55 protein-coding genes and 1 pseudogene (1 of these 56 running past the window's edge) are annotated in these 57371 nt (G+C 68.5%); 46 read left to right on the top strand and 10 right to left on the bottom strand.

Annotation, left to right across the window (positions count from 1 at the left end; genetic code table 11):
- The 20 genes from RIC31_RS02125 to RIC31_RS02030 all read left to right on the top strand — a co-directional run.
- Positions 1-497: the 3' portion of an SDR family NAD(P)-dependent oxidoreductase gene (locus RIC31_RS02125; protein ID WP_350101272.1), read on the top strand. 289 nt of this gene lie to the left of the window's left edge; only the last 497 of its 786 coding nucleotides appear in the window; its start codon lies beyond the left edge, outside the window; the stop codon is at positions 495-497.
- Entirely contained in the window at positions 494-2122 is a 1629-nt protein-coding gene (locus tag RIC31_RS02120; RefSeq protein WP_350101248.1) for an AMP-binding protein, read from the top strand. Before RIC31_RS02125 ends, RIC31_RS02120 begins: the two co-directional genes overlap by 4 nt.
- Positions 2119-2877: an enoyl-CoA hydratase/isomerase family protein gene (locus RIC31_RS02115; RefSeq protein ID WP_350101210.1), complete on the top strand. Its 759-nt coding sequence runs from the start codon at positions 2119-2121 to the stop codon at positions 2875-2877. The genes RIC31_RS02120 and RIC31_RS02115 overlap by 4 nt, the downstream gene beginning before the upstream one ends.
- A gap of 47 nt (positions 2878-2924) precedes the next feature.
- Entirely contained in the window at positions 2925-3671 is a 747-nt protein-coding gene (locus tag RIC31_RS02110; RefSeq protein WP_350101164.1) for an SDR family NAD(P)-dependent oxidoreductase, read from the top strand.
- 19 nt (positions 3672-3690) lie between these two features.
- On the top strand, positions 3691-5364 hold the full coding sequence (locus tag RIC31_RS02105; RefSeq protein ID WP_350101136.1) for a CoA-transferase: 1674 nt from the start codon (positions 3691-3693) through the stop codon (positions 5362-5364).
- 39 nt (positions 5365-5403) lie between these two features.
- Positions 5404-6189 (top strand): enoyl-CoA hydratase-related protein, encoded by a 786-nt coding sequence (locus tag RIC31_RS02100; protein ID WP_350101126.1) that lies wholly within the window; start codon positions 5404-5406, stop codon positions 6187-6189.
- A 171-nt stretch (positions 6190-6360) separates the two neighbouring features.
- Positions 6361-7023 (top strand): TetR/AcrR family transcriptional regulator, encoded by a 663-nt coding sequence (locus tag RIC31_RS02095; protein ID WP_350101106.1) that lies wholly within the window; start codon positions 6361-6363, stop codon positions 7021-7023.
- Positions 7024-7354: 331 nt separating this feature from the next.
- A complete protein-coding gene (locus tag RIC31_RS02090; RefSeq protein WP_350101087.1) occupies positions 7355-8938 on the top strand; it encodes an IS66 family transposase in 1584 nt (527 codons plus the stop codon).
- A 164-nt stretch (positions 8939-9102) separates the two neighbouring features.
- Positions 9103-9816 carry a tyrosine-type recombinase/integrase gene (locus tag RIC31_RS02085; RefSeq protein WP_350101028.1) on the top strand — a complete coding sequence of 238 codons (714 nt, stop codon included), beginning with the start codon at positions 9103-9105 and terminating at the stop codon, positions 9814-9816.
- A 521-nt stretch (positions 9817-10337) separates the two neighbouring features.
- Positions 10338-11162 carry an IclR family transcriptional regulator gene (locus RIC31_RS02080; RefSeq protein WP_350100986.1) on the top strand — a complete coding sequence of 275 codons (825 nt, stop codon included), beginning with the start codon at positions 10338-10340 and terminating at the stop codon, positions 11160-11162.
- Positions 11163-11463: 301 nt separating this feature from the next.
- The gene (locus RIC31_RS02075; RefSeq protein WP_350100947.1) at positions 11464-12633 is read left to right on the top strand and encodes a CaiB/BaiF CoA transferase family protein; all 1170 of its coding nucleotides are present in this window, start codon (positions 11464-11466) and stop codon (positions 12631-12633) included.
- Between the two features lie 4 nt (positions 12634-12637).
- Positions 12638-13870 carry a CoA transferase gene (locus RIC31_RS02070; protein ID WP_350100919.1) on the top strand — a complete coding sequence of 411 codons (1233 nt, stop codon included), beginning with the start codon at positions 12638-12640 and terminating at the stop codon, positions 13868-13870.
- A gap of 45 nt (positions 13871-13915) precedes the next feature.
- A complete protein-coding gene (locus tag RIC31_RS02065) occupies positions 13916-15094 on the top strand; it encodes a thiolase family protein (protein ID WP_350100905.1) in 1179 nt (392 codons plus the stop codon).
- A gap of 5 nt (positions 15095-15099) precedes the next feature.
- Positions 15100-15534: a Zn-ribbon domain-containing OB-fold protein gene (locus RIC31_RS02060; RefSeq protein ID WP_350100889.1), complete on the top strand. Its 435-nt coding sequence runs from the start codon at positions 15100-15102 to the stop codon at positions 15532-15534.
- 43 nt (positions 15535-15577) lie between these two features.
- Positions 15578-16561 (top strand): Ldh family oxidoreductase, encoded by a 984-nt coding sequence (locus RIC31_RS02055; protein ID WP_350100884.1) that lies wholly within the window; start codon positions 15578-15580, stop codon positions 16559-16561.
- A gap of 81 nt (positions 16562-16642) precedes the next feature.
- Positions 16643-17740 carry an ABC transporter substrate-binding protein gene (locus RIC31_RS02050; protein ID WP_350100878.1) on the top strand — a complete coding sequence of 366 codons (1098 nt, stop codon included), beginning with the start codon at positions 16643-16645 and terminating at the stop codon, positions 17738-17740.
- A gap of 10 nt (positions 17741-17750) precedes the next feature.
- Positions 17751-18671 (top strand): ABC transporter permease, encoded by a 921-nt coding sequence (locus RIC31_RS02045; RefSeq protein WP_350100869.1) that lies wholly within the window; start codon positions 17751-17753, stop codon positions 18669-18671.
- The gene (locus tag RIC31_RS02040) at positions 18668-19465 is read left to right on the top strand and encodes an ABC transporter permease (RefSeq protein WP_350100858.1); all 798 of its coding nucleotides are present in this window, start codon (positions 18668-18670) and stop codon (positions 19463-19465) included. Before RIC31_RS02045 ends, RIC31_RS02040 begins: the two co-directional genes overlap by 4 nt.
- 61 nt (positions 19466-19526) lie before the next feature.
- A complete protein-coding gene (locus RIC31_RS02035; protein ID WP_350100848.1) occupies positions 19527-20603 on the top strand; it encodes an ABC transporter ATP-binding protein in 1077 nt (358 codons plus the stop codon).
- Positions 20603-21004: a PaaI family thioesterase gene (locus RIC31_RS02030; RefSeq protein WP_350100839.1), complete on the top strand. Its 402-nt coding sequence runs from the start codon at positions 20603-20605 to the stop codon at positions 21002-21004. The genes RIC31_RS02035 and RIC31_RS02030 overlap by 1 nt, the downstream gene beginning before the upstream one ends.
- Positions 21005-21047: 43 nt before the next feature.
- Here RIC31_RS02030 and RIC31_RS02025 read toward each other — a convergent pair.
- A pseudogene (locus RIC31_RS02025) lies at positions 21048-21314 on the bottom strand (IS1595 family transposase); the annotation flags it as partial.
- 395 nt (positions 21315-21709) lie between these two features.
- Here RIC31_RS02025 and RIC31_RS02020 point away from each other — a divergent pair.
- The 5 genes from RIC31_RS02020 to RIC31_RS02000 all read left to right on the top strand — a co-directional run bounded on the left by RIC31_RS02020 (position 21710) and on the right by RIC31_RS02000 (position 24873).
- The gene (locus RIC31_RS02020; RefSeq protein ID WP_350100830.1) at positions 21710-22216 is read left to right on the top strand and encodes a hypothetical protein; all 507 of its coding nucleotides are present in this window, start codon (positions 21710-21712) and stop codon (positions 22214-22216) included.
- 183 nt (positions 22217-22399) lie between these two features.
- Positions 22400-23122 carry a hypothetical protein gene (locus RIC31_RS02015; RefSeq protein ID WP_350100824.1) on the top strand — a complete coding sequence of 241 codons (723 nt, stop codon included), beginning with the start codon at positions 22400-22402 and terminating at the stop codon, positions 23120-23122.
- Between the two features lie 31 nt (positions 23123-23153).
- Positions 23154-23561: a hypothetical protein gene (locus RIC31_RS02010; RefSeq protein WP_350100819.1), complete on the top strand. Its 408-nt coding sequence runs from the start codon at positions 23154-23156 to the stop codon at positions 23559-23561.
- A gap of 158 nt (positions 23562-23719) precedes the next feature.
- A complete protein-coding gene (locus tag RIC31_RS02005) occupies positions 23720-24157 on the top strand; it encodes an MbcA/ParS/Xre antitoxin family protein (protein WP_350100815.1) in 438 nt (145 codons plus the stop codon).
- The gene (locus RIC31_RS02000) at positions 24154-24873 is read left to right on the top strand and encodes an RES family NAD+ phosphorylase (protein WP_350100811.1); all 720 of its coding nucleotides are present in this window, start codon (positions 24154-24156) and stop codon (positions 24871-24873) included. The genes RIC31_RS02005 and RIC31_RS02000 overlap by 4 nt, the downstream gene beginning before the upstream one ends.
- A 323-nt stretch (positions 24874-25196) precedes the next feature.
- Here RIC31_RS02000 and RIC31_RS01995 read toward each other — a convergent pair whose 3' ends face one another.
- The gene (locus tag RIC31_RS01995; RefSeq protein ID WP_350100806.1) at positions 25197-25319 is read right to left on the bottom strand and encodes a hypothetical protein; all 123 of its coding nucleotides are present in this window, start codon (positions 25317-25319) and stop codon (positions 25197-25199) included.
- A gap of 236 nt (positions 25320-25555) precedes the next feature.
- Between RIC31_RS01995 and otnK the strand changes: the two genes are divergently transcribed.
- From otnK to RIC31_RS01935, 12 genes are all read left to right on the top strand, one after another.
- On the top strand, positions 25556-26860 hold the full coding sequence (gene otnK, locus RIC31_RS01990) for a 3-oxo-tetronate kinase (RefSeq protein WP_350100801.1): 1305 nt from the start codon (positions 25556-25558) through the stop codon (positions 26858-26860).
- Complete coding sequence (locus RIC31_RS01985) at positions 26857-27504, top strand: class II aldolase/adducin family protein (RefSeq protein WP_350100793.1); 648 nt, start codon at positions 26857-26859, stop codon at positions 27502-27504. The genes otnK and RIC31_RS01985 overlap by 4 nt, the downstream gene beginning before the upstream one ends.
- Before the next feature lie 41 nt (positions 27505-27545).
- The gene (locus RIC31_RS01980) at positions 27546-28784 is read left to right on the top strand and encodes an aminotransferase class III-fold pyridoxal phosphate-dependent enzyme (protein ID WP_350100785.1); all 1239 of its coding nucleotides are present in this window, start codon (positions 27546-27548) and stop codon (positions 28782-28784) included.
- Positions 28785-28800: 16 nt separating this feature from the next.
- Positions 28801-29499 carry a GntR family transcriptional regulator gene (locus RIC31_RS01975; protein ID WP_350100779.1) on the top strand — a complete coding sequence of 233 codons (699 nt, stop codon included), beginning with the start codon at positions 28801-28803 and terminating at the stop codon, positions 29497-29499.
- A gap of 135 nt (positions 29500-29634) precedes the next feature.
- Positions 29635-30510: a transketolase gene (locus RIC31_RS01970; RefSeq protein ID WP_350100774.1), complete on the top strand. Its 876-nt coding sequence runs from the start codon at positions 29635-29637 to the stop codon at positions 30508-30510.
- A complete protein-coding gene (locus RIC31_RS01965; protein WP_350100769.1) occupies positions 30507-31553 on the top strand; it encodes a transketolase family protein in 1047 nt (348 codons plus the stop codon). Before RIC31_RS01970 ends, RIC31_RS01965 begins: the two co-directional genes overlap by 4 nt.
- A gap of 68 nt (positions 31554-31621) precedes the next feature.
- The gene (locus RIC31_RS01960) at positions 31622-33223 is read left to right on the top strand and encodes an ABC transporter substrate-binding protein (RefSeq protein ID WP_350100760.1); all 1602 of its coding nucleotides are present in this window, start codon (positions 31622-31624) and stop codon (positions 33221-33223) included.
- Positions 33224-33398: 175 nt separating this feature from the next.
- A complete protein-coding gene (locus RIC31_RS01955; RefSeq protein WP_350100750.1) occupies positions 33399-34412 on the top strand; it encodes an ABC transporter permease in 1014 nt (337 codons plus the stop codon).
- A gap of 1 nt (position 34413) precedes the next feature.
- The gene (locus tag RIC31_RS01950; RefSeq protein ID WP_350100742.1) at positions 34414-35235 is read left to right on the top strand and encodes an ABC transporter permease; all 822 of its coding nucleotides are present in this window, start codon (positions 34414-34416) and stop codon (positions 35233-35235) included.
- Positions 35232-36221: an ABC transporter ATP-binding protein gene (locus RIC31_RS01945; RefSeq protein ID WP_350100733.1), complete on the top strand. Its 990-nt coding sequence runs from the start codon at positions 35232-35234 to the stop codon at positions 36219-36221. Before RIC31_RS01950 ends, RIC31_RS01945 begins: the two co-directional genes overlap by 4 nt.
- Positions 36218-37201 carry an ABC transporter ATP-binding protein gene (locus RIC31_RS01940; protein WP_350100724.1) on the top strand — a complete coding sequence of 328 codons (984 nt, stop codon included), beginning with the start codon at positions 36218-36220 and terminating at the stop codon, positions 37199-37201. The genes RIC31_RS01945 and RIC31_RS01940 overlap by 4 nt, the downstream gene beginning before the upstream one ends.
- A gap of 21 nt (positions 37202-37222) precedes the next feature.
- Positions 37223-38134 (top strand): aminotransferase class IV, encoded by a 912-nt coding sequence (locus RIC31_RS01935; RefSeq protein WP_350100718.1) that lies wholly within the window; start codon positions 37223-37225, stop codon positions 38132-38134.
- Between the two features lie 197 nt (positions 38135-38331).
- On the opposite strand, the gene RIC31_RS01930 is transcribed toward RIC31_RS01935, so the two are convergent.
- Both RIC31_RS01930 and RIC31_RS01925 read right to left on the bottom strand, forming a co-directional pair.
- Complete coding sequence (locus tag RIC31_RS01930; protein WP_350100710.1) at positions 38332-39651, bottom strand: IS1182 family transposase; 1320 nt, start codon at positions 39649-39651, stop codon at positions 38332-38334.
- Positions 39652-39809: 158 nt separating this feature from the next.
- A complete protein-coding gene (locus RIC31_RS01925) occupies positions 39810-40565 on the bottom strand; it encodes a GntR family transcriptional regulator (protein ID WP_350100704.1) in 756 nt (251 codons plus the stop codon).
- A gap of 128 nt (positions 40566-40693) precedes the next feature.
- Here RIC31_RS01925 and RIC31_RS01920 point away from each other — a divergent pair, with 128 nt between their 5' ends.
- From RIC31_RS01920 to RIC31_RS01885, 8 genes are all read left to right on the top strand, one after another.
- Positions 40694-42985: a penicillin acylase family protein gene (locus RIC31_RS01920; RefSeq protein ID WP_350100697.1), complete on the top strand. Its 2292-nt coding sequence runs from the start codon at positions 40694-40696 to the stop codon at positions 42983-42985.
- A 168-nt stretch (positions 42986-43153) separates the two neighbouring features.
- Complete coding sequence (locus RIC31_RS01915) at positions 43154-44725, top strand: ABC transporter substrate-binding protein (protein ID WP_350100692.1); 1572 nt, start codon at positions 43154-43156, stop codon at positions 44723-44725.
- A 107-nt stretch (positions 44726-44832) separates the two neighbouring features.
- Positions 44833-45777: an ABC transporter permease gene (locus RIC31_RS01910; protein WP_350100686.1), complete on the top strand. Its 945-nt coding sequence runs from the start codon at positions 44833-44835 to the stop codon at positions 45775-45777.
- Positions 45770-46657, top strand: coding sequence for an ABC transporter permease (locus tag RIC31_RS01905; protein WP_350100678.1), 888 nt, complete (start codon positions 45770-45772; stop codon positions 46655-46657). The genes RIC31_RS01910 and RIC31_RS01905 overlap by 8 nt, the downstream gene beginning before the upstream one ends.
- 4 nt (positions 46658-46661) lie before the next feature.
- Positions 46662-47654, top strand: a complete 993-nt coding sequence (locus tag RIC31_RS01900) for an ABC transporter ATP-binding protein (RefSeq protein ID WP_350100671.1) — start codon at positions 46662-46664, stop codon at positions 47652-47654.
- The gene (locus RIC31_RS01895; RefSeq protein ID WP_350100661.1) at positions 47651-48649 is read left to right on the top strand and encodes an ABC transporter ATP-binding protein; all 999 of its coding nucleotides are present in this window, start codon (positions 47651-47653) and stop codon (positions 48647-48649) included. Before RIC31_RS01900 ends, RIC31_RS01895 begins: the two co-directional genes overlap by 4 nt.
- 21 nt (positions 48650-48670) lie before the next feature.
- Positions 48671-50107 carry an amidase gene (locus RIC31_RS01890; RefSeq protein WP_350100651.1) on the top strand — a complete coding sequence of 479 codons (1437 nt, stop codon included), beginning with the start codon at positions 48671-48673 and terminating at the stop codon, positions 50105-50107.
- A 16-nt stretch (positions 50108-50123) separates the two neighbouring features.
- Positions 50124-51797: a N,N-dimethylformamidase beta subunit family domain-containing protein gene (locus RIC31_RS01885; protein WP_350100645.1), complete on the top strand. Its 1674-nt coding sequence runs from the start codon at positions 50124-50126 to the stop codon at positions 51795-51797.
- A gap of 24 nt (positions 51798-51821) precedes the next feature.
- Here RIC31_RS01885 and RIC31_RS01880 read toward each other — a convergent pair whose 3' ends face one another.
- The 4 genes from RIC31_RS01880 to RIC31_RS01865 form a co-directional block, all read right to left on the bottom strand.
- On the bottom strand, positions 51822-52019 hold the full coding sequence (locus RIC31_RS01880; protein ID WP_350100636.1) for a hypothetical protein: 198 nt from the start codon (positions 52017-52019) through the stop codon (positions 51822-51824).
- Positions 52020-52230: 211 nt separating this feature from the next.
- Entirely contained in the window at positions 52231-53121 is an 891-nt protein-coding gene (locus RIC31_RS01875) for a 3'-5' exonuclease (RefSeq protein ID WP_350100631.1), read from the bottom strand.
- Positions 53118-53786: an RES family NAD+ phosphorylase gene (locus tag RIC31_RS01870; protein WP_350100625.1), complete on the bottom strand. Its 669-nt coding sequence runs from the start codon at positions 53784-53786 to the stop codon at positions 53118-53120. Before RIC31_RS01870 ends, RIC31_RS01875 begins: the two co-directional genes overlap by 4 nt.
- A 2-nt stretch (positions 53787-53788) precedes the next feature.
- Positions 53789-54316: an MbcA/ParS/Xre antitoxin family protein gene (locus RIC31_RS01865; RefSeq protein ID WP_350100620.1), complete on the bottom strand. Its 528-nt coding sequence runs from the start codon at positions 54314-54316 to the stop codon at positions 53789-53791.
- A gap of 262 nt (positions 54317-54578) precedes the next feature.
- On the opposite strand from RIC31_RS01865, the gene RIC31_RS01860 reads away from it, so the two are divergent.
- Positions 54579-55235, top strand: coding sequence for a PAS domain-containing protein (locus tag RIC31_RS01860; RefSeq protein ID WP_350100606.1), 657 nt, complete (start codon positions 54579-54581; stop codon positions 55233-55235).
- On the opposite strand, the gene RIC31_RS01855 is transcribed toward RIC31_RS01860, so the two are convergent.
- Complete coding sequence (locus RIC31_RS01855) at positions 55222-55830, bottom strand: hypothetical protein (protein ID WP_350100600.1); 609 nt, start codon at positions 55828-55830, stop codon at positions 55222-55224. The genes RIC31_RS01860 and RIC31_RS01855 overlap by 14 nt on opposite strands.
- A 109-nt stretch (positions 55831-55939) precedes the next feature.
- Positions 55940-57371: 3'-5' exonuclease (locus RIC31_RS01850; RefSeq protein WP_350100596.1), on the bottom strand; the 1432-nt coding region annotated here is incomplete at its 5' end.

The raw sequence follows: 57371 nt of genomic DNA, 5'->3' as shown, positions 1-57371 counted from the left end.
ACATCGACGAGGCGGAGTGGGATCGCACCTTCTCCGTCAACCTGCGCAGCGCGTGGCTGCTGGCGCGCGCCGCCTATCCTGACCTGAAGAGCGCCAGCGGCTCGTTCCTGGCGGTGGCGTCGATGTCGGGGGTGGAGCCTTACCCCGGCACCGGCGCCTACAGCGCTAGCAAGGCGGCGCTGATCATGCTGGTGCGCACCTTGGCGCTCGAATGGGCGGCTTCCGGCGTCCGCGCCAACTGCGTGTCTCCGGGCTTGTTCCTGAGCGCGATGACGGCGCCGATCTATGCCGACGCCGAGAAGAGATCGGCGCGAGAGGCCCTGGTGCCGATGCATCGCATCGGAGATCCGGCGAGAGATTTCGCCGGATTGGTCGAGTTCATGCTCTCGGCTGACGCCGGCTACATCACCGGGCAAAACGTCCTGGCCGATGGCGGCTTGATCGGCTCGATCCACACTCAGGTGGCCGACCGTCCGAAGTCGAGTCCTTTGTCATGATCTTTCCGTCGCCAGATCCGGATCGCGCCGCGCGCTATTGGGCCACGGGACAGTGGCGAGACGACACCATCCCTGGGCTGATCGAGGAATGCGTCGCGCGCACGCCAGACAAAATCGCTGTGCGCGACGCGTCGGGAGCCGCGCTCACCTATGGCGAGCTGAGCGAACAATCCGCTCGGCTCGCCGCTTTTCTCGCGCAGTCAGATGTCGGCAAGGGCGACGTCGTCACCGTGTGTCTGCCCAATTGGTGCGAGACCGTCGTTACATTTCTCGCCGTCATGCGGCTCGGTGCCGTCGTGAACCCGGTTCCGGTGACCTATGGCCGGGCGGACATCAGCCACGTCCTGGGCCGATGCGAGAGCAAGATGCTGTTCGTCCCGCGCAAGTTCCGCCGCGCGGACTTCGCAGAGATTCTGGCGGAGATCGACCCGGAGTTGCTAGCGAACCGGACCGTGGTTTGCCTGGGCGACGGCGCGGAGGTGGTCGGGGAGACCTGGGACGAGGCGCTCTCTTCCCGGCCGTTGGCTAACGCCGCCCATATAGGCGCCGACGATCCGGTGGCGGTGCTGTTTACCTCCGGCACCGAGTCGCGCGCGAAGGGCGCCGTCCACACCCACAACACGATCTTGTTCGGAGAGCGCGCGCTGGCGGGAGCCTTGGATCTGAGCGCTACCGACGTCGCCTTCATGGCGTCGCCGATATCGCATACCACCGGCTTCATGCATGGCGTGGTGCTGACTCTCACCACCGGCGCGTCGCTGTCGCTCCTTGACGTGTTCGACGGCGCCGCTGCAGCGCAGCAGATGATCGCGCACCGCTGCACCTGGACCATGGGAGCGACCCCGTTTCTCGCAGATATTTCTGATGCGCTGGAGTCGTCCGGCCATCGACTGCCCGATCTGAGGTACTTTCTCTGCGGCGGCGCCCCGATCCCCGAGGCGCAGGTTCGCAAGGCGACCGACGTCGGGCTGCGCGTGCTTTCGATCTACGGCGCGACGGAGAGTCCGCCGCACACCGTCGTTCATCCCGAGGATCCGCTGGAAAACGCGTGGACCACGGACGGACGTCCCCTGGCCGGGATCGAGGTCAAGGTGATCTCGGAGACGGGCGAGCCTTTAGCCGATGGCGATGTGGGCGAGGAGTTGTCGAGAGGGCCGAACACCTTTCTCGGTTATCTGGGCGAGCCCGAGCTGACTGCGAAGGCGCTGGATCCGGATGGCTGGTACCATTCGGGCGATCTGGCGCGCGTGCTTGCCGACGGATCGATCCGGATCTCCGGCCGAATCAAGGACATCATTGTCCGAGGCGGGCAGAACATCTCGGTGCGAGAGGTTGAGGACTACTTGGCGTCGCATCCAGCGGTCCTTGAGGCGTCGATAGTCGGCATTGCGCACCCGCGCCTCGGTGAGACGGGCTGCGCCGTGGTGGTTCTTCGTCAAGGCGCGTCGGTCACGCTAGCGGAGCTGACCGCGTTCCTCATGGCCAAGGGCATCGCCCGGTTCAAGTTGCCCGAGCGCCTGGAGATCTGGCCGCGCTTGCCGCTGAACCCGAGCGGCAAGGTTCAGAAATTTCTCATTCGCAAAGCGTTGGCTGAGACGCGGTCGGAAGTCAGGAGCGATATGTGATCCGAGCAGCGCATACTGAGGGAGTCTCCCGGATCACGATGAGCCGGTCGCCTGTCAACGCCATCGACGAGGCCTTCATCACTGCTTTTTGCGGCGCCCTGGACGAGGTCGAGCAGGTGAGGCCGACAGTGCTGCTGATCGAGAGCGACCAGAAGTGCTTCTGCGCCGGTGCCGATCTCGGATTCATTCGAGAACTCTTCGCCGCGGCCGATGGGACCGCCAGGATGGTCGACTATGTGCGGCGGCTGCATACGCTGTTCGATCGGCTGGAGGCGTTCGACGCGGTGACCCTGGCGGTGATCGGTGGGCCGGCGCTGGGCGGGGGGCTGGAGATGGCGCTCGCGTGCGACCTGCGCATCGCCGCCCAGGACGCGAAGCTCGGACTTCCCGAAGCGCGCGTGGGCATGATCCCGGGCGCCGGTGGCACGCAGCGACTGACGCGTCTGTGCGGCCCGGGCGTTTCCGCGCGTCTGATCCTCGGCGGCGAGATCGTCGCCGGCGCCGAGGCGGCGCGTCTGGGGATCGTGCAATGGGCGGTCGCCGCAGCCGAGCTCTCATCGCAGTCGAACGCCGTCGCCGAGCGGGTCGCCGGACTCTCGCGCGAGGCGCTCCTCGCTTCGAAGGATTGCATCGCCGCCTGGTTCGACCAGGGGGCTGACGGCTTCGCCCGCGAGATCGAAAAACCCTGGAGGCTGATGGAGAGCAAGGAGGCGCGGCGACGCGTTGATGCGTTTTTCACGCAGCGTGGCGGCTGACCGTCGCTCTTTGCCTCAGCTGACATCATTTTTGGAGACGTATGCCGATGAACTTCAAGGACAAGATCGTGGTGGTTACCGGAGCAGCTTCAGGCATCGGTCTGGCCTCCGTTCGCGCGTTCGCGGAGGCGAAAGCGCGGGTCTTGCTGACCGACGTCAATGCGGTGGCAGGCGAAGCGGCCGCGGCTGAGCTAGCCGGCGGACCTGGAGACGTGCGCTTCATGCCGCTCGACGTCACCGACCCGGCTTCGGCCGAGGCGCTCGCGGTCTGGGTCGAGAAGGAGTTCGGCCGCCTCGACGTCCTCGTGAACGCCGCCGGCTGGGATATCATCGAGCCGTTCATGCAGAACACCCCCGAGTACTGGGAGAAGATCGTCAAGCTGAACTTCATGGGGCCGGTTCAGGTGACACGGGCGCTGCTGCCGCTCCTGTTCGCGTCCGAGGGCGGGCGGATCGTAAACCTCTCGAGCGACGCCGGCCGGGTCGGCTCCTATGGGGAGACCGTCTACGCCGGCGCCAAGGGAGGCGTCATTGCCTTCACGAAGTCGCTCGCGCGCGAGGTCGTTCGCAAACAGGTGCGCGTCAATTGCGTCTGCCCCGGTCCCACCGACACGCCGCTGTTCGCGTCGCAGCCGGACAAAATGCGCGACGCGTTGACGAACGCGATCCCGATGAAGCGCGTGGCCAAGCCGTCGGAAGTGGCCGATGCGGTTCTGTTCTTCGCCTCCGATCGCTCGAGCTTCGTCACCGGACAGGTTCTGAGCGTCAGCGGCGGGCTGACGATGGTCGATTAGCGCGGGACGACTGAGACAGATGAGCAAGCTCACAACACTCCGGGATGCGGTGGCGACGACGGTGTCGCCGGGAGCGACGCTTTGCTTCGCCTTCACGCATAACCGCTCGCACGCTGCCGCCTTCGAGGTGGCCCGCCAGTTCAAGGATCGGGGTTGCCTCGATCTGGTCGCGACAGGTCTGCTGGAATATGCCTCGATCCTGGTCGCGGCCGGCGCGATCGGCCGCCTGGAGTCCGCTTTCGCCGGCGGCACGTATCCGGCGCCAGCGCCATCGAAGCAGCTCCAGATCGCGGTCGAGGCCGCCGAGGGGTCGGATCCGGATTGGACCAACTTGACCATGACGCTCCGGCTGATGGCGGGCGCTTTCGGCTGGCCCTTCGTTCCGACGAACAGCTTGTTCGGCTCGGACCTGTGGAAGGAGCGCGAGCGCGCCACGCTGCAGAACCCGTTCGGGACGCAGACGGCGGCGGTGCTCGCGCCGCTGCAGCCGGATGTGTGCTTCATTCATGCGCCGATCGCCGACACGATCGGAAACACCATCATTCATGGTCCGGACGCCGAGGAGAGCTGGGCCGTTTACGCCTCCAAAAAGGTCGTCGTCACCGCCGAGCACGTCGTCTCGCCCGAGGCGTTGAGAGAGATCGGACCGCGGACAGGCATTCCGGGCCACGTGGTCGCGCATGTCGTCGCTGCCCCGTTCGGCGCCCATCCCCAGGGCCAGTTCGTCTGGAGCGAGGAGGAGGCGGTGGCCTCCTATGCCGAGGACTATCCGCTCCGCCTGGAGCTGCGCCGGCTAGTCCGCGATCCGGAGGCGTTGCGCACCTGGGTCGAAGACTGGATCTTCGAGACTGATCACGAGACCTATCTGGCGCGGCTCGGCCCCGAGCGTCTGCAAGGGTTGCGCAGGGAAGCGGTCTCGCCGTCGCATCCCGAGAGCGTCGGCGGCGACGAGCCCGCTTCCGCGGAGGAGATCGCGGCCGTGCTGGCGATGCGCATCGCCGAGGGTGAGGTCGCCGCCGGTGAGGTGGAGGCGCTGTTCGCCGGAATTGGCCTGGCGCATTTGGCCGCATGGGGCGCTGAGCGGCGCTGCCGGGCGCGCGGCCTCTCTGCTGCGCTGATCGCCGAGACCGGGATGGTCGACTTCCGGCCGATCACGGGCGACCCCTATCTGTTCAACCGGCCGAACGCGGCCTCGTCGCTGTTTCACGCGAGCTTTTCGCATACGCTCGGTGTTCTGGCGGGACCGAGAGGCGACAAGTGCCTGGCGCTGCTGGCGGCAGCGCAGATCGATCGCGCTGGCGACATCAACTCCTCCCGCACTGCAAATGGCCGCCTGATCGTGGGCTCGGGCGGCGCCAACGACCTCGTCAGCGGCGCGGCGCGCTGCATGGTGGTGATGCCGCTGAAGCCCGGGCGGTTCGTCGACGCGCTGCCCTTCACCACCACGCCGATACGCAATCTCGTCGGCGTGGCCACCGATCTGGGATTGCTGACCCGAGATGACGACGGCGTTCTGGAGGTCGCCGGCGTTATCTGCGCGTCCGGCGGAGAGGCGGCGGCGCTCGCCGCAATCTCCGAGCGCTGTGGCCGCGCAATGCCTGCGGCCGCGAGCATGACCCGTTTCGATCCTCCGACCCGAGATGAACTCGAGCTGCTGCGCGCCTTCGATCCCACACGGGCGATCCTGGCTTGAATCCGGGGCGGAGACCCATTCCCAGAAAGAGAGAGATCTATGGACTACACCGATGTGCTCTACGACGTCGACGAGGGCGTCGCCACCATCACGATCAATCGACCCGATCGGCTGAACTGTTTTCGCGGCCGAACCATCGAAGAGTTGGTGCATGCGTTCAAACGCGCATGGGCGGACAAGAACGCTGGCTGCGTGATCCTGACCGCCGCCGGAACGAAGTCGTTCTGTGTCGGCGGCGATCAGAAGGAAATGCAGGAGAAAGGCTCATACGGCGCGTCGGAGAATGGCCTCTGGGAGATCGACGATCTGCACACGGTCATCCGCGACATCCCGAAACCGGTTATCGCCGCGGTCAATGGCTACGCCATCGGCGGCGGCCATGTGATCCATGTCCTGTGCGATGTGACCATCGCCGCCGAGCACGCGAAGTTCGGCCAGGCGGGGCCGCGCGTCGGCTCGTTCGACGCCGGTTGGGGCTCGGCTTATCTGGCGCGCATCGTCGGTGAGAAGCGCGCGAGGGAGATCTGGTTCTTCTGTCGCCAATACGACGCTCAGACCGCGGTCGAATGGGGCCTGGTCAACCGCGTCGTCCCGGCCGAGCAGCTGATGGACGAGGCGCGGTCGATGGCGAAAGAGGCGGCTGCGCTCAGCCCGACGGCTCTGAAGTTCCTCAAGCACGCCTTCAACGCCGACAGCGCGCACATCTTCGGACAAGTGAAGATGGCGGCCGATGGTCTGGCGAGTTTCGTCAACTCGGAGGAAGCGGTCGAGGGCCGCACCGCATTTCTCGAGAAGCGGAAGCCGGACTTCGCCCGCTTCCGCTGACCGCTTGCGACAGCGTCGCGAGCGCGCTCCGTTCTCGGAGCGGCGGTTCAGAACCGGAGCAGGCGGCGCGGTCGCCGGAACCTCTTGGGGAGGGTGTCCAAGGCGCTCCAGTTCGAGTGCTCAGCGGTCCGAGCAGAAAAGAAAGAGTGAACAGAACTCATGGAGACGGACGTGACCACGGCGGTCGAAAATCTCGAACTGGTCGAACGCAGGCGCGGCCAGATTGTTGCGGCGGCGACGGAGCTATTCGCCGAGAGAGGATTCTATCGAACCACCATCAAGGAGATCGCGGCCAAGGCGGGTGTTAGCGCCGGCCTCGTGTATCTGTACTTCCGTGAGAAGGAGGATGTACTTCTTCTCGTGTTGCTCCAGGTGCTGGAGGCTTATGCCTGCGAAATTCCAAAGGCGATCGAAGGTATTGACGATCCATTGGAGCGATTGCTCGCCGCATTCGACTCCTACTGCCGCGTCGTCGACACTCATCGCGCGCCGACGGTGCTCGCCTATCGTTCGACGAAATCGTTACCGTCTGGCCGTCGCGAAATGGTGCAAAAACGCGAGACCGAGACCAATGAGATCTTTTCGTCCGCCATTTCAGAATGCATTAAGGCGGGAATCGTTCGCGAGGTGAATGTCGATATTCTCACTTATCAAGTCGTTCTGGCGGCCCATGGCTGGGCCCTGAAGGGCTGGTATTGGAAGTCGCGTATGTCGCTCGACAAATATGTCGCGGAGAGTATCGACACGCTTATTTCCGGCGCCTTGACCGATGAGGGGCGGCGTCGGTTTGACACTTATAGGGAAGCGACGCTCACCGCCGCGAGAGTCCTATGAGCCGCGACGCGACGCCCGCCGCCGTTGCGCTTGCCCTGTAGTGCAGGCCGACCTCATCGACGCGGGCCGGAGCGACGATCTCGCCGGAGCCGTGCAACCTCGATGCGCCGCGAGGCCGGGCCGGGGCTGGGGTTTCCGTACCATTTTCCCCGAAAGTACCGGTAGCAATCGCCGGGGATTTCAATGGCTTACCAGAAGCCGTTGAATCGTGTTTGGCGTTATTTCAATAACTTAGCGCCCTTGTCTGTAACCGGGGCAAAACTGGCGGCAATCGCGGGCGCTGGGACTCATCTGCGGTTGAATCCGGCCTATAGCCGTGATTCGATTCGGGATGGCTGGATCGTCGCAAGATGTTGATGCGCTGAACCTTGCGGAGCTGCGGCAGCTGATCGCGGCGCTGATGGAGGAGAACGCGCGGCTTCGTGCGGAGAACGCGGCGCTACGTGAGGATATCGCGCGGCTGAAGGGGTTGCCGGCGAAGCCGAAGCTGAAGCCGAGCGGGATGGCGAAGCAGACCGAGCGGGCCGAGGTGAAGCGGCGCCGCAAGCAGAAGCACCGGGGTGCGAAGAAGCTGCGCGAGAAGGTCACCGAGACCCGGGTGGTCGAGGCGGCGGTGCCGGCGGGCGCGCGGTTCAAGGGCTACCGGGACTTCTATGTGCAGGAGCTGAGCATCGCCCGGCGGGTGATCCGGGTGCGCCGGGCGCGCTGGCAATTGCCGGACGGCCGGCTGGTGGTGGCGCCGCTGCCGGCGGGGCTGCGCGGCCACTTCGGGCCGGAACTGCGGCGCTTCGTGCTGGCGCAGTATCACCAGGGCCAGACCACGGTGGAGCGGCTGCTGGCGCTGCTGCGCGACCTCGGGATCGAGATCTCCAAGCGGCAGCTGGTGCGCCTGCTGACCGCCGGTATCGAGGGGTTCGCCGCCGAGGCCGACGCGGTGCTGGCGGCCGGGCTGGCGACGGCGCCGTGGATCACCGTCGACGACACCGGTGCCCGCCATGCCGGCGCCAACCAGACCTGCACCCAGATCGGCAACGACCGCTTCGCCTGGTTCGCCACCCGGCCGTCGAAGAGCCGGCTGAACTTCCTGGAGCTGCTGCAGGCCGGGCCGCCGGCCTGGCGGATCAACGAGGCAGCGCTCGACTACATGCGGGAGCGCAGGCTGAGCCCCGGCCGCATCGCGGCGCTGCGCCGTGGCGGCGAGATCGCCTTCGACGACCGCCAGGCTTGGTGCGCCTATGCCGCCGGCCTCGGCATCCGGGCGACCGGCGGCCCGCTCGACCCCATGCGGCTGGCCACCGAAGGCGCTGCGTGGGGCGCGCTCGCGGCCCGCGGGCTGCTCCAGGACACCGTCATCGTCAGCGACGCCGCCGGCCAGTTCGACGTCGCCACCCATGCCCGCTGCTGGGTCCATGCCGAGCGCCTGATCCACACGCTCGACACCTTCAACGACCGCAAGCGCGCCGCCAAGGAGCGGATCCGAAGACGGCTCTGGCGGCTCTATGCCGACCTCCGGGCATGGCAGCGCAACCCACGACCGGAACGGGCCCGCGCCCTCGCCGACCGCTTCGATGCCCTGTTCACCTCCCGCACCGGCTTCGTGACGCTCGATCGCCTGCTGGGCCGCCTGCACGCCGACCGCGACGACCTCCTCAGGGTGCTCGACCACCCCGGCATTCCCCTCCACACCAACGGCTCCGAGAACGACATCCGGGCCTGCGTCACCCGAAGACGGCTCAGCGGCGGGACCCACAGCGAAGACGGCCGGCAAGCCAGGGACGCCATGCTCTCCCTGATGAAGACATGCCGAAAGCTCGCCATCTCCTTCTGGCAATACCTCGGCCATCGCCTTGGCGTCGACGGTGCACAGCCGATCCCGTCGCTCGCCGAAATCGTCAGGCAGCCCGCGCCAGCCTGACACTCGCCACCGGTTTTGCCCCGGTTACGGTCGCGCCGCGGTGCGCATCGGCTGCTCCAGACCCGGACCCGGACCCTCGACGGCAGCCTGCGTTCGCTCTTCGGCCGCTGGTATCCCGACATGGCTGTCGATCCAGAGGCTGAGACCGAAGCGCCTCTCGCCGCATGACCGCCCCAAACTTTCTGGTACTTCCCATCAAGGAGGTCCTGGCCGGGATCCGCAACAAGCACCTGCAGCCCCCGAGACAGAAGGCCGCGGTGCTGGCCAGTGACATCGTCGCCATGATCGGTACTCTCGACACTGGCCTCGCGGGTCTGCGCGACCGCGCCATCCTGCTGGTCGGCTTCGCCGGCGGTCTGCGACGCAGTGAGATCGTCGGCCTCGACCACGGGGAAGGGGAGACCGAGGAAGGGCTCGGTTGGCCCGAGTTCCTGGACGGCGGCATGGTCCTGCGCGTCCGCGGCAAGGGCAACCGCTGGCGCGAGGTCGAGATCGGCCGCGGCTCCAGCACCCGAACCTGGCCGGTCGCCGCACTCCAGGAGTGGCTGGCGATCGCGCGCATCGTGCATGGGCCGGTGTTCCGCCGATTGAGCACCAACGGCAACCGGGTGCTGACCGAGCGGCTGGCCGACCAGCACATCGCACGTTTGGTCAAGCGCACGGCGATCGCCGCCGGGGTCCGCGGCGATCTCGCCGAGGGCGCCCGCCGCGAGGCGTTCGCCGGGCACTCCCTGCGGGCCGGGCTCGCTACCGCCGCCGAGGTCGATGAGCGCTGGGTGCAGCGCCAGCTCGGCCACGCCACCGTCACCATGAACCGGCGCTACCAGCGCGAGCGGGACCGGTTCAGGATCAATTTGACGAAGGCGGCGGGGCTGTAGGTGCCGCCGCCTGCCATCCTGCTCGGAGCCGGCATATCGGTCGCGGTCGGCGTGTTGCTCAGATTCCATCCGGCGGTCATGGCATCGCGCCTGAACATCGTCGATGCGCTGAAAGCCGGTGTCTAAACATGAATGAGGTAACGGCACGAGAGCGATCAAGCCAGTCGGACCGCTTGCGTCGCGGCAGCCGTCCCGGAGCCACCAGCGGCAGGTGATCAACCCACCTCTCGCGACCCTCCTTCGGCACTCTGAGCTCGCCCCGGGTGCGGCGAGGTTTGCTCGACGATAGGGTCAACTGATCACCGGCGGAGCTGCCCACCGCTTCCCACAACCGACTGAATTGGCCGCCCGCCTTTCCGCTCGACTTCGCGGCCTGCCGCTACCGGCGGTGCCGGCGCGTGGACCGGGCGGTGACGTGGCCAGCCGGGACTTTTGCCGGAAGGAGCTTGTCGGAATGCGGGGATTGGCCTCATTTATTGGCGCGGCTTTTGGGGCTGTTCCCTAATTCCGCGTGCACATTGATGGGACAGGCGGATCTCGTGAACGAGCGGAGTGAGAGTACATCCCCGGCCACGCGGCTTCAGACGGGCGGGTTTCGACGGGGCGCACAGACGCTGCACCGGGCGATGCTCATCCTTCGTCATGTCGCCGAAGGCGGGACGGACGGACGTCGGGTCGTGGAGATCGCGAAGGAGGTGGGTCTGCATGCCGCGACGACCAATCGTCTCCTTGTCGCCCTGGCCAGCGAAGGGCTGGTCGAGCAGGTCAAGGAGAACCGCAGGTACCGGCTTGGCCCGGAGATCCACGGCCTTAACCTCAAGGCGACGCGCTCCCTGTCAATCGAGCGGCAGCTGCGTCCGGCGATGCGACGGCTGGCCGAGGAGACCCAGGACACCATCTTCCTGATGATCAGATCGGGGTTCACCGGTGTGTGCATCGGCCGCGATCAAGGCTCTTACCCCGTGCGGGCCATGACCTTGGATCTCGGAGACCGTAGACCGCTCGGCGTCGGCTCGGGCAGCCTCGCGCTCCTGGCCTTCTCCCAGGATTTCGAGGTGGACGAGCTGGTCCATGCCAACGCCGAGGCCTATCGCCAGTTCAACACGAACATCGACGAGATCCTGGCTCTGGTCGAGCGCACCCGCCGCGACGGCTATGCGCTGAACGACGAGCGGACGGTCCGCCACGTCTCCTCCGTCGCTCTGCCGATATACTCCCGAAGCCGCCGCGTGGTTGCGGCCATTACCGTGTCGAGCCTGACGGAGCGAATGGCTCTGCCGCGGCGAGCCGAGATTCTGGCCCGCATGGAACGCGAGATCGCTCTCGTGTCGCCCCTGCCGGACTGATCGCGCCGCGCTCCCGGGCGTGCACGCCCTCGCCCCGCATCCTTTTCCCATCTGCGCGTCACCTTGCCGGAACCTCACAGATTCCGGCGCATCCCGACTGCCAGCCACACTCGCCCGAGGCGGTTGACAGCCGATTGTTGGCATGCGTACGCTTCACATTGTGAGATTAACAGCTCACAGTGTGATTATCGTGTCGCGGCGTTGCTTCTCTGCCGCCGGCAATCGCCGGGTCCATGGTCGGAGTCACGTCGCGCGGCCATCCCGGTCCGGCGAATGAGAGAAGAATTGACGGGAGGAACCGATGCCCGGACCGCTGGAGGGCATGCGGGTCGTCGACACCAGCATCATGGCCGCCGGTCCCTGGATCGGCGCGCTGCTGGGCGAGCTCGGCGCCGACGTTGTCAAGATAGAGCCGCCTGCCGGTGATGGAACGCGGTGGGTGCAGCCGACTCAGCGTGGCATCGGCACCAATTATCTCTGTCTCAACGTCAACAAACGCGGCATCACCCTCGACCTGAAATCGCCCGACGGGCGCGCCGACGCCCTCGCGTTGGCGACTGAAGCCGACGTCTTCATCCAAAATTTCCGCGGCGGGGTCATCGAGCGACTGGGTCTCGGCTACGATGCCCTGCGCGAGCGGAACCCCCGTCTGGTCTACTGCTCGGTCACTGGCTTCGGCGAGGTCGGGCCGATGGCGCGCGAGGCGTGCGCCGATTTCGTGATGCAGGCGTTCTCGGGGTTTGCCCGCCTGAACGGGCCCCCGGGCGACAGCTTCGAGGCCTTCCGCTTCACCGGCTACATCGACCTGACGACCTCGATCGTGGCGACCGAGGCGTTGCTTGCCGCCCTGTTGCAACGCGAGGTGAGTGGGCGGGGCCAAAAGGTAGAGGTCTCGATGCTCCAGGCGGCCCTCGAGATGCAGCATACGAGGGTGGCGGAGATGCTGGGTGGTGGTGCCGAGCCCAAGTCCCTGGGCAGTGCTTCGCCCGGCCTCGTGCCCGACCGTGCCTATGCGGCACTCGATGCCGGAATATTCGTAACCGCCCAAACCGAGCGGCAATGGTCCGGCTTCTGCAAGGCTCTGGGCCACCCGGAGTGGGCGGCCGACCCACGGTTCGCGACCAACTCCGATCGGGTTGCGAACCGGGAGGCTCTCGATGACCTGGTCGAGCCGTTGATCCGCGAACGCCCGATCATCTGGTGGATGCGGACCTTCGAGCGGAACGCCGTCCCGGTGGCGTTCGCGCATCACTTCGAGATGTTGCGGTACCACGAGCAGGTCCGCCGCAATGCGATGATCGCCGAGCTCGACACGCGCGACTGGGGCCGACTTCTGGTTGGCGGTCTGCCTTGGCACTTCGCGGCAACGCGATGCGCGGTCACGCAGGCTCCGGTTCCCGGCGAGGATACCGAGACGGTTCTCCGCGACCTGCGGACCCGATCGGTGGCTCCCGCGCAGCGGGCAAGCTGAGCTCATGTTGCCGCCACTTCGCATCGTCGAGTTCGCAGAGGGTGTCGCCGGGCCGCTCGCGGCCTTGCGGCTGGGCGATCTCGGCGCCGATGTCGTCAAAATCGAAGCTGAGCAAGGCGACTGGCTCAGGGGCTGCCCACCATTCCTTTCGGATGGCCGGACGAGCGCGGCATTCTTCTCGCTGAACCGCGGCAAGCGCGCCCTTGGCCTCGGCGCGCGCCCAGCCACGGCAGGCGACCTGCTGCGCCGGTTGCTGGAGACGGCGGACGTCCTGATCACCGACCGCACTCTGGAGGAATTGGAGGCGCTCGGAATCCGGGGTCTCGGCGAAGAGGTCTGGGCCGCCAACCAGCGTCTCGTCACCGTGTGCATTTCACCATTCGGCGACGCGGGACCGTTGACCGGCAAGCCGGCCTCCGAACTCACCGCGCAGGCGATGGCCGGCTATACCCGCTACCTTGGCAGCCGTGACCGGCCCGCCGAGCGCCTCGGTGCCGACGTTGCCGGCGTATCGACCGGCATCTTCGCGACGCAGGCCGCGTTGGCCGCGCTGCTCTGGCGCCGGAGGTCGGGACGCGGACAGCGTGTCAGCGTGTCGATGCTGAATTCGCTGCTCAGCATGAAGACCGTCCACCTCGCGGCACAGAGCGACCCGGACGAGTACTCCGGCCCGCGTGTCGGCGGCGCCAACGATCCGCCTGACCGCGGCTGGGCCACCGGCGATTCGCCGATCACCTTCATGTTCGGGGGATCGGTCGGCGCCGAAGGGCGTCCGGGATGGGTTCAATTCGTGGAGCAGATGGGCCTGGAGTGGATGCTCGACGATCCACGTTTCGACAAGGCCGGCCGCGAGACCACAGGGCTCGGACCCAAGGCTCGGACGCTGAAGCCGGAATACGAGTCGGCGTTCGTGAAGCGCGGGTCGGCCGAGATTGTCGACGCGGTGCGCGCGCTTGGCGGGCTCGGATCCGCATACCAGACGCCTGCAGAGGCGATCGCACATCCGCAGGCGGTGGCGCTAGGCGTGACAGCGTCGGTGCCGGGTCCAGACGGAAGCCTCGTCTCGGTGCTCGGATTTCCCGCGCGCTTCTCTGAGAGCGCTGCGGCACCCGGGGGCGATGCGCCGGCGATCGGTGGTCACAGCGCCACCATCTGCGCGGAGCTTGGACTGTCAGACAGCGAGATACGCCGGCTCGTCAGCGCCGGCGGTTTGGTGGTTGCCGGCACCGCGGGATGACCGCATCCGGCCGTTCGATGAACCGTTGGCGAAGAGGCGAGGTAGATGGAGGACTTCAGCATCAGGGACCGCACCGCCATCATCGGTGTGGGCAACAGCGGCTTCGCACGGCACGCGCCGACGGACAGCCCGCTGGTCCCGCTCGTGACGGCGTTCAAGGCGGCACTCGACGACGCCGGCCTGAAGCGCGAGGACATCGACGGGCTGCTCATCAACATCGGCACGCCGCTCGGCGTCGACTATGACCAGGTGGCCGAGGCTTTCGGTCTCGACATCGCCTTCGCAGACCAGACCTGGCAGCATGGCCGCCAGCTCGCGACGGTACTCGCTCACGGCGGGCTCGCCGCCCACGCCGGGCTCGCGAAATACGTGGCCTGCGTCTGCTCGATCAACTGGCAGCGTGTCGGCACTGTCGGCCTGCAGGGGCAGAACCAGGACGATCGCGAGATCGGCGGCGCGCATTTCGAGCATCCGCACTTCGGCATGTCGTCCCCAGGCGGCGCCTGGGCCATGGCCCTGCAGAAGTACTTCGACCGCTACGGCGCCACCAGCCGGGATCTTGCCGAGGTCGGCGTCTCGCTCCGCCACAATGCGCTGCTCAACCCGAACGCCTTCATGAAGAAGCCGCTGACGGTGGAGGAACACCAGAACTCGCGCTTCGTCTGCGAACCGCTGCATCTCTTCGACTACTGTCTGACCGTGGGAGGTGCCGCGGTGGTCATCGTCTCCACCGCGGAGCGCGCGCGCGACGGCCGAAAGAAGCCGGTCTACCTCTCCGGCATGCAGGGCATGCGCGCTGGCCTCAAGGAGGCGACCGGGGGGCGGCCCGGCATCGGCATACACCAGCAGGACGAGAACGAGCCGGTACCGAGCCCGCGAGACCTGGAAGTCTACCGGATGGCCGGCGTGACACAGGACGACATCGACGCCCTCTACACCTATGACGCGATGTCCAGCAACGTTTGGATGGCGCTCGAGCGGTTCGGCTTCTGCAAGCCGGGCGAGGCATGGGAGTTCACCAAGAACGGCCGGATCCGCGTTGGCGGCGAGTTGCCGATCAACACGCATGGAGGCCTCCTCTCGGAGGCGCACATCTCCAGCTGGAACCACATCTGCGAGATCGTCAGGCAGCTTCGCGACGAGTGTGGCGATCGCCAGGTCGAGAACGCCGAGATCATCCAGTGGGCCACCAATCGTGGCGACTCAGTCATTTTCAGGAGATAGACAACATGTCTGTGCCATCCGTACAGGCTGGTGGTTCCGCCAAACCGTTGCCGCCAATCACCGACTTCAGCAAGGAGTTCTGGGCGGCCGCGCGCAAGCATGAGTTCGTGCTTCAGCGCTGCAACGACTGCGGAAAAGCGTGGGCCCCCAACGGACCGGTGTGCCCGCACTGCTTCTCCGAAAGCTATCATTGGGACCGGATGTCCGGACGCGGAAAGATTGCCAGCTGGGTGGTCTTCCACAAGGCCTATCACCCGGCATTCGAAGCGGAACTGCCCTACAACGTCGCGTTTGTCGAGCTCGAAGAAGGGCCGCGCGTCATCGCCAACGTCGTCGATACGCGCAACCAGGACCTGAAGATCGGCATGCCCGTCCAGGTCGTCTTCGAAGACGTCAACGAGGACATCAGCTTGCCGAAATTCAAGCCGCGCGGCGGTTGAAGTCAGCGCGGGCCGGACAACGACAACCGTAGGAGGAGACCCCGTGCGTCTTGACGTCGAAGAGGCCCGCTCTCTCGCGATGCGAGCATTGAGCGCGATCGGTCACAGCGCTGAGCATGCTCAGATCACGGCTGACCATCTCGTCGATGCGGCCCTGCGTGGCGTCACCTTCGGTGGCCTTCCGCGAATTCTCGCGATCGCCGAGCGCATGGCGAAATATCCCGACCGGCGCCGCCCCATTCGCGTGGTCCACGAAACCCCTGTCTCGGCCCAGATCGACGGGGGAGACAATGTCGGCTACGTCGTCGCCCAACAGGCGACGAAACTGGCCATCGCCAAGGCCAAAGAGAGCGGCATCGCGGTGGTCGGTGCCATCGACACGTATTACACGGGACTGTTTGCCTATTACGTCGAGATGGCGACACGCGAGGGACTGGTCGCCATGGCCGCCGGCAACGGTTCGCCGATGGTTGCGCCGCACGGCGCCACCGAGCCGCGCTTCAGCACCAACCCTATTGCCTTCGGCTTCCCGACCACCGGTGACCCGGTCATCTGGGACATCGGCACCGCGTCCATCATGCAGGGCGAGGTGATGATGCACATGCGGCTCGGTGAGTCGCTGCCCGATGGTATGGCATTCGACAGCGCGGGGCGCCCGACCACCGACCCGGTCGCCGCCCTCGCCGGCGCTGTCCGGGTGTGGGGGGGCCACAAGGGATCCGGACTGGCCGCCGTGGTGCAGCTGCTCGGCGTACTTTGCGGCACTGAAGCAATGCCGGAAGGGCTCGAGGGGTTCGGGTACTTCGTGCTTGTCATCGATCCCGCGCTGCTGGGACCGGCCGACACGTTCAAGTCCCGGACGGCCACCTTCGCCGAGGCAGTGCGGGGGGCACGGCCCGAGGCGAGCGGGTCACCGGTGCGGATGCCTTTCGACCGGTCCGCCGCCGAGCGACGGCGCCGGCTCGTCGAGGGCGTCGAGGTCCCGGACGTCGTCTGCGCCTCGCTGGAGACGCTATGCAAGCGTTGAACACCGGAGCCCAGGCCTGAACGGCCAAGGTCTCAATGCAGTCATGGAACACGCAAAGAATAAAATTGGGAGGAGGACACCATGAGAAAGAACCAGTCTCTCGTCGGCTTCGCCCGACGTCTCGCGTCTCACGCCGGCCTCGCCGGCGTGCTGGCAGCAGGCGTGCTGGCGGCGACGGCAACCACAGCAGGCGCCCAGCAGAAAGAGGTGGTGCTCGCCGGTTACGGCGGGACCATCGAACGGTTCACCCGCGGCAATCTCATTCCGGCCTTCGAGAAGGCGACCGGAATCAAGGTCACGCTGGTCGTCGGCACGGCCATGGGCAATTTCACCAAGGTGCAGGCGGCGAAAGATCGTCCGGACATCGACGTCTATTGGTCGAACGAGCTCACCCACACCATCGGAAAGCAGCAGGGGCTCTACGAAAAGCTCGACCCGGCCGTCGTCACCAACATTGATCAGGTCTTCGAGGAGGCACGCGATCCCGATGGCGTCGGGGTCGTCAGCGGCATCACCACGACGGGTATCATCTACAATGACAAGGCGATGGCCGAGGCTGGCGTGCCGGTCCCCAAGGCGTGGTCCGATCTTGCGGATCCGCGGTACAAGGGCAAGATCGCCATGTACGACTTCAACGTCGCCTACTCACAGGATCTGCTGGTAATCCTCTCGAAGCTCAACGGCGGCAGCGAGGACAACGTCCAGCCAGGCGTGGCCAAGCTCAAGGCTCTGCGCGAAAGCGGCAATCTCGCGCATTTCGTGCGCACGCCAGCCGAACTCGACAACATGATCATCCAGGGTACCGCCTGGATGACTGTCAACGGTGGCATCCGGGCTTTCCTCCAGCAGGAGAAGGGCGCCCCCATGGGCTTCGTCTATCCGTCCGAAGGGGCCGGCTTCTTCGCCAACTACTTCGACGTGGTGAAGAATGCCCCGCATCCGGAGGCCGCGCAGATCCTCGTCAACTACCTCATCAGCGCCGAGGCCCAGGAGATCATCTCCGGCGGCATGTTCGTCGCGCCCGTCAATCGCAACGTGAACCTGTCGGAGGAGCACAAGAAGCGGGTCAACTATGGCGCCGAAAACCTCAAGAAGCTGATCCGCATCGACCGGGCCAAGATGAACGCCAACCTCGACAAGTGGGCGGAGCTCTGGCGCCGCGAGGTGATGGGCAACTGAGGCTTTACCGATGGGTGCGACGATCGGTCAGGAAGCCGCAGGGCTATCGAAAATGACCGCACGGTTGGCCAGACGCAGACGGTCGATCGTCGCGCCCGTCGTCCTGTTGCTGTTGCCGGCGACGGCTTTGCTGACGGTGTTCTTCATCGTGCCGTTCGGCACACTGGCGGTTAACAGCCTGTTCGGCTTCAGCCGTGTCACCGGCATCATCCACGACCTCAGCCTCGAAAACTACGAGCGCATCTGGCTCGACTCCCGATACCAAGGGGTCATCGCCTCGACGCTTATCCAGAGCGTGCTCGCGTCGCTGGCAACCCTCCTGGTCGGGTATCCGGTCGCCTACTACATCAGCCGGGCGACGGCTCGGGCGAAGGCAGTGGTCATCATAATGGTGCTGTCGCCCCTGCTGATCAGTGTCGTCGTGCGCAGCTTCGGCTGGGTGATCGTGCTTGGCCCCGACGGCCTGACCACGTGGCTGTTCGGCCTCGTGGGCCTGGCCGGGGGCGATATCCTTAATACCCAGGCCGCCGTGATCGTCGGCCTCACCAATGTTTTCTTGCCGTTCATGGTGCTGTCGATTGCGACCTCGCTGCAGGTCGTCAACCCGCAGGTGCCGCTCGCCGCCGCCAGTCTCGGCGCCAGCCCTTGGCGCGTATTCTGGCACGTCGTGCTGCCACTGAGCTTGCCTGGAGTGCTGTCGGGCCTGCTGATCGTCTTCAGCCTCGCGTCGAGCGCCTTCGTGACGCCGGCCCTGCTCGGCGGTGCCCGCTACATGGTGCTTTCGACGGCGATCTACGAGCAGACCCTGATCCTGCAGAACTGGCCCCTGGGCTCGGCGCTCGCGGTGACGCTGGTGGTCATCGTCATCGCCATCCTGACGATCCAGACGCGCCTCATCGAGCGCGGTCATTTCAGGGCGGTGTTCTCATGACGCCCTCGACGCCGAGCCGCGGGCTCGCCATCTATGTCGGTCTCGTGTGCTGCTTCTCCATCGCGCCGGTCGCCGTCATCCTGCTCCAGTCACTGACCGCGGCCGACTACATCACGTTTCCGCCGCGCGGTATCAGCCTCAAGTGGTACATCGAGATTGCGCACCGACCGGAATTCATCGAATCCCTCAAGGTGAGTGCGATCGTGGCCATGGCCACGGCAATCGGCGCAACGGCCATCGGCACGACGGCGTCTCTGGCGCTGGTCCGCTACCGCTTTCCCGGCCGTGATATCATGCAGAGTGTGTTCATGGCGCCGCTGAGCCTGCCGGCTCTGGTGCTCGGCATCGCCCTGCTGCGTTTCTATGTCGCGGCCGGATTGCCGAGAGATATGTCCACGCTGGTGATTGCGCACCTCGTCGTTACCACACCGTTCGCGATCAGGCTCGTCACCGTGGCGCTCACGGGCCTGGACGCAAATCTCGAGCTCGCCGCGAACAGCCTGGGTGCGAGCCGCTGGCGCACATTCCGTTACGTCACCCTGCCGCTGATCCGGCCGGGCATCGTCGCCAGTCTCCTGTTCACCTTCATCATCTCGTTCGACGAGGTCGCGGTATCGCTCTTCCTCTCCAGCCCGACGGCAATGACGCTGCCGGTCCGGGTCTTCGCCTACGTCGAGCAGAATTACGACCCGTTCATCACCTCGATCAGCTCCGTCCTGGTGCTGTTCGCAATTCTCATGACGGTCGTGCTCGAACGGACGGTCGGTATCGGAAGGATCTTTGGATTGCGCTGAGTGCAGGCGGGTTGGAGCGCGGTGGCGCAGCAGTGGTTGTGATGCGAGAGGGGAAGCCGGGATGGCAGTGGTCGAGTTGATCGACATTTCGAAGCGCTTCGGATCGGTAGAGGCGGTCGCATCGTTTTCGCTGCGGATCGAGCAGGGCGAGTTCGTCGCCCTCCTCGGGCCCTCGGGATGTGGAAAGACGACGACCCTGAACATGCTGGCCGGATTCCTCGAGCCGAGCGGCGGCGACATTGTCATCGATGGGCGTTCGGCACTGGGAGTGCCGCCGTTCAAGCGGAACATCGGCGTGGTGTTCCAGAGCTATGCGCTGTTTCCGCACATGACGGTCGAGGAGAACGTCGCGTTCGGCTTGAAAATGCGCAACGTGGCGCGTGCCGAGGCCGGGTCTCGGGTCGCCCGTGCGCTCGAGCTCGTGCGACTCGACGGCTTCGGGGAGCGCTACCCCCGCCAGCTCTCTGGCGGCCAGCAGCAACGCGTCGCACTAGCCAGAGCCCTTGTAATCGAGCCATCGGTGTTGCTCCTCGATGAACCGCTGTCCAATCTCGACGCCAACCTGCGCGAGCAGATGCGTTTCGAGATCCGTCAGATCCAGCGCCAGATCGGCATCACAACGGTGTTCGTGACCCACGACCAGGGCGAGGCAATGGCCACTGCCGACAGGCTGGTCGTCATGAACGAGGGTCGCGTACGCCAGGTCGGCAGTGTCCGCGACATATACAGCCGGCCGGCCGACATCTTCGTCGCCGGGTTCATCGGGCAAGCCAACCTGGTCCACGGCACCGTGAAGACGCTCAACGGCACGGTCGCGACGATCGCCGTGCCGACGATCGGGGAGATCAGCGTGCCGCCGCACCCCGACGTCAAGGTTGGTGACGCGGCCGCGTTCCTGGTCCGGCCGGAGGACACGAGGATTGTCTCGACGCCGCCAGCGGACGGGCAATACCTGACCGGCAGGGTCGCACGTATCAGCGACCTCGGAGCGTCCCTGAACGTCGCCGTCATGGTCGCCGAGCACGAGTTCACGATCATCACGACATGGCGCGACCAGGTCCCAGCCGTCGGTGCCGCAGCCTACATCGCATGGCAACCCGCGCGGGCGACCCTGATCCCGGTGACCGAGGAGCCTTGATGGTGGAAGGTCCTGCGCCGGTCCGCCCTTTCTACCGGCTTCTCGGCATGATTGTCGTCGAGGCCACCAACGGGCGTTCAACGGTTCGTCTCGCCAGCCGCGCCGAACTCGAGAACAGCCGCGGCGATGTCCACGGCGGGGCCATCGCGACCCTCCTCGATGCTGCCCTGGCGACAGCCTGCCGCAGCACCCTCGACGGCGGCGGCGTCACCACGTCGACGATCTCGATCACGTATCTCGATCCGGGACGGGGCGATCTGCTCGGGCACGGACAGGTGGTACGACGCGGACGGACGCTGATAGCCGCCACGGCCGAGGTCCACGACGGGTCGGGCCGTCTGGTCGCCCAGGCCCAGGGAACATTGCGGGTCATCAACCGGGGCGAATCGGACCGGCCGTGACGAGGGCATAGCGTTGAAAGTACGCCAGACAACGACGCCTTTATCAACGAAAGACAGCCACGGTTGAAATGATGTCGAGGCCCCCGGCCCTGGTGCGTCGCATCTGGCGGCCGACGGCATGCTGGAAGACGGCCGGGAGCTGGAGCGCAGGCGGGATGCGTGACCAGACGGTTTGAAGGACGGAACGCCCTTTGCGGGTTCTTCGCATGGCCTGTTTGGCGACCGTTCGCTGCGACCAGCGGAAGCCGATCTCGGTGAAGTACAGACCGGCGTGGCGAGGGCTGATGTGATGAAAGACGCCGGCGATGGAGACCAGGGCAAAGTGCGGGCTGTCCTGGATCGTGATGGAAGGCTGATGGGCGTGCGGATAGCGTCGCGGCATGGCGACCGACGAGCCAAGCGTCGTGGTGTATCAGCTTCACGTCCTGCTGCTGGGCGTGACGGGGCGGTGACGCTGTCACCGCAGCTGTCGGCAGACGCAGCGGCGGCGCTGGGGCTCGACAAGCCGGTGCGGGTCGAGGGGCTGGGGGCGCGACATCTGCACTTTTTGGCTTGGCACCGAACGGCGTGGTTCCGGAGGGGATAGAGCGTCGGAGACGAGAGCCGGCGCAGGTGCGCCAGAGAAGTTGTTTGGAAGTGGGAGGGGAATAATTTGCGTCCGTACACACGTTCAGTCATCGAGCTCTTCGACGGCAAGATCCGGACGTGTTCTTCAAGCCGGAGTTCCAGCAGTTCCTCGCCTGGTTCCACCAATCCATTGCCAGCCTGACCGAGGAGCATGCCAAGCGGGAGATCGAGAAGGCGCATCCCGAGAGTGTCCTTGTCGAGGTCGCGCCGACCGACTCCGGTAAGACGGTCGGCCAGCTCGCGGAGATCGCCGAGGTCTACCTGGGCGACTATCACGAGGCGACCTCGGCGGAGGTGCAGCAGACCGGGGCCGAGCTGTTCGATCTGTTCCGCGACTACGGTGACGTTCACGACGTCATGGGGCACCAGGATCGGCTCGAGACGTACGAGCAGTTCGCGAGCTTGATTGCCTCCCTGAAGGCCGGCGGAGCGGTGCTGTTCGTCGCGCGCCGGAATCTGGTAACCCGGATGCCACAGGAAAATGGGGAGCCGAAGGAGTGGCGGACTGTCCAGGTGATCCTATACGTGGCGCCAGCTGATCAGGTGCCGAACCGTCTGGCTGTGCCCCGGCGGATGAAGTGGTGAGGGCGGGCAGGCATTTTTGTCGCCAGCCGGTGGGTGTAATGGCGAATTTTTGTCGCGCGAAGTCTCAATTTGCCCGAATTGTTGTCGCTCGGGCTGTTGCCGGATCGCCCATTTAAATCGTTGGACTTGCCGGAACCCTTGTATCATCTATCTGTGCACTGTTTCTCGTTTGGAGGTGCTGAGATGGACCAAGTCGAATTCACGAAGCCGCGGCGCGGCCGCCCGCAGGGCTCCGGGCTCGACGACCGACAGACCCTGGAGAAGATTGCCGACTTCCTGGTGCGCCACCCGGCATCGATTCCCACGCCGGCGATGCGGCGGGTTGGCGTGACCGATGAGTCGGCGATCCGGCGGTTGCAGCGGAAGTGGAAGGCCGACGGCGCGGGCTACCTTAAGGCCGCCCGGACGCGCCAGGCCGAGAGCCGCCGGCCGGTCGTCGGCGGCTACGGCACCGGGGGTGGGAGTGCGGCCGTCCTTAGTCGGCTCATCGCCGGATTGCCGCCGTACTCCTCTGATCTGAAGCGACTGGCCGCTGAGATCACCGGGGAGTCGCGGGCGCTTCAGACGGCCCGGCGACACCTTGAAGCGGCCATGCAGCCAATTCAGGAAAAGCTGGACGCGATCAATCGTGAGCAGCGACCGCTGCTGGATACGATCGAGGGTCTTGAACGCCAAAGCCGCCCGGCTCTCGACGCGTTTGCGCGGTTCCAGGAGGCCGGGGAGACGACCGATTTGGGTCAGGCGCTGGAGGAACAGCGTCGGGACGCCGAGGAGGCCGCGCGGCCGCTGCTGGAGACGATGGCGGAACTCGATCGCCAGCTTGCCCCGCTCGAGGAGAAGATGCGGGCCGCCGGCCTGATCCCGAACAGCTGGCCAAGCCGGGAGTCTGGGGGGCATATCTATTGATCGCCGTGGGCGGACCCCCTACATCTTCTTCATGAGCAAGTACATCACGACGATCCAGCTGTCCCTGGCCGCCGGCGTCCTGGCCTGGAATGTCCAGGAACTCGCTACCGATCCCTTCGCGGACCAGGTCGAGTTCCCGGCCGGTTTCATGGTGGCGGTCAGCACCGCAACGGCCACCGCATCCAGCACGGCCACGGCGACCGGCACCTCGACGGCGACGTCGAGCCTGATCCTGCAGGCGATGGAGGAACCGGGCAGCGTCGGGCTGAGCGTCGCGCCGCATGAGCGGGTGCGCTGGGCGCAGCTCGACCCGCGGCCGGCGCCGTCGGCAACTCTCTCCAGCTTCCGGGTCGGCGACATCTTCACGATGGTCGACGCCGGCGAGCCGCCGGCGGCCGAGGAGATCTGCGCCAGCGGCTGCAGCACCGAGCGCGCGTAGCGGCCCCTTGAGAGATTTCCCATAACGCCCGAGGAGCGCGGGCCGCGGCGGTGCGCCGAGGAGGGGGCGCCGGCAATGCTGGGCCCGGATGGCGACGAGCCGCACCCCCTTGACGTTCTCCGAGTTCGGAGCAATCTACCTCCATGAACGAAGGAGACATGGCCGTCCCGCTCGCCTACCCGGCCACCCGCTACGCGGTGGCACCGCCAATCGACCTGTCGGACCGCGCCGAGCGCGCGCGGCTCAGCGCCGACGCGGTCCGCGCGTTCTTCAACATCATGGCGCGCTGGAAGGTCCGCGACGAGGAGGCCCGCCTGCTGCTCGGCAGCATGTCGAACGGCGCGTTCTACGGCCTCAAGAAGCAGGGCGACCGGGTGCTCGACGAGGACCGCCTGCGGCGCATCTCCTATCTGGTCGGCATCTTCAAGGCCCTGAACATTCTCTATGGCGAGGAGCTGGCCGACCGCTGGATGAGCCTGGCGAACAGCAACCGGATCTTCCGGGGCCAGACCCCGATCGACTACCTCAAGAGCGGCGGCCTGCCGGCGTTCGCCACCGTTCGCCGACTGCTCGATGCCCGCCGGGGCGGCCAGTGACAGTGCCGCCGCTGTCCCGCATCCGCCAGCTCGACACCCACCGCCTGATCCCCTCCAAATACAGCGACGGCGGCGCCAGCGTGCTGGTGCGGATCGCCGACGACGAGGACCATCTGCGCGGCATCTTCGATCTCGATAACGCCACCAACGACCGGCTTCTGGCCGAGAGCGACCGGCTGCCCGGTGTCGGTGTCGACGAGCTTGTCTTCGAAATCGCGCACTATCGGATTATCAACGCCGCCTTCACCCACGCCAGCCCGCTCGGCAGCCGCTTCAACGGCCCCGACCGCGGCGCCTGGTACGCTGGCTTCGAGCTCGAGACCTCGCAGGCCGAGGTGGCCTGGCACAAATCGGTCGAACTCGCCGAGGTCGGCTGGCTGAACGAGAGCATCACCTACGACGACTACCACGCCGACTTCGGCGGCGAGTTCCACGACATCCGCGACGCGCCCGGCTTCGAGGCCTGCCTGAGCCCGACGAGCTATGTCGAGCCCCAGGGCGTGGCCGAGCGGCTGCTCGCGGCCGGCTCGGCCGGCATCCTCTATCCGAGCGTGCGCCATCCCGGCGGCACCTGCCTCGCCTGCTTCCGCCCGGCGCTGGTCGGCAATGTGCGCAAGGATGCCCGCTGGCGGTTCACCTGGGACGGGCAGACGGAGCCGCGGATCGAGCTGGAGGCTAGCTACCCCGAGCAGACAGGGGCTGACGCGCGCGAGTGAGGTACGTGGAAGCACCCCGTGCTAGCAAGTTAGCTATCATGTTAGCAATCAGGACATGTCAGACACTTGGGGGATGTTGGTCGCTGATCCGGGCCAGGCGGAACGGCGCCGAGCCTCAGCGGACGGCATCGCTTCGGTTGCTCTTGCGAGCAGCAGCCTGACCCCCACGTTCCAATCAGTCCCGGCACCGCTGCAGCGCTTCGTCCAGGCGGCCGATGGCCTCCATGGCGCGCACGAGCGCCGACCAGCCGGACTGCATGAGTCGGAAGCGCTCAGGTGTTCTGATATCGGACACAGGGAGGGGACTGCTTGAAACGTGGGGGTCAGGCCGCTTGCCGGGTCGTTGTCGGCATCTTCTGAGGGGCTTCGTTCATCACGTGCGCGCGCACGGTGACGACGGCGTGCGCGCCGGCGGTGGACCAGCGCATCTGCTGCAGGTTGTTCATGCGCCGGTTCACCAACGCGTTGGCGAGGCTTTCGACGGTCGACGTGCCGACCGGCTGCCCGGCCCGCTGGCGCCGGGCGTAGTCGACCAGGTAGGCAGAAGTGGTACGGGAACCCCGTACCGAAACGCGACGGGATTGCAGTGTACCGGCGGATTACAGCGATTGACAGATCCGGGACAGATCTTTCTATATGATATATCAAATTCCTCGAGAGTCCGGACGACGGGTACCATCTCATGAACGTGCATCTAGGAGGTCTGAGATACGGGGGCATCGCCGATGACCTGACGGGTGGTCTCGAACTCGCGAGCGTGATGGTCGCACAAGGTGAGAACTGCCCGCTGGTGACGGCGCCGCAGGCGCTGGAGACCCTGACAGAGCACGACACCGCGGTGGTGGTGGCGATGCGCACCCGGCTGGCGCCAGCGGCGCGGGCGGTCGAGCGCGTCGATGCCGCGGCCGCCGCCCTGCTGGCGCGCGGTGCCTCCCGGCTGTTCTTCAAGTACTGCGCAACCTTCGACTCCACGCCCGCCGGCAACATCGGGCCCTGCGCCGACGCTCTGATGCGGCGGGTCGGAGCCGCGATCACCGGCTTTTGCCCGTCCTTTCCCGAAGTCGCACGCACCGTCTACCAGGGACACCTGTTCGTCGCAGACCAGCTGGTCTCGGAATCGCCCAAGCGGCTCGACCCCGCGACCCCGATGACCGACCCCGACCTGGTGCGGGTGCTGCAGGCGCAGACCCCGCACCAGGTCGGGCTGCTGTCCCACGACGTGATCATCCGTGGCGGTGACGCCTGCCGGGCGCATCTAGACCGGCTGGCCGCCGGCGGTGTGACCTGCGTGATCTTCGACGCCGTCGACGAGACCGACCTCGTGGCACTGGCGGAGCTGACCGTCGACTGGCCGTTGATGACCGGCGGCTCGTCGATCGCCGTCTACTATCCACGGCTCTGGCGGCGCAGCACCGCCGCGGCCCCGCCGGCGGCCCTGCCGGAGGTGTACGGTCCGGCGGTGGTGCTGGCCGGCAGTTGCGCCGACCGCACCCGCGAGCAGCTCTCGCACTTCGAGGTGCAGCGCCCAGTGCTCCGGCTCGATCCGGTCGACTGCGCCGAGGACCCGGCGGCGGCGGTGGCGATGGCGGTCGAGTGGGCGGCGGCGCGCTGGGAGGCGGGGCCGGTCGCGGTCGCGACATCGGCGACGCCCGAGGCGGTCGAGCGCGCCAAGGCCCGACTCGGCACCGAGCTGGCCGGGCAGCTTCCCGAGCAACTGCTGGGAGCGCTGGCCGCTGCGCTGCGTGACCGCGGCGTCCGCCGCTTCCTGGTCGCCGGCGGCGAGACCTCCGGTGCCGTGGTGGAGGCGCTCGGCATCCGCCGCCTCGACGTCGAGCCCTACGAGCTCGCCGGCGTGCACCGTGCGGTCTCGGCCGAGGCAGATCCGGTGTCGATGCACCTGAAGTCCGGCAAGCTCGGGCCGGTCGACATGTTCCTGTCAGTGCTCGGCGATCGGCATGCCGGCCTGCGCCACGGAGCCGGGCGATGACCGATGCGGTGCTGCGCCAGGCGATCATCGAGCAATATTGCGCGCTGGTGTGCGACGGCCTGACCGCCGGCACTGCGGGCAACATCAGCGTGCGCACGCTCGACGGCATGTTGATCACCCCGACCGGTGCCGCCGCCGCCGACCTGGCGCCGGATCGGCTCGTCGCGATGGCGCTCGACGGGACGGTCAACGGCGACATCCGGCCGTCCAGCGAATGGCAGATGCATGCCGCCATCTACCGCGCGGTGCCGGGCGCGGGTGCCGTCGTCCACACCCACGCCGACGCCTGTGTAGCGCTGTCCTGCCAGCGCCGTTCGATCCCGGCCTTCCACTACATGGTCGCCGGGTTCGGCGGCGACGACGTGCCGTGCACCGGCTACGCGCCATTCGGATCGGTGGAGTTGGCCGAGCTCGCCGCCGCGGCGCTGGACGGGCGCAGCGCCTGCCTGCTGGCGAACCATGGCATGATCGCCCATGGGCCCGACCTGGCGCGCGCCGTGGCCGCCACGCGGCGCCTGGAGATCCTGGCGCGACAGTACCTGCTGGCCTTGACCGCCGGGCCGCCGGTGCTCCTCGACAGCGCACAGATGGCCGAGGTGCGCCGGCGTTACGCCGGCTACGGCCAGCAGGCGGTCGCCCGATGAACAGCCCGCGCGACCACCATCGTCACTCACCGGAGACGCCCGTGACCGAGCCCGTGATGCGCAACTCCCTCGACCCCGCGCTGCGCGAGCGGGCGGCCCGGGTGATCCCCGGCGGCATGTGGGGCCACCAGAAGGCGACCCAGATGCCCGAGGGCTATCCCCAGTTCTTCGCCCGGGGCGAGGGACCGAGGGTCTGGGATGTCGACGGCAACGAATATGTCGACTTCATGTGCAGCTGGGGGCCGATCATCCTCGGCCACCGCAATCCGACGGTGGAGCGCGCGGTCGACGCGCAGCGCGCCGTCGGCGACTGCCTCGACGGCCCGTCGGAGCACCTGGTCGACCTCGCCGAGCTGATGGTGCGCACCATCCCGCACGCCGACTGGGCGATGTTCCAGAAGAACGGCTCGGACGCCACCACCTCCTGCGTGACCATGGCGCGTGCGGCGACCGGGCGGCGCAAGGTCCTGGTGGCGCGTGGCTCCTACCATGGTGCCGTGCCGTGGTGCTCGCCGTCGCTGGCCGGCGTGACGGCCGAAGACCGCGCCCACGTCCTGCACTACGACTACAACGACGTCGACAGCCTGGCCGCCGCCGTGCGCGGCGCCGGCGACGACCTCGCCGCGGTGCTGGTGACCGCCTTCCGCCACGACATCGCCCGCGACCTGGAGATGCCGACACGGCACTTTGCGCAGACCATGCGGGCCTTGTGCGACGACGCCGGTGCCGCGCTGATCCTGGACGACGTCCGGGCGGGCTTCCGCCTGCATCTTGGCGGCAGCTGGGAGACGCTGGGTGTTCGCCCGGACCTGGCGGCCTGGAGCAAGGCGATCGCCAACGGCTATGCCCTGGCGGCGGTGACCGGCGGCGACCGCTTCCGCGAGGCGGCGCAGAAGGTGTTCGTCACCGGCTCGTTCTGGTGCAGTGCGGTGTCGATGGTGGCGGCCAAGGCCACCATTGCCGAGCTGCATGCGATCGACGCGCCGGCCTACCTGGAGCGCGTCGGCAACCGGCTGCGCGACGGCCTGGCGGCGCAGTCGCGGGCGCATGGCGTGGCGATCCGGCAGTCCGGTCCGGCGCAGATGCCGCTGGTGCTGTTCGAGGACGACCCGGAATTCACCAAGGGGGCATTGTTCTGCCGTCAGGCGCTGGCGCGCGGCACCTACCTGCACCACCGGCACAACATGTTCTTGTCGACGGCCCATAGCGATGCTGATATCGACCGGGCCCTGGCCGCCACCGACGCCGCCTTCGCGGCGGTCGCGGCCGCCGGAGGATGAGGGCAGACCCCGCCGGATGAGCAACGCCGCCGTTCACGACGTCATCACCCCGCTCGAACCGCTCGCCTCGGTAAGCCTCTCCGAACAGGTCTACGGCCGCCTGCGCACCGCCCTGATGCGGGCCGAGCTGAAGCCGGACCAGCGTCTGAAGATCCGTGACCTCGCCGCCAAGCTCGGCACCAGCGAGACCCCGGTGCGCGAGGCGATCTTCCAACTGGCCCGCGAGGGCGCGCTGGAGATCAAGCCGCGCTACTTCGTGCGGGTGCGACGGCTGTCGCTGTCGCAGTACCTGGAGAACCGCGACATCCGCCTGCAGCTCGAGCCGCTGGCCGCCGAGCGCGCGCTGCCGCACATCCGGCCCGAGGACATCGACCAGCTCGCCCGGCTGCACGCCAAGCTGATCGCGGCCGAGCAGAGCCGCGACTACCCGACGGCACTTGAGGCCAACTTCGACTTCCACTTCGGCCTGTACTGGCGCTCGGCGATGCCGACCCTGATCGAGCTGCTGGAGTCGCTGTGGATCCGGGTCGGTCCGCTGCTGAACGAGCTGTACCCGCACGGCCACCCGACCTACGACGGTCCCCACCAGCACGAGGTCGTGCTGGACGCTCTGCGCCGCCGCGACGGCTACATGCTGCGCGAGGCGATCCGCCAGGACCTGCTGGAGGGCGGCCGGAACTTCCTGCGCCACCTGGAGGCGAAGGAGGGCCGGTAACAAGGACCCGTCACTGCGAGGATCCAGGCTGCACGCGAGCGGCCGCGCAGGCCTCCCCGACGAACTTCCCCCTGGCCATTGGATATATCATGTACCAAGATCGGAGCGCCGACGATGACCACTGGGGAGGTGCCGATGCCCGACAGGCAGCAGGGCGGCGGACGCAACGTCAGCCGCGCCTTCCTCGAGGACCGCGCCAAGTTCGTGCGCAAGGAGACTGTCAGGCTGAGCCGGATCGCCGGCGCCGGCCACTATTCCAGCACGTTCTCGGCGGCCGAGCTGTTCGCTGCCTTGTACTACGCGCATCTGCGGATCAACCCGGCCGAGCCGCGCTGGCCCGACCGCGACCGCTTCATTCTGAGCAAAGGCCACGCCGCCATCGGCCTGTACCCGGTGCTTGCCGACCTCGGCTTCTTCGACCCGAAGCTGCTCGACGATTACACCCGCTTCGGCAGCCCGTTCGGCGACCATCCGGACATGAAGAAGATCACCGGCGTCGACTTCAGCTCCGGCTCGCTCGGGCACGGCCTGTCGATCGGCGTCGGCATGGCGCTCGGCGCCCGCGCCCAGGGCCGCAGCTTCCGCACCTACGTGATGCTCGGCGACGGCGAGCTTGCCGAGGGCCAGGTGTGGGAGGCGGCGATGGCGGCCGGGCATTTCGGCCTGCGCTCGCTGGTGGCGATCGTCGACCGCAACCAGCTGTGCATCGACGGCCGCACCGAGGAGATCATGGCGATCGAGCCGATCGAGGACCGCTTCCGCAGCTTCGGCTGGGACACGCGGCGGATCGACGGCCACGACCTCGACGCCATCCTGGGCGCGCTCGACGGCCTCGCCGCGGCGGGGCGCGGCCGGCCGCAGGCGATCATCGCCGACACCGTGAAGGGCAGGGGCGTGAAGCGCATGGAGCTGGCGCTGAACTGGCATGTCGGCAACCTCGCCGGCGCCGACTACGACGACGTCATGGCCGAGCTCGACGCCGGCCTGCAGCCCCTGGAGGCGGTGTCGTGAGCGAAGCCAAGCAGACGCACCAGGACCAGAGCGAAATCTTCCGCGGCACCGCCGACGGCGAGACCCGGCTGAAGCACGAGAAGTCGGTCCAGGGCACGCCGGCGGCGTCGCTGCCGGCCTTCGTCCTGGGCGAGGAGCTGGCCGACCTGGCCGACAAGGATCCGCGCATCGTGGTGATGACCGCCGACCTGGCGTCGGCCAACCGCACCAACGACTTCAAGGCGCGGCATCCCGACCGGTTCTTCGACTTCGGTATCGCCGAGAAGAACATGCTGACCGCCGCCGCCGGCATGGCGTCGACCGGGCTGATCCCCTACGCCGCCACATTCGCGTCGTTCTGCGGCATCCTGGGTGCCGAGCAGATCCGCACCGACTGCGCCTATCCGCGCATGCCGGTGCGTGCCATCGGCCACCACTCCGGCATGTCGATGGGGTTCTACGGCACCAGCCATCATGCGCTGGAGGACCTCGGCATGATGCGGACGATCGCCGACCTCACGGTGGTCAGCGCCGCCGACGCCAACCAGCTGCGCGCCGTGCTGCGCGCCTCGGTCGACCATCCGGGGGCGATGTACATCCGGCTCGGCCGCGGCCGCGACCCGGTAGTGTACGAGACCGTGCCGGCCGACTTCGCCTTCGGCAAGGCGAGCCGGCTGCGCGAGGGCCGCGACCTGACGGTGTTCACCATGGGCACCGAGGTGCGGCCGACCCTGGATGCCGCGGCGGCACTGGCTGCGGAGGGCATCGAGCTGCGCGTGGTCGACATGCACACCCTGAAGCCGATCGACGCCGAGGAGATCCGCGCCGCCGCCGCCGAGACCGGCGCGATCCTGACGGTCGAGGAGCACAACGTGATCGGCGGCCTCGGCTCGGCCGTCGCCGAGGTCCTGGTCGACGGGCCGCGGGTGCCGTTCCGGCGCCACGGCGTGCCCGACAAGTTCGTCGAGGTCGGCCCGCCGGCGGCGCTGTACGCGCATTACCGGCTGGACGCCAAGGGCATCGCCGAGGTCGCCCGCGAGCTGCTGCGCGACGCGGCGGCCTGAGGCCCGGAGCACACCGTCAGCGCCCGGCGGGGGGCCGGGCGCTCAACGAGGGGAGGAGGAGGCAGACCATGACCAGACAACTCAGCATTTCGCGGGGCCTGCGGCTCGCTGCGGCATCGACGCTGCTAGCGGCCGGCACGCTCGCTGGCGCTTCGGCGGCGCTCGCCGCCGGCGGCACCGTGGTGATCGCCCGCAACATGGACTTCAACTCGCTCGATCCGGCCGCCGGGTTCTGCGACACCTGCCAGATCTACTTCAGCGCCGTGTATGAGCCGCTGGTCGGGCTGGCTGCCGACAACGCCACCATCGTGCCGCGCCTCGCCTCCAAGTGGGCGGTGAACGCCGACCAGACCAAGTTCACCTTCACCATCGCCGACGGTGCGGTGTTCGCCGACGGCTCGCCGGTCGAGGCCAAGGACGTGAAGTGGAGCCTGGAGCGGCTCGCCAATCTCAAGGGCAGCCCGTCCTTCCTGATGGACGGCGTCACCGGCATCGCGACACCGGACGCCAAGACCGTGGTGATCTCGCTCGCGGCACCCAACGGCGAGTTCCTCGGCATCCTGACCGCCCCCTACACCGGGGCGGTGAACAGCGACGTCGCAGCACAGCACGGCGCGCTCGCCGGCAGCGATGCCAGCGGCAAGGACACCGCCGAGAAGTGGTTCGTCGCCAACTCCGCCGGCAGCGGGCCGTTCGTGCTGACCAGCTACAAGCCGGACGACGAGCTGCGGTTGGCGCGCAACCCGAAATACTGGGGCGCCAAGCCTGCCGTCGACGAGGTGGTGATCAAGCAGGTCAAGGACGCCGTCACCCAGGCGCAGATGCTGGAGAGCGGTGCCGCCGACATCGCCATGCAGGTCGATCCCGACACCGCCAAGTCGGTGCGCAGCCCGGACGTCAAGATCGAGACCGTGCCGTCCTACAACTTCGTCTACGTGGCGCTCAGCCCCGGTGCGAAGGCCAACAAGGTGAAGCTGACCAAGACGGTGCGCGAGGCATTCGGCCATGCGCTCGACTACCAGGGCGCGGTCGACTTCACGGTCGGCGGCGACGGCAAGCTGCAGCCGGCACCGATCCCCAACGGCTTCCCCGGCACCAAGGGCCTGCCGGCGCCGAAGCAGGATCTCGCCAAGGCCAAGGCGCTGCTGGCCGAGGCGGGCCACCCGAACGGCTTCGAGCTCGAGGCCAAGTTCCCGGCGATGAACGTCTACGGCGTCGACCTGTCGCTGCTGATGCAGAAGGTGCAGCAGGACGTCGCCAAGGCCGGCATCAAGATCAACCTGAGCCCGCTGACCTTCTCGGTCTGGCGCGAGCAGGTGAGCGGCGACGGCATTCCGCTGACCGCGGTGTTCTACGCGCCCGACTACTACGGCTCCGGCCAGTACGCGCAGTATTTCGGCATGACCAAGGGCGCCCCCTGGGCCAAGCGGGCGAAGCTCGCCGACGACGAGCTGAACCCGAAGGAGGCCGACCTGCTGGCCAAGGCGCTGGCATCGTCGGGCAAGGAGATGGAAGGCCACTTCAACCAGATCGCGCTGGAGATGATCGGCGACCGCATCATCTTCCCGCTGGTCAGCCCGAACCTGATCCTCGCCTACCGCAAGGACCTGGCCGGGGTGCGCTACAGCGCCTGCTGCAACCTGCCGCTCTGGGAGCTGAAGCGGAACTGAGGCCCGGTGAGGTGAGGGACCCCGAGCGGCTGGTGGGTTCCGGAGCCGGGCGCTCGCGCGCCCCCTCCGGAATGACGAAGCTCTTTTCACCCGTCCCGGAGAGGCCGCGCGAGCGGCCGGCTCCGGGACCCACGAAGCGACGGGCGCCTGCCGGGCCAGCGATCCGAAATCCCGCATGCTGAGCTACACCATCCGCCGCCTGCTCGCGATGCCGCTGCTGCTGCTCGGCGTGGTCACCATCGCCTTCCTGCTGTCGCACATGACGCGGGCCGACCCGCTGACCGCGATCATCGGCGAGCGGCAGATGAACAATGCCGAGGTGGTGGCGGCGGCGCGCGCCCGCTGGGGTCTCGACCGCAGCCTGCCGGAGCAGTACGCGGTGTATGTCGGCAATCTGGTGACCGGTGATTTCGGCACCTCGTTCCGCACCAAGCGGCCGGTGCTCGACGATTTGGCGGCGCGGCTGCCGGCGACCATCGAGCTGACGCTCGCCGCCATGCTGGTCGGCACCGTGGTCGGCGTCGGCCTCGGGGTGTTCGCAGCCCATTTCCGCGACCGGCCGTTCGACCACGCCGCCCGGCTGCTGGCGCTGTTCGGGTCGTCGCTGCCGGTGTTCTGGTCGGGGCTGATCGTGCTGTTCGTGTTCTCGGTGCAGCTCGGCTGGCTGCCCGGGCCGGGCCGCATCGACGCCCGGCTGCCGGTGCCGCCGCACATCACCGGCATGTTGACGGTCGACGCGCTGCTGGCCGGCGACGGCCGTGCCCTGCGCGACGCGCTTGCCCACCTGGTGCTGCCGGCCTGCGTGCTGGGCTGGGCGGTGATGGGCATCATCTCGCGGCTGGTGCGCGCCAGCATGCTCGACGTGCTCGGCCAGGACTACATCACCACCGCCCGCGCCAAGGGCGCCTCGCAGCAGCGGGTGCTGCTGAACCACGCCCTGCGCAACGCCATGATCCCGACGCTCACCATCATCGGCTTCTCCTTCGCCTACCTGATCACCGGTGCGGTGCTGACCGAGACGATCTTCTCCTGGCCGGGCATCGGCTCCTATGCGGTGGAGTCGGCGCGCCAGCTCGACCACCCGGCGATCATCGGGGTGACGATCGTCGGCGGTGCCGCCTTCCTGCTCGCCAACCTGGTGACCGACATCGCCTATGCCTTCGCCAACCCGCGCATCCGGATCGGCTGAGATGATGCGGTGGCGAGCCCCGGCCTGGCTGACGGTGCCGATGGCGCTCGGCATCGCCGTGGTGGCGTTCTGGGTCGCCGTCGCCCTGACCGTCGACTGGTGGGCACCCTACGAGCCGCTCGACATGGTCGGGCGCCGGCTGCGCCCGCCCAGCCCGCAGCACTGGCTCGGCACCGACGCGCTGGGCCGCGACGTGCTGTCGCGCACCCTGCACGGCGCCACCCACTCGATGCCGATCGCGGTGTCGGTGGTGCTGTGCGCGGTCGCCGTCGGCTCGCTCGTCGGTGCGGTGGCCGGTTATCTCGGCGGCTGGATCGACGCGGTGCTGATGCGCGCCGTCGACGTCACCCTGTCGTTCCCGCCGATCCTGCTGGCGATGGCGGTGGCGGCGACCCTCGGCCCCGGCCTGGAGAACGCCGCCATCGCCCTGGTGGCGGTGTGGTGGCCGGTCTACGCCCGGCTGATGCGCGCCCAGGTGATCGCGGTGAAGGGCCAGGACCATGTCAGCGCCGCCGTCGCCTCGGGGGTCGGGCGGGTGCGGCTGCTGACCGTGTACATCCTGCCGCTCAGCTGGACCCCGACGCTGATCAACGCCACCATGGATTTCGGCCAGGTGGTGTTGCTGGCCGCCTCGCTCAGCTTCATCGGCCTCGGCGCGGTGCCGCCGACCCCGGAATGGGGGGCGATGATCTCCGACGGTGCCGTGCATTTCTACAGCTGGTGGATCGCGCTCGGCCCCGGCGTGGCGATCCTGACGGTAGTGCTGGGTTTCAACTTCCTCGGCGACGGCCTGCGCGACCTGCTCGACCCGAGGTCGCAATGAGTGCCGCACCGCTGCTCGAGGTCACCGACCTGCGCGTCGAGTTCCGCACCCGCGGCGGCGTGCTGCCGGCGGTGCGCGGCGTGTCGCTGCGGCTCGAGGCCGGGCAGACCCTCGGCATCGTCGGCGAGTCCGGGTCCGGCAAGAGCGTGACCATGATGGCGGCGATGGGCCTGCTGCCGCCGTCCGCCCACGTCACCGGCAGCGTGCGGCTGGCCGGGCGCGAGCTGCTCGGCCTCGGCGCCGGCGAGCTGCAGGCGGTGCGCGGTGCGCGCATGGCGATGATCTTCCAGGACCCGATGAGCGCGCTGAACCCGGTGATGACCGTCGGCGCGCAGATCGTCGAGGCGATCCGGCCGCACAACCGCGATCTGTCGGCGCGGGCGGCGCTGGAACGTGCCGTCGAGCTGCTGGCGACGGTGTCGATCCCACAGCCGCGCGACCGGGTGCGGCAGTATCCGCACGAGTTCTCCGGCGGCATGCGGCAGCGGGTGATGATTGCCATGGCGGTCGCCAACCAGCCCGACCTGCTGATCGCCGACGAGCCGACCACCGCCCTCGACGTCACCGTGCAGGCGCAGATCCTCGACATGCTGACCCGGCTGCGCGAGGAGCTGGGCATCGGCCTGGTGCTGATCACCCACGACCTCGGCGTGGTGGCGGGGTGCGCCGACGCGGTCGCGGTGATGTATGCCGGCCGGGTGGTCGAGACCGCCGGCACCGACGACCTGTTCTACCGCACCCGGCACCCCTACACGATCGGCCTGCTCGGCGCGGTGCCGCGGGTCGAGGGCGAGTTCCGGCCGCTGGTGCCGGTCGAGGGGGCGCCGCCGACCCTGTCGCGGCTGCCGGCGGGCTGCGCCTTCCATCCGCGCTGCGGCTGGGCGATCCCGCGCTGCCAAGCCGAGGCGCCGGAGCTGCGCGTGGTCGGCGCCGTGCATAGCGCCTGCCATCGCGCGGAAGACCTGGCGCCGGAGGCCGTGCCGTGAGCGGGCCGCTGCTGTCCGTCCAGGACCTGGTGAAGGAGTTCGCGATCAGCCGCGGCGCCTTCCTGCAGCGCGCGGTCGGGACCGTGCAGGCGGTGGCCGGCGTGTCCTTCGACATCATGCCGGGCGAAACCCTCGGCCTGGTCGGCGAGTCGGGTTGCGGCAAGAGCACGCTCGGGCGCTGCCTTCTGCGGCTGATGGAGCCGAGCTCGGGTTCGATGCGGTTCGCCGGCGTCGAGCTGGTGGCGCTGCCGGCACCCGAGATGCGGCGCATGCGGCGGCGCCTCCAGATGGTGTTCCAAGACCCTTATTCCTCGCTGCATCCGCGGATGCGGGTGCGCGACATCCTGGCGGAGCCGCTGCGCATGCTGGAGCGGCAGCCGCGCGCCGCGGTGCGCGAGCGGGTCGCCGAGCTGATGGCGATGGTCCGCCTCGACCCCGAGCATGCCGGCCGCTTCCCGCACGAGTTCTCCGGCGGGCAGCGCCAGCGCATCGGTATCGCTCGGGCGCTGGCATCGGCCCCCGACCTGGTGGTGCTCGACGAGCCGGTCTCGGCGCTCGACGTCAGTATCCAGGCCGGCGTACTGAACCTGCTGAAGGAGTTGCAGGTCCGGCTCGGCGTGGCCTACCTGTTCGTCGCCCACGACCTGGCGGTGGTCCGGCACATCTCTGACCGGATCGCCGTCATGTATCTCGGCCGCATCGTCGAGCTGGCGCCGGCGCGCTCGCTCTATGCAGCACCACGCCATCCCTACACTCGCGCATTGCTGTCGGCGGTGCCGCTGCCGGACCCGGTGCGCGAGCGGGCGCGCCGCCACATCGTGCTGCAGGGCGACCCGCCGAGCCCGCTCGACCCGCCGTCCGGCTGCCGGTTCCGCACGCGGTGCTGGAAAGCGCGAGGTATTTGTACCGAGATCGAGCCGCGGCTCGACGAGGCGGAGCCCGGACACCGCGTCGCCTGTCATTTTCCCGAGGCCGGTTGAAGACCTGCACAGGAGATCCCGATGGCCGATTCCGACTCCTTCGCCGCCGGTGCGACCTTCGTCGACGGCGACTACGTGCCGATCGGCCGCGCCGCGGTCTCGGTGCTCTACTGGGGCTTCACCAAGTCGGACGTGACCTATGACGTGGTGCATGTCTGGCGTGGCGCGTTCTTCCGGCTGGACGACCACCTGGCGCGGTTCGCCCGCTCGATGGCGGCACTGCGCATGACCATCCCGCACGACGCCGGCCAGCAGGCGCGCATCCTGGCCGGCTGCGTGCAGCGGGCCGGGCTGGCCGACGCCTATGTCGCGATGGTGGCCACCCGTGGCGTGCCGCTGTTCGGCATGCCGCGGCGGCCGAGCCTGATGACCAACCGCTACATCGCCTACGCGATCCCGTGGATCGACGTCATCCCGGTGCCGGTGCAGGAGCGCGGCGCCCACCTGATCGTCGCGAGCACCCCGCGCATCCCGTCGGAGAGCGTCGACCCGACGGTGAGGAACTACCACTGGGGCGACCTGGTGCAGGCGATGTTCGAAGCCGAGGCCGCCGGTGCCGACAACGCCGTGCTGCTCGACCGCGACGGCCATGTCACCGAGGGGCCCGGCTTCAACGTGTTCGCGGTGCGCGACGGCGTGGTGCTGTCGCCCGACCGCGGCGCGCTGGAGGGCGTGACCCGGCAGACGGTGATCGACATATGCGCCGAACTCGGGCTGGAGCTGCGCATCGGCCCGATGACCCGCGCCGACCTGTACGAGGCCGACGAGATCTTCACCTCGACCACCGCCGGCGGCGTGATGCCGGCCGCCCGCATCGACGGCCGCATCCTGTCGAACGACCGGCCGGGGCCAGTGTCGCGCCGGATCCGCGAGACCTATTGGGCCTGGCACGAGGAGGGGCGGCACCTGACGCCGGTGGCGGGGCTGGTGTGAGGCGATTGATGTAGTTTGCTTCTGTCGTCCTGAGAGCCTGAGAATGTATCGGGCCCCGTTGTTCGATTCGGAGAGAGTTGGCGGGCGATCCGGCTCAATGTCGATCCCTTGGGGCCGGCGAGCGGGTGGGGCGCCGCCTTCGGCTCGTACGAGGGGGCACCGGCTGCGGTCGGCCGATGCGCTCGATCAGGGCTCGATCATGCGGTGAGGGCCTGCTGCATTCGGTTGCCATGCAAGATGTTGGTGGAGAGTGCGTGGAGCAGCATGGCGGCAGTGACCTTCTCGACGCCGCGGACCGTGAACTGCCAGAGTTTGCTGTTTCGCCAGTCGCCGTGGATGCATTCGCTGATCGGGCGGTCCTTGTAGATCGCCTTGCCGGGCTCGCTGGCCATGCGCTCGCGCCAGGTCCGCACTCCCGGGCCGTCAGCAGGGCGCGGAGCGTAAGGATCGGTGCCGTGCTTGGAGTTCGATGGCGCGCAGTAGACCTCGACGTTCTGGCTGTGCGCCCATTCGATGGCATTGGCAGCGGTAAAGCCGCCGTCGGCGAGGTAGCGTTCCGGCAGCCGGCCGAACCGGCGTCGCAGCCGCTCCAGCCCGGGCCGCAGCAGGCCCCGGTCGGAGCCGGTGGTGACCGGTTGCACGTCGACCACGATCGGCGCCCCGACCGTGCTGATCACCTGGACGTTGTAAGCCGGTCGGAACCCGCCGTCGGCCATCTTCATCACCCGCGCTTGCGCGTCGGTGGTGGAGGCTCGCGGCTCCTTCTTCTTCTCGTTCTTGCCGGTGATCTCCCGGCGCTGCTCGCGCTGCGCCTCGACCTCGTCCAGCGTCCGCAACGCCGCCTCCACCCGCGCCGCCCGCTCCCGCGCTCGCACTGCCCGTTGGCTGCTGACCGCCGGATCGGCGTCCACCTCGCGCTTCAGCTGCGCCACCAGATCGCGAGCCGCCGCCAGATGCTCCTTCAGCCGCGCTCGCCGTCGGAACGATCCCGCCCCCGCACTCGCCCGGATCCGGATCCCGTCCTGCGCCAGCGACCGCAGGTCGATCACGCCGGCCGCTATCAGGGCCGCCACGTTCTCCGTCAGAAGCCGGTCCAGCAGGGCTCCGTGACCAACCCGGAAGTCCGAGAGCGTGTGCGGGTTCACCGACACCCCGCCACACAGCCACCGGTAGGCATCGTGCTGCTCGCACAGACGCGCCAGCGCACGCGCGCTGCCGACACCGTCCTTGGCCGCGTAAAGCCACAGCGCAAGCTGAAGCCGCGGCGAGATCGCGGGATGGCCCGGGCGCCCCTCGCGCGCCTTCACCGCAGCCTCCAGATCGCTCAGATCCAGGCGCTCGACATAGCTCCAGATCACCCGAGCCGGATGATCCGAGCCGAGCAGGCTGTCCAGATCGACAGCCCGCAGCTCGATCTGATCGCGCTGCGGCTCCCGAAGCCGCGGCCGACCAGTCGCCGTCCCGGTCTCAGGCTTGCGAGCTTCCGGGAGTTCCTCGAATAGTCCGTCGTCCGACATCGCCACCTCCGATATCACTCGGGTAGCGAATCACGATACGCGGCACCATCCAAGCGCTCTAAAAGCACCCCGGCGAAAGATTCTCAGGCTCTGAGGTGCGCCCCGCATCGCGGCGAGCCACGAAGGACAGGAGGAAACGCTCCGCCTGTCCACGCCGCTCATTTTGCCGCTCCGGCCCCTTCCATCGCCTGCAGGTGCCGCACGAAGTTGCGGCCGCCTTCGATCAGGTCCTGGCGGATCGCCTCGCGCAGCATGTAGCTGTCCTGGCGCTCCATTGCGGCCAGCACGGTCTCGTGCTGGTGCGGGCCGTCATATGTGGGGTGCCCGTGCGGGTAGAGGAAGTTGAACAGCGGCCCGGCGCGCACCCACAGGCTCTCCAGCGTCTCGATCAGGATCGGCATCGAGGAGCGCAGGTACAGGCCGAAGTGGAACTCGAAATTGGCCTGCACCGCCGCCGGATAGTCCTTCGTCGCCTCGGCCTCGACCAGGCGCGCGTGCACCCGCCGCAGCGCCGCCACGTCCTCGGGGCGGATGTGCGGCAGGGCGCGTTCGGCGGCCAACGGCTCCAGCTGCAGGCGGATGTCGCGGACCTGCAGGTACTCGCCAGCGCTGAGCCGCCGCACCCGCACATAGTGTCGCGGCTTGATCTCCAGCGCACCCTCGCGGGCGAGCTGGAAGAACGCCTCGCGCACCGGGGTCTCGCTGGTGCCGAGCCGCTCGGCGACGTCGCCGATCTTGAGGCGCTGCTCAGGCACCAGCTCGCCGCGCATAAGGGCGGCGCGCAGCTGCGAGTAGACGCGCTCCGACAGGCTGGACGCGTCCAGCCGCTCCAGCGACCGGATGGCGGGATCCTGGGGCGGCTCCAGCCGCCGCGCCCAGGGTTCGTCCGACGCCGGCCTGTTGTCCGCATCCATCGACGGCAATCCTGATCCAAACACCGGGGCTCGACTCCGACGCCACGCTCTGCTGTAGAATATATCATATGGACCTGTGAGCCGCCATGTTCGCGGTGGGTCGCCCCTTCCACACGAGAGCGTCGACCATGCCCGTCAACACCGCCTCCGCGCTGCCGCCCGTCGACGGCACCCTCGACCTCGCCGGCCTGGACGCGCCGGTGACCGTCATCCGCGACCGCTGGGGCGTGCCGCACATCCGCGCCGCCGGTGCCGGCGACGCGTTCTTTGCGACCGGCTATGTGCACGCGCAGGATCGGCTCTGGCAGATGGACGCGGCGCGGCGCCGTGCGGTCGGGCGCTATGCGGAATGGGTCGGGCAGGCGGGGGTGGCGATGGATGTGCTGTCGCGCCGCCTCGACATCGAGGGCGCCTCGCGCCGCGACGCCGCCGCGCTGAACGCCGAGACCACCGCCATGCTGGAGCGCTACGCCGCGGGGGTGAACGCCTTCATCGCCGGCGGCGTGCTGCCGGTCGAGTATGCGCTGCTTGAGGCGGCACCTGAGCCATGGGAGCCCTGGCAGTCGGTGGCGGTCATGCGCCAGCGCGGGCTGCTGATGGGCTCGGTGTGGTTCAAGCTCTGGCGTGCCGCAGCACTGCGCAGCATCGGCCCGGAGGCGGTGGCGAAGCTGCGCTACGACGACGGCGGGCCCGACGGCTTCGTGGTACCGCAGGGCGAGAGCGGGCGGCGCTGGATCGCCTCGCTGCAGGACCTCGCCCCGGCGCTGCAGGCGCTGGCCGCCATGGCGGGGCCGGAAGCGACTGACGGCGGCAGCAACAACTGGGCGCTCGCCGGGCGGCACACCGCGTCTGGCCGGCCGCTGGTGGCCGGCGACCCGCACCGCGCGTTCGAGATTCCGAACATGTACACGCAGCTGCACATCGCCTGCGACGCCTTCGACGCGCTCGGGCTGACCGTGCCCGGCGTGCCCGGCTTCCCGCATTTCGGCCACAACGGCCGCGTCGCCTGGTGCGTCACCCACGCCTTCGCCGACATCCACGACCTCTACGTCGAGCGCTTCGATCCGGCCGACCCCACGCGCTACCTGTTCCGCGGCGAATGGCAGGACGCGGTGCTGCGCGAGGAGACGGTGGCGGTGCGCGGTGCGGAGCCGGTGCGGGTGACCGTCACCACGACGCGGCACGGCCCGGTCATCGTCGGCGACCCGGCGTCGGGCCACGCCGTCGCCTTGCGCTCGGTTCAGGTCGACGACACCGACCGCTCGCTCGACTGCCTGATCCCGATGCTGAAGGCCGCGGCGGTGTCGGCGTTCTACGAGGCGACCCGCGGCTGGGGATTGATCGACCACAACCTGGTCGCTGCCGATGTCGAGGGCCGCATCGGCACCCTGGTCCGCGCCGTGGTCCCCGACCGCGACCGCCTGAACGGCTGGCTGCCGGTGCCGGGCTGGACCGGCGACCACGAGTGGCGGGGCATGATCCCGTGGGAGCGCATGCCGCGCGAGATCGATCCGCCGTCGGGCCGCGTGGTCACCGCCAACAACCGGATCGTGCCGAACGACCACCCGGACTATCTTTGCACCGACTGCCATCCGACCTACCGGGCCGACCGGGTGCGGGCCCGGCTCGAGGCGCTGACGGCGGCCGGCGTCGACGACATGGCCGCGATCCACCGCGACACGCTGAGCCGCACAGCACTCGAGCTGCGCGCCCTGATGACGGCGGCGCCGGCGGACAGCGAGGCCGGACGCTGGCGCCGGTTGCTTCAGGCCTGGGACGGCCGGATGGACGCCGGCTCGACGGCGGCCGCCGCCTACTACCTGGTGCGGCGCGAGATGACGCGGATCCTGCTGCGGCGTTCCAGCCTGGACAAGGCGGCGGCCGACCGGTTCGCGCAGGTCGCACCCGGCATCCCGCCGATGAATCAGCTGTGGTGGACACTGCCGAACCTGGTGCGGGCCGGCGACACGTCGCTGCTCGACGGCGCCGACTGGGGCGCGGTGGCGCGCGAGGCGCTGGCGACGGCGGCCGGGCGCGACCCGCTCGCGACCTGGGGCGAGCTGCACCGGCCGCGCTTCGTCCATCCGCTGTCGGCGCTGTTCCCCGATGCGGCGGCCGGTCTCGACCCGGTCTGCGACGAGGTGGCGGGCGACGGCGACTGCGTGTGCGCCAACGGCGCTTATGCGAGCGGCGGGGTGGCGGCATCCTATGGCCCGGTGGCGCGCTACGCCTTCGACGTCGGCGTCTGGGACGACAGCCGCTGGGTGGTGTTCCACGGCGCCTCCGGGCATCCCGGCAGCCCGCATTACGGCGACCAGAACGCCCTCTGGGCGAAGGGCGAGATGGTGCCGGCGCCCTACACGGCGGCGGCGGTCGACGCCAGTGCCGCGGCGCGGCTGGTGCTGCGGCCCGCGGGATGAGGTGGCTCCCGCGATGTGGCTCCCGCGATTGCCAGCCCAATATGATATATTCTATAGTTTCGCTCTCACGGTCGCCGGCCGCCCGCGCGGTCGACGCAGAAGGACCCCGGGGGCCGCGCCGACGCGGCGAGAGGGTCCCATCCGATCCGCGTTCAGCAGGAGGTGACAATGCAGAGACGTAAGATGTTGCGGCGGGCGACGTTGCGGCGCGCCCTGGCTGCCGCGTTCGCCGGCGCGTTCCTGGCGGCGGCCGTCCCGGCGGCGCTCGAGGCGGCGCCGAAGAAGGGCGGAACGCTGGTCTACGCGAACACGTCCGGCCCGGGCACGCTGGATCCGCAGGTCTCGGCCAGCATGGTCGACCTGGAGGTGGTCCACCACATGTATGAGGGCCTCGTCACCATCGACGAGACCTACGCCACCAAGCCGCTGCTGGCGACGTCGATCGACGTCGCACCCGACGGCAAGACCTTCACCTTCAAGCTGCGCAAGGGCGTCAAGTTCCACAGCGGCCAGGAGCTGACCTCGGCCGACGTGAAGGCGACCTTCGAGCGCTACGCCAAGGTCAGCCCGAACGCCTCCGCACTGGCCGAGGTCGAGAGCTACGAGACGCCGGATCCCTACACCTTCGTGGTCAAGCTGAAGACGACCAACTCGGTGTTCGTCGACGTCCTGAAGACGCCGGTTTACCCGTTCGTGATCCTGCCGGCCGACCAGAAGGACAAGCCGGCCCGCGGCATCGACGCGGTCGGCACCGGCCCATACAAGCTCGGCGAGTGGATGAAGGACAGCCACTTGGTCATCAACCGCTTCGACGGCTACGTCGCCGACGAGCGCAAGGGCCCGGACGGCTTCGCCGGCGCCCGCACCGCCTATCTCGACAGCATCCGCTACAACTTCGTGCCGGAGGCGAACGCCCGCATCGCCGCCCTGCAGACCGGCGAGGCCGACTTCGCCGCACTGATCCCGCCGGACCTGATGAAGCGGCTGGAGAGCAGTCCCGACATCGAGGTGTCGACGGTGTTCCCGTACTGCCAGCAGTACTTCATCGTGCACTCGCAACAGGCGCCGACCGACAATCCGCTGGTCCGCCAGGCGATCCGCAGCGTCGTCGCGGTCGACGAGATCATCGCGGTCACCGGGGGCGGCGCGCGGCGCAACCACTCGATGGTGTATCCCGACGGCGAGTACTACGGCGGCAAGGTTACCGAGGGCCGCTACGACAACAACGACCCCGAGAAGGCCAAGGCGCTGCTCAAGGAGGCCGGGTACAAGGGCGAGAAGATCGTCCTGCAGTCGAACACCAGCTACGGCTACATGCGCGACGCGGTGCTGGTGCTGGCCGAGCAGATGAAGGCGGCCGGCATGAACGTCGACGTCGACATCGTCGACTGGACCACCAATGCCTCGAACATGCAGAAGGGCACCGGCGGCTGGAACGTCTCGACCACCGGCTTCTGCTCCAATCCGCTGCTCGGCCCGCAGCAGTGGAAGACCATGATCTACAATTTCCCGCACGTTAAGGACGACAAGGTTCTCGACGACGCTTACGCCAAGTTCTTCTCGTCGCTCGACCTGAAGGACCGCAAGGACGCCTGGCTGGACATCGAGCAGCGCGTGCTGGACCAGGCCTACATGATTAAGGTCTCCGACCGTGGTGCGGTGAAGGCCTACAACAAGACCAAGTTCGGCGGCGTGCGGCCGTACTACATGACCAACTTCTGGGACGTGTACCGCAAGTAGGGACGCCGGGCCGGCCGGGAGGGTGTCCCGGCCGGTCCTCGCCTGCCCGGCCCCCGCCCGCCCGCCCGGCCCGCGCCCCGCCCGGCGGCGACCAGCACGGAAGCCTCATGACCCGCATCATCGCCAGCCGCTTCGCCCAGGCCGTCCCGGTCATGTTCCTGGTGGCGGTGCTGACCTTCTTCCTGATGCACCTGCTGCCGGGCGACCCGGCGGTGATCATCGCCGGCGACCAGGCGAGCCCGGCGGCGATCGAGCGGGTGCGCCGGCAGCTCGGCCTCGACCGGCCGGTGCTCGAGCAGCTGGTGCTGTGGATCGTCCATCTGCTGCAGGGCGACTTCGGCACCTCGCTGATCCTGAACCAAAGCGTGGTGTCGGCGGTGGCGGAGCGGCTGCCGGTCACCCTGTCGCTGGCGCTGGTGTCGTTCGTGATCACCATTCCGGTCGGCATCGCGCTGGGCGTGATCGCCGCCTGCTTCCGGGACACCTGGTTCGACGCCGGGGTGATGGCGGTGGCGCTGGTCGGCGTGTCGCTGCCGAACTTCTGGGTCGCCATCCTGTCGGTGATCCTGTTCAGCGTCACCCTGGGCTGGCTGCCCTCGGCTGGCTACGTGCCGATCGACAGGGGGCTGTGGCCGTGGCTGGCGGCGCTGATCCAGCCAGCGGTGGTGCTCGCACTGTTCCAGATTGGCTTCCTCGCCCGCATGACCCGCTCGGAGATGCTGGAGGTCCTCGACCAGGACTACATCCGCACCGCCCGCGCCAAGGGCGTGACCGAGTGGCAGACCGTCGCCAAGCACGCCTTCCGCAACACCCTGGTCTCGGTGATCACGGTGTCCGGCTACATCCTCAGCCTGCTGATCGGCGGCTCGGTGATCGTGGAGCAGGTGTTCGCGCTGCCGGGCATCGGCCGGCTGCTGGTGCAGGCGATCATGGCCCGCGACTACCCGCTGGTGCAGGGCACCATGCTGCTGCTCGGCTTCGCCTTCGTGTTCATCAACGTGATGATCGACCTGATCTACACCGCCGTCGACCCGCGGGTGCGCTATGACTGACGCGACAGTCGCGGGTCCGACCGCCCAGGCGCTGCCGGCGCGCCGCCGCTTCGTCCTGGCCCGCCGGCTGTTCCGGCATCGCTCGTTCCGCATCGGCTTCGTGATCGTCGCCGTCCTGGTGCTGGCGGCCGCACTGGCGCCGGTGATCACCAGCATCGAGCCCACGGCGATGCAGATCCGCTACCGCTTCCGGCCGCCGTCCTGGCAGTTCCCCTTCGGCACCGACATGTTCGGCCGCGACGTCTTCACCCGCGTGCTGTACGGCGCCCGGCTGTCGCTGTGGATCGGCTTCACGGCCTCGCTGCTGGCGGCGATCGGCGGTGCGCTGCTCGGGCTGGCCGCGGCCTACTACAAGCCGCTGGACTCGCTGCTGATGCGCTTCACCGACGCGCTGCTGGCGTTCCCGGCGATCCTGCTGGCGATCGGCATCAACGCCGCGCTCGGGCCGCAGATCCAGAGCGTGATCATCGCGCTCGCCGCGGCCTACGTGCCGCGCACCGCGCGCATCGTGCGGGCATCCGGCCTGGTGATCCGCGAGCTCGACTACATCGACGCCGCCCGGGTCAGCGGCGCCGGCGCCGGCCGCATCATCTTCCGGCACATGCTGCCGAACTGCCTGGCCCCGCTGCTGGTCTCGCTGACCTTCATCTTCGCCTACGCGATCCTGGCGGAGGCGGCGCTGAGTTTCCTCGGGATCGGCCCGCCGCCGCCGGCGCCGAGCTGGGGCAACATCGTCTCCGAGGGTCGCGACTACTCGGTCGAGGCGTGGTGGATCATGCTGTTCCCCGGCCTCGGCATCAGCCTGGCGGCGCTGGGCATGAACCTGCTGGGCGACGGGCTGCGCGACGTGCTCGACCCCCGGCTGAAGATCGAGAGCTGAGGCCATGACGGTTCCGCTGTTGCAGGTCGAGGACCTGACCGTCGAGTTCCGCGGCGATTCCGGCTGGCTGCGCGCCGTCGAGGGGGTGAGCTTCGCGCTCGGCGCCCGCGAGAGCCTGGGGCTGGTCGGCGAGTCCGGCAGCGGCAAGAGCGTGACCGCGCTGTCGCTGCTGCGGCTGCACGCGCGGCGCACCACCCGGCTGCCGACCGGCCGGGTGCTGTGGCAGGGCCGCGACTTGCTGACCCTCTCGGAGCGCGAGATCCGCGCGGTGCGCGGCGGCGAGATCGCGATGATCTTCCAGGACCCGATGACCTCGCTGAACCCGGTGCTGACCATCGCCGACCAGATCGGCGAGACCCTGCGGATCCACCAGGGCCTCGACCGGGCGGCGGCCCGGCGGCGGGCGATCGAGCTGCTCGACCTGGTGCGCATCCCCGATGCCGGCCGCCGGGTCGACGAGTACCCGCACCGGCTGTCCGGCGGCATGCGCCAGCGGGTGATGATCGCCATCGCCATCGCCTGCCGGCCGCAGCTGCTGATCGCCGATGAGCCGACCACCGCCCTCGACGTCACCATCCAGGCGCAGATCCTGGAGCTGCTGCGCGACCTGCAAGCCGAGCTCGGCATGTCGGTGATGCTGATCTCGCACGACTTCGGCCTGATCGCCGAGTTCGCCGAGCGGGTCATCGTCATGTATGCCGGCCAGGTGGTCGAGGAGGCGCCGGCCGCCGCGCTGTTCGCCCGGCCGGTCCATCCCTATGCCGAGGGGCTGCTGCAGGCGATCCCGAGCCTGGACGATGACGCGGTCCGGCTGTCGACCATCCCCGGCAACATCCCGGATCCCGGCAATCGCCCGGCCGGCTGCCGCTTCGGCCCGCGCTGCGGTTATGCCGAGCCGGCCTGCCGGACGGCGCCGCCGCCGCCGATTCTGGCGGTTTCGGCCGACCGCAAGGTGCGTTGCCCGCCGCGTGCCGCCGCACTGGGAGGCGGGCCATGAGCGAAGCCGTGAGTACGGATATGAGCGATGCGCCGATCGTGCGCGTCCGCGACCTCGCCAAGACCTTCGACGTTGGCCGCGCGCCGAAGGGCGGCCGGCTGCTGCTGCGGGCGGTGAACGGCGTCAGCTTCGAGGTCGGGCGCGAGGAGACCCTGGGCTTGGTCGGCGAATCCGGCTCCGGCAAGTCGACCATCGGCCGCATGCTTGTCGGCCTGCTGCCGGCGAGCGCGGGCGAGATCCGGCTGTTCGGCGAGACCGTCACCGGGCCGGGCGGCCGCAAGCGGCTGGCCAAGGTGCGCCGCCGACTGCAGTTCGTGTTCCAGGATCCGCACGCCTCGCTCGACCCGCGTATGCGGGTCAGCGACTCGATCGCCGAGCCGATCGACATCGCCGGCGGCTTCTCGCGCAAGGACCGCGCCGATCGGGTGGCCGAACTGCTGGAGATGGTCGGGCTGTCGGCGTCCTTCGCCGAGCGCTTCCCGCACGAATTCTCCGGCGGCCAGCGCCAGCGCATCGTGATCGCCCGGGCGCTCGCCCTGAACCCCGACTTCGTGGTGTGCGACGAGCCGGTGTCGTCGCTCGACGTTTCGATGCAGGCGCAGATCGTCAACCTGCTGCTCGACCTGCAGGACCGCCTCGGCCTCAGCTACCTGTTCATCGCCCACGACCTGGCGGTGGTGCGCAGCGTGTCGCGGCGGGTGGCGGTGCTGTATGCCGGGGAGGTCGTCGAGGTCGCCGAGAAGCGCCTGCTTTATGCAGCGCCGCAGCACCCCTACACCCGCGCCCTGCTGGCCGCGGTGCCGCGCCCGGTGGTGGGGCGCGAGCGGCCGCCGGTGATCAAGGGCGAGGTGCCGAGCCTGCTCGACCGGCCGCCCGGCTGCAGCCTGTTCGCGCGCTGCCCGCACGCCATGGAGCGCTGCCGCAGCGAGCCGCCGCGGCTGCGCGAGATCGCGCCCGGGCACAGCGCCGCCTGCCATCTCCACGACGCCGCCTGACCCCCGAGAGGATCCGCCACCATGCCGCCACCGACCGATCTGCTGTTCATGCCGGCGACCGAGGCGGCCGCCCGCATCCGCCGCCGCCAGCTGTCGCCGGTCGAGTATCTCGACGCGGTGCTGGCGCATGCCGAGGCGCAGCAGCCACGCCTGAACCCGTTCATGACGGTGTGCGCCGAGCGCGCCCGCGAGGAGGCGAGGGCGGCCGAGCGGGCGGTCATGGCGGGCGACCGGCTCGGCCCGCTGCACGGCGTGCCGGTGCATGTGAAGGACCTATTCGCCACCGCCGGCATCCGCACCACGCACGGCTCGGCGATCTTCGCCGACAACGTGCCGGACCACGACGACGTGCTGGTGACCCGGCTGCGCGCCGCCGGGGCCGTGGTCTTCGCCAAGTCGACGACGCCGGAGTTCGGCCACAAGGGCATGACCGACGGCCCGAGCTTCGGCATCACCCGCAACCCCTGGGACCTCGGCCGCAACGCCGGCGGGTCGAGCGGCGGAGCAGCGGCAGCGGTCGCGGCCGGCATCGGGCCGCTCGGCCTCGGCACCGACGGCGCCGGCTCGATCCGGATCCCGGCGGCGTATTGCGGCGTCGTGGGCCTGAAGCCGACCACCGGGGCGGTGCCGTTCCAGGGCTCGGTCGACGCGTTCTCCAGCTATGCCGCCGCCGGGCCGCTCGCCCGCACGGTATCCGACGCGGCGCTGATGCAGTCGACCCTGGTGGGGGCCGACCCGTGCGACCCGTGGACCCTGGCGGCCCCCGACTTCGGCCGGCTGACGCCGCGCTGGCTCGGCCGCGACCTCGCCGGCCTGCGCATCGGCTATTTCCCGCGGATGGCGAACCGGCTGGTCGCGCGCGATGTCGAGGCCAACACCCTGGCCGCACTCGCGGTCTACCAGGCGCGTGGTGCCGTGGTCGAGGAGGTGGCCGACGCCATCGACTGGATCGAGAAGCCCGGCCGGGCGATGTATCAGGGCAACATCGCCGTCGCCTTCGGCAAGTATGTCGAGGAATGGGGTGACCGCATGGACCCGGTGCTGCTGGCCTTCATCGAGTGGGGCAAGGCCTACACGCTGGCCGATTTCCGCTCCGCGCAATACGCCCGCACCCGGCTGTTCCGCAGCATCCAGGGGCTGTTCGAGCGCTACGACGTGCTGATGTCGCCGACCCTGACGCGCACCGCACTGCCGGTCGATTTCGACGCCGCGCACGGCCAGGTTGAGGTCGACGGCCAGCCGAACGGCATCACCCGCGAGGGCATGTCGCCCTATGCCTACCCGTTCAACCTGACCGGCCATCCGGCGGTGTCGGTGCCGTCGGGCTGGGCCTCGGACGGGCTGCCGACTTCGCTGCAGATCGTCGGGCCGTGGTGGAGCGACCTCGACATGCTGCGGCTCGCCGCGGTGCTCGAGGAAGACCGCCCCTGGGCCGATCGCCGCCCGCCGCTGGCCTGATCGGAGGACCGCCGCCATGACCCAAGACCGCCGTACCCCCGAATACGGCCCGATGCATGTACGGCCGCGCCAGACCACGGTGATGCACCCGGGCGAGGCCTGGCACCTGTCGCACTGGTACGAGGCGCCGCGCGAGGACCCGGCGGTGCCGGAGGTCTACACCTACACCGATGCCATGTCCTACGCGCCCGGTGCGGAGGTGGGCTTCCACAGCAGCAGCACGGCCGGCCGGTGGTCGCTGGAGATCTGGCGCGACGGCGCCAGGCCGGTGCTGGTGCATGAGGCGGCGGACCTGCCCGGCGCCTTCCATCCGACACCGGAGCAGGCCTACCGCACCGGCTGCGGCTGGCCGGTGGCGTACCGCTGGACCCTGCCGGCCGACCTCGGCTCCGGCTTCTACCGGGTGGTGTCGAGCTGCGACCAGGGCGGCGGCTCGCGCTTCGTGCAGCACCACTTCTTCGTGGTGACGCCGGCCGATCCCGAGCCGGCGAAGGGCCGCTTCCTGCTGATCCTGCCGACCTCGACCTGGATCGCCTACAACGACTGGGGCGGGGCGAATTCCTATGACGGCATCGACGGCCCGGACGGCAACCAGTTCTCGCCGGAGCTGAGCTTCCAGCGGCCGTGGACCCGCGGCCTGGTGTGGCTGCCGCCGGGGGCGCCGCGGCTGTGCGACCCGGTCAAGCGCGGTCCCTGGGAGGCGCCGCGCTACCCGACCAAGGAATGGGCCTACACCAACGGCTTCGCACAGTATTTCGCGTCGGCCGGCTGGGCGCAGTTCGACCGTCACTTCGTGGTCTGGGCCGAACGCGAGGGCTACGCCTTCGACATGATCACCCAGAGCGACCTGCACTACCGCCCGGAGATCCTGCAGCGCTACGGCACCGCGGTGATCGTCGGCCACGACGAGTACTGGACCGCCGAGATGCGCCGCAGCGTCGACGCCTTCGTCGAGGCGGGCGGCCGCATGGCCCGCTTCGCCGGCAACTTCCTGTGGCAGGTGCGCCTGGAGGACGAGGGCCGCCGGCAGGTCTGCTACAAGGCGCGCGCCCATGACGAGGATCCGGTCGCCGGCGGCGCCGCGGCCGACCGGCTGACCTGCGCCTGGGAGGATCCGGCCGTGAACTGGCCGGGAGCGGCCACCTTCGGCGTCAACGGCATGCGCGGGGTGTACGCCTCCTGGGGCGGCTTCGTGCCGCGCGGCAGCCGCGGCTTCACCGTCTACCGGCACCGGCACTGGGCATTTGCCGGCACCGACACCCACTACGGCGACGTGATCGGCGGCGAGGCCGGGATCTTCGCCTACGAGGTCGATGGCCTGGACTACACCTTCCGCGACGGCCTGCCGTATCCGACCCACACCGACGGCGCGCCGGAGGGGCTGGAGATCCTGGCGATGGCCCCGGCGATGTTCGTGGAGGACATGCATGACGGCGAGGGCTTCCGCTACTACCTCAAGGACGCCGGCCTCGCCCGCAAGGCGGCGATGTTCGGCACCACCGACCCCGAGGGCATCGACCGCCACCGCTACGGCTGCGGCATGGTGGTGTCGATGCGCCGCGGCAGGGGCGAGGTGTTCACCGCCGGCAGCTGCGAGTGGCTGACGGGCCTCGCCAAGGGCGACTTCTATACTCAGCAGATCACCCGCAACGTGATCGACCGGTTTCTGGCGGCCGGCAGTGGTGAATGAGCGCGTACAGGATACGAGAGTCCGTCACCAGGAGACGGACGATGCGGGAAGAGCAGGCTCACCGAGGAACAGATCATCGGGCAGGGACGCGAGGAACTCGGCCGGCCGGCGGGGCTGATGCAACAAGATCCCCGCGGTCATGTCCTCCCAGAGCGCTGAGGGCGGTCTCTCTAATGTGGCGGGGATCCGATGATGGTACTTGGCGAGGATCTCGTAGGCCATCCAGCGCTCGAGCTCGGACAGGGTCCTGGTGGCGCGTGCCTCCGAGGGATACTCGCCTTTCGAGCGACGCTGGAAAACGTCGTTCCGCGCAGCATGTGGACGGCGCCCATGTGCGTCCCGATGAGCCGTTCGATATGGCCGCCGTATCTCGGCCGCCCTGTCTGAAGAACCGCTACTTTTGGGGCAAGTGGTACGGAAACCGCGGCCGGGGCTAAACGCGCTCGGAGAAGCGGTCGAATGCGGTGACGCGAACACACCGGGGTATGTAGAGGTGGGGGTAAATCTCCGTCGTCAGGTACTGCTTCTCCGCCTCGAGGGCCGCGTCGACGACGTCGCGATACCAAGCCCGCGGGTTGCCGTCCGATCCGTCGCTCCAGCGGTAGCCCCGGGCCTTCAGGCGGTCCTTCATGTCGAAAGGGCTCTCGAGCGCCCATACCCGCCAGGTCGGCTGCCGCGCGGTGTCGAGGAGACGCTTCAGGGTCGGATCCGTCGAGCCGGGCAGGGGCCGCGACAGGATCTCCAGCAGGACCTCGCAGTCGGCGAGGCCGCGGTGACCGTCGTGGAACAGCCCGTAGCGCATGGCCAGGTAGTCGAGCTTTGCGCTGGCGATGCCCGCCTCGATCCAGGGCACCTCGGCGAGCGAACAGGCCCAGGCCTTCGTCGAGAACACCGGGTGCAGGCGTTCGGCGAACCGGCGATCGAAGCCGGCGTTGTGGGCGATGACGACCACGGCCGGGCCGACGAGACGGGCGACCGCGTCGCGGTCGATGATGCGGTCACGGACCAGGGCGTCGGTGATTCCGGTCAACTCCACCACATCAGCCGGGATCGGGCGGCCCGGGTCGTTGAAGCCTTGGAACCGATCGCGGACTTGGCAGACCTGGCCGCGATCGTCGAACTCGAAGGCGATCATCGCCAGTTCGATCACCTTATCCTCGCGCCGGTCGAGGCCGGTGGTCTCGGTGTCGAGAAGGACGCCGATCTTGGTATCGCCGACGGGGTCGGCGAAGACGTCGCGCGTCTTGACCCGGCGCAGCACCCGGTAGTCGAGGTGGCACTCCAGGCGCCTGGCCAGGGCTTCGCTGTCCTGCGGATCGCTCATGACCGGTTGAGGGTCCTGACGACGATCCGGCCTTCGACCGGTGCCGTGATCTCGTAGTGGGCGCCGAGCGTCACGTCTCGAACGTTGCGGGGCCGGTAGGCGACGACGCAGGTACCGCCGTCGTGGCGAACGCTGTCATAGATGATGCCGGCGTGCGCGCTCGCCCGGATCGTCTCCCCGAGCGACTGCGAGGCGGCATAGGAGCCGGGGCTCAGGGCATCCTGATGGCCGGCACCGGGACCGCGGATGTCGACGTAGGAGCCGTCGAGGGTCGCCGCGTAGGTGCGGTACTTCCGCCGGATCTCGCGTCGGCGCCTGAAGACGGCCTCGCGACGAAGATGGTGGGCGACTTCCGCCGCCGCCGTGGACAGGGCCAGGGCTGCGTACCAGGCGCCCAGCGCGCCGGTGTTGAAGCGCATGCCGTCGGGCGAGACGTGCAGGAAGGACGCCATGACGATGCTCGCGTTCGGGACGCCGAACACCCACTGGCCTCTGGGAAGCCTGTCCAGGCGCTCCACGACAAGCCGGTCGTTGGTCCAGCCTTCGAGCTCCATGACGTCTTGAAGGTCGCTGGCCGATGTGACGACGTCGAAGGTCGCGATCGGCGGAAACTGAGACGGGATGAGCCGGAGGGTCGTGCCGGGCACTTCGGCAGTCGCGAGCACCATCAGACGAACACAATGTCGTCGTCCGTGAGCGGCTTGAAGTCGGCGTCGGCCGCGTTCGGTGCGGCGAAGACCCCGCCGCGCATGCCGTCGAGGTACCGGCGCACGAGCATCAGCCCGTCCTGGGTCCCGGCGGTCACCAAGCGCATGGGGGGCTGACCTCCGAAGGTCGGAGCGTCGTTGGGGCCTGTGAGCCAGGCGACGCCCTCGACGTCAGTGTCGAAGAGGATCCGGAGCGCCTTCCAGACACCGAGGACCGCCGAGATCCGCAGCAGGGTGTCGACCGACAGCTCGAGATCCTGCCCTGCCCTCGCGCGGGAGACCCAGCCGTAGTAGGTGGACCTGCCGGGAAATCCGAGCACACGCAGGCGATCGGCTTCGCTCAGACCCCAGACGTCCGCGATACTGAGGAAGGTGCGCATGCCTGGGCCGCTCAGGCGCCGACGGTTACCGCCGGAGAACCGGTCGGCCTCGAGGATGAGGGGGCCGGGCTCGATCGCCTGGTGCTGTTCTCGTGCCGGGATTGGCATTTCGATCTCCAATGTCCAGACCTGGACTATGATATCCAGGGCTGCACTTTTCAAGGAAATTCTGGCCTCGGGTGTGGTTTCCACAACACTTGTTGCGCGCACCGCGTCGGCCGATCGGCGCCGCCGGCCGGCACCAGCACGACAACACGGGTCGTCCCGGGTCGGCGGCACCAGCGGCGCCTGATCGATTGACGCATGCCAGGCTCGCATTAAGCGACTGTCAACCACGACCGTGCCATGCTCTGCGCAGGGAGGGGGCACCATGGACCCGGTCGAAATCGACCCGCCTGCGAGGCCGGCCACCGACGCCGCAGCGGTCGGCGGGCCTGCCCTGGCGTCGATCGCCGGGCTGCGACGCCTCCTGGAGACATCCGCCGCGGCCGCCTTCGCCGACTGGGCCTGCGCCCTTGCCGGCCCGGCGTTGGTCCTCGAGCGCGGCCGCTTCGCGCCCGCGGACCTCAGGCCGTGGCTCGGCGCCCTGGCGATCCTGCAATGGGACCCGGGGAGCTGCGACTATCGGTACCGGCTGTTCGGCACCCAGTGGGCGACATCGCTCGGCCGCGATCTCACCGGCCGGCCGCTGGCGGCCTGGCCCGCCAAGATCGCGCGCGCGATCCGCGAGCGGGTCGACGACGTCGTCGTCTCGGGTCGGCCGGTGGGCGCTCACGCCGCCGTTGCCCTGGCGATCGACGGCCAGGTCCAGCGCGGGCACACGGTGTTCGAGCAGGTGGTATGGCCGCTGTGCTACGGCCCGGGCACGCCGTCGGCGGTGATCGCGCTGGCCGTGCCGGTCCCCGCCGGCGCTGGCCTGACCGCGGCCTCGCTGTTGAGCGCGACCGGGCGGCGCACCCGCTGGTTCGACGCCGACGGCCGAACGCTGCCGGCCGGGGTCCTGCCGTCAGCGGCTACACCGGTGTGAGCCATGGACGACCACCCGGACCCGAGGAGTGCTTGTCCAGAAACTCACGCAGTGGGTCCGGTGGCCCCACCAGCTGCAGGTAGGGGCCGAACCAGTCCCACCCTCGCTCGAGGAAACTTGCGCGGTCGATGAAGAGCACGTCTCCAAACGCCCGCACATCTCGGTAGTGAGCATCGTCCAGGATCTTGACTAAATGACGCGCGACTCCCGCCGTCAACCGCCTGCTGGCCTTCAGTTCGGATAGTCGACTGATCACGATGGTATGCGCGCTGTTGGTCAGCGCCGCCTCGAGTGCCTTGCCGGCTGAATAGCGATCACGCCTCTTGGGCGCCGGCTGTCCAAGATCGGTGATGATCTCGGTATACACGGCAAGCAAGGTCTTCCCGGCGCAGTCGACGATCGTGAACGGCCGCCCGGTCTGGCGGAGCGCGACAGGCACTGCGGCACGGAACGCGTCGAGATGGTCGTCGACGAAGCCGAACAGGAACATCCCGTCGGGATTGTGCGTGCTGGTCCGGTTGCGCTTCGCGAGGCGCAGGAAGGCCTGCCGGCAGCAGTCGACGTAGGTCTCACTTGGATCCGCAGGCATCGACATCCTCACAGGCTCCTTTGCCGAGCATGCGACCGCTCGTGCCAACTAGGCGGGTGTGACCGTGCACCAGGGTGAGCTGGGTTCGCACCAGCCGAAGGCCGGTGCAATCGCCTCACGGGCCGGCCGGGCCGGTACGTTGAGCCACTGGATCGACAGAACCCTCCGTCGCGTAGACGATCAGACCGTGTCTCGCGCCGACGACGGCCATGTAGTCGCGGACCTGCTCTCGGTACAGCGCACGTTGCGCACTGGTGGGGTCCACATCCGACTTCCAGTCAATGACCGTGTCGATGCGACCGGTGTCGTCGGCCGCCACTGCATCGGCGATGCCGGAGGTCGCGACCTCCTGGTCGCCCTGCAGGATCGTGGCTGCCACCGGCAGCTCTGGGAGGAGGCGGGGCCTCACTGCCGCGACTTCGGGCAGTGCCAGCGCGCGTGCCACGCTCGTGGCGATCTCGGCCGGTGAGTACCCCGTAGCTGGATCTTCGGACATCTCGACCCCAAGTTGGCCGAGCAAATCGCTGGCGCGCTCCGTCATCGCGACGTCAGCATCGTCGGCCTCGCCGGTCAGGATCTCCTCGATGAGCTTGTGCAACACCAGCCCGCGGGCGGTGCCACCACGTATCTGAGGAACGGCCCGCTCTTCTTCTTCCGACGCCGCCACGATGACTGGCTCCACCTCGGCGGAGGCCTCGCCTTCGTGAAGGCTTGGCTGGCGCCAGGTCACCGACCGGTGCATCGCTTTGATCGCGGCCGCCTCCCGGGCGAAGGTTTCGCGATCCTGGGTATTGGCCGGCTCGGCTTCCCGCGCCGGCATGGTCTCCGCCCAGCGATCCAGCTCGACCGCCGGCAGCTCCGCCAGACCGAGGTCGATCCTGCTCATCCAGCATGCCTGCTTCGGGAGCTGTGAGAGTCTCGGGACGACCAGGAGATCCCGGGCCCGGGTGACGCCCACGTACCACAGCCGGACTTGCTGACGCTCTTCCTCGGTATCCTCGAACGCTTCGACCTCGGTGTAGGCGGCTGGCAAGATGCCGCCGAGGCGCATGTGAAGTGTGTCATCGTTCCGCCGGATCAGCGGCCCGCGCCGCTTGACGAAGGCGGTCATGGTATTGATCGGGATCACGACCGGCCACTCCAGACCCTTGGCCGAATGCATGGTGATCACCTGGACCGCCTCGGCTTCGGCGTCCGGCCGGCCCTCGGCCTGCCTCTCGTCATCCTCCCACATCTGGCGCATGTGCCGTGCGAACGCCCGAAGTCCGCGGACCGAATAGGGATGCGCCTGCTCGAGATACAGGTCGACGTTGGCGAGCGCGCGTTCCGCTTCTCCCCGGTGACGCTGTTCGAGAAGCGGGCGCACGTGCAGCGCCGCGACGGCATCCGCCAGCAGCGCATAGGGGGTCGTCCGTCGAGCGCGCCTCGCCAGACCCTGCAGGGTCTCGATCACATGGCGACAGATCGAGTCGATGATGTGGTCGGCAGGCGTCCAGAGCGTGAGCCGCGGGATCCGGTCCTCCGCGCCCTCGGGACGGGGGAGGGCC

Origin of the sequence: Thalassobaculum sp. (assembly GCF_040219615.1) — a bacterium.
GTDB lineage: Bacteria > Pseudomonadota > Alphaproteobacteria > Thalassobaculales > Thalassobaculaceae > Thalassobaculum_A.
This window is presented reverse-complemented; position numbering and strand designations above follow the sequence as displayed.

Coding starts and splice junctions, on each gene's coding strand:
- RIC31_RS02120 (WP_350101248.1), top strand. CDS start 494: ATGATCTTTCCGTCGCCAGATCCGGATCGCGCCGCGCGCTATTGGGCC.
- RIC31_RS02110 (WP_350101164.1), top strand. CDS start 2,925: ATGAACTTCAAGGACAAGATCGTGGTGGTTACCGGAGCAGCTTCAGGC.
- RIC31_RS02105 (WP_350101136.1), top strand. CDS start 3,691: ATGAGCAAGCTCACAACACTCCGGGATGCGGTGGCGACGACGGTGTCG.
- RIC31_RS02100 (WP_350101126.1), top strand. CDS start 5,404: ATGGACTACACCGATGTGCTCTACGACGTCGACGAGGGCGTCGCCACC.
- RIC31_RS02090 (WP_350101087.1), top strand. CDS start 7,355: ATGGCTGGATCGTCGCAAGATGTTGATGCGCTGAACCTTGCGGAGCTG.
- RIC31_RS02085 (WP_350101028.1), top strand. CDS start 9,103: ATGACCGCCCCAAACTTTCTGGTACTTCCCATCAAGGAGGTCCTGGCC.
- RIC31_RS02080 (WP_350100986.1), top strand. CDS start 10,338: ATGGGACAGGCGGATCTCGTGAACGAGCGGAGTGAGAGTACATCCCCG.
- RIC31_RS02075 (WP_350100947.1), top strand. CDS start 11,464: ATGCCCGGACCGCTGGAGGGCATGCGGGTCGTCGACACCAGCATCATG.
- RIC31_RS02070 (WP_350100919.1), top strand. CDS start 12,638: ATGTTGCCGCCACTTCGCATCGTCGAGTTCGCAGAGGGTGTCGCCGGG.
- RIC31_RS02065 (WP_350100905.1), top strand. CDS start 13,916: ATGGAGGACTTCAGCATCAGGGACCGCACCGCCATCATCGGTGTGGGC.
- RIC31_RS02060 (WP_350100889.1), top strand. CDS start 15,100: ATGTCTGTGCCATCCGTACAGGCTGGTGGTTCCGCCAAACCGTTGCCG.
- RIC31_RS02050 (WP_350100878.1), top strand. CDS start 16,643: ATGAGAAAGAACCAGTCTCTCGTCGGCTTCGCCCGACGTCTCGCGTCT.
- RIC31_RS02045 (WP_350100869.1), top strand. CDS start 17,751: ATGGGTGCGACGATCGGTCAGGAAGCCGCAGGGCTATCGAAAATGACC.
- RIC31_RS02040 (WP_350100858.1), top strand. CDS start 18,668: ATGACGCCCTCGACGCCGAGCCGCGGGCTCGCCATCTATGTCGGTCTC.
- RIC31_RS02035 (WP_350100848.1), top strand. CDS start 19,527: ATGGCAGTGGTCGAGTTGATCGACATTTCGAAGCGCTTCGGATCGGTA.
- RIC31_RS02030 (WP_350100839.1), top strand. CDS start 20,603: ATGGTGGAAGGTCCTGCGCCGGTCCGCCCTTTCTACCGGCTTCTCGGC.
- RIC31_RS02015 (WP_350100824.1), top strand. CDS start 22,400: ATGGACCAAGTCGAATTCACGAAGCCGCGGCGCGGCCGCCCGCAGGGC.
- RIC31_RS02010 (WP_350100819.1), top strand. CDS start 23,154: ATGAGCAAGTACATCACGACGATCCAGCTGTCCCTGGCCGCCGGCGTC.
- RIC31_RS02005 (WP_350100815.1), top strand. CDS start 23,720: ATGGCCGTCCCGCTCGCCTACCCGGCCACCCGCTACGCGGTGGCACCG.
- RIC31_RS01995 (WP_350100806.1), bottom strand. CDS start 25,319: ATGAACAACCTGCAGCAGATGCGCTGGTCCACCGCCGGCGCGCACGCC.
- otnK (WP_350100801.1), top strand. CDS start 25,556: ATGAACGTGCATCTAGGAGGTCTGAGATACGGGGGCATCGCCGATGAC.
- RIC31_RS01985 (WP_350100793.1), top strand. CDS start 26,857: ATGACCGATGCGGTGCTGCGCCAGGCGATCATCGAGCAATATTGCGCG.
- RIC31_RS01975 (WP_350100779.1), top strand. CDS start 28,801: ATGAGCAACGCCGCCGTTCACGACGTCATCACCCCGCTCGAACCGCTC.
- RIC31_RS01970 (WP_350100774.1), top strand. CDS start 29,635: ATGCCCGACAGGCAGCAGGGCGGCGGACGCAACGTCAGCCGCGCCTTC.
- RIC31_RS01960 (WP_350100760.1), top strand. CDS start 31,622: ATGACCAGACAACTCAGCATTTCGCGGGGCCTGCGGCTCGCTGCGGCA.
- RIC31_RS01955 (WP_350100750.1), top strand. CDS start 33,399: ATGCTGAGCTACACCATCCGCCGCCTGCTCGCGATGCCGCTGCTGCTG.
- RIC31_RS01950 (WP_350100742.1), top strand. CDS start 34,414: ATGATGCGGTGGCGAGCCCCGGCCTGGCTGACGGTGCCGATGGCGCTC.
- RIC31_RS01945 (WP_350100733.1), top strand. CDS start 35,232: ATGAGTGCCGCACCGCTGCTCGAGGTCACCGACCTGCGCGTCGAGTTC.
- RIC31_RS01935 (WP_350100718.1), top strand. CDS start 37,223: ATGGCCGATTCCGACTCCTTCGCCGCCGGTGCGACCTTCGTCGACGGC.
- RIC31_RS01930 (WP_350100710.1), bottom strand. CDS start 39,651: ATGTCGGACGACGGACTATTCGAGGAACTCCCGGAAGCTCGCAAGCCT.
- RIC31_RS01925 (WP_350100704.1), bottom strand. CDS start 40,565: ATGGATGCGGACAACAGGCCGGCGTCGGACGAACCCTGGGCGCGGCGG.
- RIC31_RS01920 (WP_350100697.1), top strand. CDS start 40,694: ATGCCCGTCAACACCGCCTCCGCGCTGCCGCCCGTCGACGGCACCCTC.
- RIC31_RS01915 (WP_350100692.1), top strand. CDS start 43,154: ATGCAGAGACGTAAGATGTTGCGGCGGGCGACGTTGCGGCGCGCCCTG.
- RIC31_RS01910 (WP_350100686.1), top strand. CDS start 44,833: ATGACCCGCATCATCGCCAGCCGCTTCGCCCAGGCCGTCCCGGTCATG.
- RIC31_RS01905 (WP_350100678.1), top strand. CDS start 45,770: ATGACTGACGCGACAGTCGCGGGTCCGACCGCCCAGGCGCTGCCGGCG.
- RIC31_RS01900 (WP_350100671.1), top strand. CDS start 46,662: ATGACGGTTCCGCTGTTGCAGGTCGAGGACCTGACCGTCGAGTTCCGC.
- RIC31_RS01895 (WP_350100661.1), top strand. CDS start 47,651: ATGAGCGAAGCCGTGAGTACGGATATGAGCGATGCGCCGATCGTGCGC.
- RIC31_RS01890 (WP_350100651.1), top strand. CDS start 48,671: ATGCCGCCACCGACCGATCTGCTGTTCATGCCGGCGACCGAGGCGGCC.
- RIC31_RS01885 (WP_350100645.1), top strand. CDS start 50,124: ATGACCCAAGACCGCCGTACCCCCGAATACGGCCCGATGCATGTACGG.
- RIC31_RS01880 (WP_350100636.1), bottom strand. CDS start 52,019: ATGGCCTACGAGATCCTCGCCAAGTACCATCATCGGATCCCCGCCACA.
- RIC31_RS01875 (WP_350100631.1), bottom strand. CDS start 53,121: ATGAGCGATCCGCAGGACAGCGAAGCCCTGGCCAGGCGCCTGGAGTGC.
- RIC31_RS01865 (WP_350100620.1), bottom strand. CDS start 54,316: ATGCCAATCCCGGCACGAGAACAGCACCAGGCGATCGAGCCCGGCCCC.
- RIC31_RS01860 (WP_350100606.1), top strand. CDS start 54,579: ATGGACCCGGTCGAAATCGACCCGCCTGCGAGGCCGGCCACCGACGCC.
- RIC31_RS01855 (WP_350100600.1), bottom strand. CDS start 55,830: ATGTCGATGCCTGCGGATCCAAGTGAGACCTACGTCGACTGCTGCCGG.